58 protein-coding genes (2 of these 58 cut by a window edge) are annotated in these 55,133 nt (G+C 73.3%); 37 read left to right on the top strand and 21 right to left on the bottom strand.

All coding sequences use genetic code 11. The features are described from left to right. The 3 genes in view from IEZ31_RS17990 to IEZ31_RS17980 are tightly spaced (each overlapping or abutting the next) and all read left to right on the top strand, a layout consistent with a single transcriptional unit that may run on beyond the window. On the top strand, positions 1-921 hold the 3' portion of the coding sequence (locus IEZ31_RS17990; protein ID WP_190251020.1) for a sensor histidine kinase. The gene continues 222 nt to the left of window position 1, outside the view; only the last 921 of its 1,143 coding nucleotides appear in the window; the start codon falls outside the window, past its left edge; it ends in the stop codon at positions 919-921. Next, complete coding sequence (locus IEZ31_RS17985) at positions 918-1,565, top strand: response regulator (RefSeq protein ID WP_229835355.1); 648 nt, start codon at positions 918-920, stop codon at positions 1,563-1,565. Before IEZ31_RS17990 ends, IEZ31_RS17985 begins: the two co-directional genes overlap by 4 nt. Next, positions 1,547-2,170: a carbohydrate-binding protein gene (locus IEZ31_RS17980; protein WP_190251019.1), complete on the top strand. Its 624-nt coding sequence runs from the start codon at positions 1,547-1,549 to the stop codon at positions 2,168-2,170. The genes IEZ31_RS17985 and IEZ31_RS17980 overlap by 19 nt, the downstream gene beginning before the upstream one ends. Here IEZ31_RS17980 and IEZ31_RS17975 read toward each other — a convergent pair. Continuing rightward, entirely contained in the window at positions 2,167-2,412 is a 246-nt protein-coding gene (locus IEZ31_RS17975; protein ID WP_229835353.1) for a zinc-binding dehydrogenase, read from the bottom strand. The two genes, IEZ31_RS17980 and IEZ31_RS17975, sit on opposite strands and share 4 nt — an antisense overlap. A gap of 51 nt (positions 2,413-2,463) precedes the next feature. Next, complete coding sequence (locus IEZ31_RS17970; RefSeq protein ID WP_190251017.1) at positions 2,464-3,159, bottom strand: hypothetical protein; 696 nt, start codon at positions 3,157-3,159, stop codon at positions 2,464-2,466. A gap of 144 nt (positions 3,160-3,303) precedes the next feature. On the opposite strand from IEZ31_RS17970, the gene IEZ31_RS17965 reads away from it, so the two are divergent. Next, on the top strand, positions 3,304-4,464 hold the full coding sequence (locus tag IEZ31_RS17965) for a sensor histidine kinase (RefSeq protein ID WP_190251016.1): 1,161 nt from the start codon (positions 3,304-3,306) through the stop codon (positions 4,462-4,464). Continuing rightward, entirely contained in the window at positions 4,461-5,126 is a 666-nt protein-coding gene (locus tag IEZ31_RS17960; RefSeq protein ID WP_190251015.1) for a response regulator, read from the top strand. Before IEZ31_RS17965 ends, IEZ31_RS17960 begins: the two co-directional genes overlap by 4 nt. On the opposite strand, the gene IEZ31_RS17955 is transcribed toward IEZ31_RS17960, so the two are convergent. Together IEZ31_RS17955 and IEZ31_RS17950 are read right to left on the bottom strand one after the other, a co-directional pair. After that, positions 5,110-5,859, bottom strand: a complete 750-nt coding sequence (locus tag IEZ31_RS17955; protein ID WP_190251014.1) for a magnesium transporter MgtE N-terminal domain-containing protein — start codon at positions 5,857-5,859, stop codon at positions 5,110-5,112. The genes IEZ31_RS17960 and IEZ31_RS17955 overlap by 17 nt on opposite strands. Before the next feature lie 114 nt (positions 5,860-5,973). Further along, positions 5,974-6,744, bottom strand: a complete 771-nt coding sequence (locus tag IEZ31_RS17950; protein WP_190251013.1) for an SDR family NAD(P)-dependent oxidoreductase — start codon at positions 6,742-6,744, stop codon at positions 5,974-5,976. 43 nt (positions 6,745-6,787) lie between these two features. Between IEZ31_RS17950 and IEZ31_RS17945 the strand changes: the two genes are divergently transcribed. Beyond that, entirely contained in the window at positions 6,788-7,444 is a 657-nt protein-coding gene (locus tag IEZ31_RS17945) for a hypothetical protein (protein WP_190251012.1), read from the top strand. Positions 7,445-7,500: 56 nt separating this feature from the next. Here IEZ31_RS17945 and IEZ31_RS17940 read toward each other — a convergent pair whose 3' ends face one another. Both IEZ31_RS17940 and IEZ31_RS17935 read right to left on the bottom strand, forming a co-directional pair. Further along, a complete protein-coding gene (locus IEZ31_RS17940) occupies positions 7,501-7,887 on the bottom strand; it encodes an SCO5389 family protein (protein WP_190251011.1) in 387 nt (128 codons plus the stop codon). Between the two features lie 14 nt (positions 7,888-7,901). Beyond that, positions 7,902-8,840, bottom strand: a complete 939-nt coding sequence (locus IEZ31_RS17935) for an ATP-binding protein (protein WP_190251010.1) — start codon at positions 8,838-8,840, stop codon at positions 7,902-7,904. 134 nt (positions 8,841-8,974) lie between these two features. On the opposite strand from IEZ31_RS17935, the gene IEZ31_RS17930 reads away from it, so the two are divergent. Next, complete coding sequence (locus IEZ31_RS17930; protein WP_190251009.1) at positions 8,975-9,856, top strand: hypothetical protein; 882 nt, start codon at positions 8,975-8,977, stop codon at positions 9,854-9,856. Next, entirely contained in the window at positions 9,853-10,356 is a 504-nt protein-coding gene (locus IEZ31_RS17925; protein WP_190251008.1) for a SigE family RNA polymerase sigma factor, read from the top strand. The genes IEZ31_RS17930 and IEZ31_RS17925 overlap by 4 nt, the downstream gene beginning before the upstream one ends. A 45-nt stretch (positions 10,357-10,401) precedes the next feature. Here IEZ31_RS17925 and IEZ31_RS17920 read toward each other — a convergent pair whose 3' ends face one another. Together IEZ31_RS17920 and IEZ31_RS17915 are read right to left on the bottom strand one after the other, a co-directional pair. Beyond that, a complete protein-coding gene (locus IEZ31_RS17920; protein WP_190251007.1) occupies positions 10,402-10,668 on the bottom strand; it encodes an acylphosphatase in 267 nt (88 codons plus the stop codon). Positions 10,669-10,796: 128 nt separating this feature from the next. Then, positions 10,797-11,225: a hypothetical protein gene (locus IEZ31_RS17915; RefSeq protein WP_190251006.1), complete on the bottom strand. Its 429-nt coding sequence runs from the start codon at positions 11,223-11,225 to the stop codon at positions 10,797-10,799. Between the two features lie 114 nt (positions 11,226-11,339). Between IEZ31_RS17915 and IEZ31_RS17910 the strand changes: the two genes are divergently transcribed. The 4 genes from IEZ31_RS17910 (at position 11,340) to IEZ31_RS17895 (ending at position 16,684) form a co-directional block, all read left to right on the top strand. Further along, positions 11,340-12,668 (top strand): calcium:cation antiporter family protein, encoded by a 1,329-nt coding sequence (locus IEZ31_RS17910; RefSeq protein WP_190251005.1) that lies wholly within the window; start codon positions 11,340-11,342, stop codon positions 12,666-12,668. Between the two features lie 46 nt (positions 12,669-12,714). Further along, a complete protein-coding gene (locus IEZ31_RS17905) occupies positions 12,715-14,274 on the top strand; it encodes an alkaline phosphatase D family protein (protein WP_190251004.1) in 1,560 nt (519 codons plus the stop codon). A 14-nt stretch (positions 14,275-14,288) separates the two neighbouring features. Continuing rightward, on the top strand, positions 14,289-15,761 hold the full coding sequence (locus tag IEZ31_RS17900) for a sensor histidine kinase (RefSeq protein ID WP_229835351.1): 1,473 nt from the start codon (positions 14,289-14,291) through the stop codon (positions 15,759-15,761). A gap of 110 nt (positions 15,762-15,871) precedes the next feature. Further along, entirely contained in the window at positions 15,872-16,684 is an 813-nt protein-coding gene (locus tag IEZ31_RS17895; protein WP_190251003.1) for a phosphotransferase family protein, read from the top strand. Between the two features lie 15 nt (positions 16,685-16,699). Here the strand turns inward: IEZ31_RS17895 and IEZ31_RS17890 are convergent, their stop codons facing one another. After that, on the bottom strand, positions 16,700-18,328 hold the full coding sequence (locus IEZ31_RS17890; protein WP_190251002.1) for an FAD-binding dehydrogenase: 1,629 nt from the start codon (positions 18,326-18,328) through the stop codon (positions 16,700-16,702). A gap of 99 nt (positions 18,329-18,427) precedes the next feature. On the opposite strand from IEZ31_RS17890, the gene IEZ31_RS17885 reads away from it, so the two are divergent. The 6 genes from IEZ31_RS17885 to IEZ31_RS17860 all read left to right on the top strand — a co-directional run bounded on the left by IEZ31_RS17885 (position 18,428) and on the right by IEZ31_RS17860 (position 28,319). Then, positions 18,428-19,531 carry a PucR family transcriptional regulator gene (locus tag IEZ31_RS17885; RefSeq protein WP_190251001.1) on the top strand — a complete coding sequence of 368 codons (1,104 nt, stop codon included), beginning with the start codon at positions 18,428-18,430 and terminating at the stop codon, positions 19,529-19,531. A gap of 252 nt (positions 19,532-19,783) precedes the next feature. Next, positions 19,784-21,091 (top strand): ABC transporter substrate-binding protein, encoded by a 1,308-nt coding sequence (locus tag IEZ31_RS17880; RefSeq protein ID WP_229835349.1) that lies wholly within the window; start codon positions 19,784-19,786, stop codon positions 21,089-21,091. Then, complete coding sequence (locus tag IEZ31_RS17875) at positions 21,088-21,969, top strand: carbohydrate ABC transporter permease (RefSeq protein ID WP_190251000.1); 882 nt, start codon at positions 21,088-21,090, stop codon at positions 21,967-21,969. The genes IEZ31_RS17880 and IEZ31_RS17875 overlap by 4 nt, the downstream gene beginning before the upstream one ends. Before the next feature lie 137 nt (positions 21,970-22,106). Further along, positions 22,107-22,925, top strand: a complete 819-nt coding sequence (locus tag IEZ31_RS17870; RefSeq protein ID WP_229835342.1) for a carbohydrate ABC transporter permease — start codon at positions 22,107-22,109, stop codon at positions 22,923-22,925. 23 nt (positions 22,926-22,948) lie between these two features. Further along, positions 22,949-25,360, top strand: a complete 2,412-nt coding sequence (yicI, locus tag IEZ31_RS17865; protein WP_190250998.1) for an alpha-xylosidase — start codon at positions 22,949-22,951, stop codon at positions 25,358-25,360. A gap of 19 nt (positions 25,361-25,379) precedes the next feature. Beyond that, entirely contained in the window at positions 25,380-28,319 is a 2,940-nt protein-coding gene (locus IEZ31_RS17860; RefSeq protein ID WP_190250997.1) for a glycoside hydrolase family 3 protein, read from the top strand. A 79-nt stretch (positions 28,320-28,398) separates the two neighbouring features. Here IEZ31_RS17860 and IEZ31_RS17855 read toward each other — a convergent pair whose 3' ends face one another. Further along, positions 28,399-29,442, bottom strand: a complete 1,044-nt coding sequence (locus IEZ31_RS17855; RefSeq protein WP_190250996.1) for a LacI family DNA-binding transcriptional regulator — start codon at positions 29,440-29,442, stop codon at positions 28,399-28,401. 23 nt (positions 29,443-29,465) lie between these two features. Here IEZ31_RS17855 and IEZ31_RS17850 point away from each other — a divergent pair, with 23 nt between their 5' ends. Beyond that, positions 29,466-30,239, top strand: a complete 774-nt coding sequence (locus IEZ31_RS17850; protein ID WP_190250995.1) for a thioesterase family protein — start codon at positions 29,466-29,468, stop codon at positions 30,237-30,239. A gap of 10 nt (positions 30,240-30,249) precedes the next feature. Then, a complete protein-coding gene (gene ligA / locus IEZ31_RS17845) occupies positions 30,250-32,280 on the top strand; it encodes an NAD-dependent DNA ligase LigA (RefSeq protein ID WP_190250994.1) in 2,031 nt (676 codons plus the stop codon). Positions 32,281-32,898: 618 nt separating this feature from the next. Here ligA and IEZ31_RS17840 read toward each other — a convergent pair. Next, on the bottom strand, positions 32,899-33,375 hold the full coding sequence (locus IEZ31_RS17840) for a universal stress protein (RefSeq protein WP_190250993.1): 477 nt from the start codon (positions 33,373-33,375) through the stop codon (positions 32,899-32,901). A 229-nt stretch (positions 33,376-33,604) separates the two neighbouring features. Here IEZ31_RS17840 and IEZ31_RS17835 point away from each other — a divergent pair, with 229 nt between their 5' ends. From IEZ31_RS17835 to IEZ31_RS17800, 9 genes are all read left to right on the top strand, one after another. Then, entirely contained in the window at positions 33,605-33,898 is a 294-nt protein-coding gene (locus tag IEZ31_RS17835) for a hypothetical protein (RefSeq protein ID WP_229835340.1), read from the top strand. Further along, on the top strand, positions 33,892-34,173 hold the full coding sequence (locus IEZ31_RS59380; RefSeq protein ID WP_373294622.1) for an ARPP-2 domain-containing protein: 282 nt from the start codon (positions 33,892-33,894) through the stop codon (positions 34,171-34,173). Before IEZ31_RS17835 ends, IEZ31_RS59380 begins: the two co-directional genes overlap by 7 nt. Positions 34,174-34,182: 9 nt before the next feature. Continuing rightward, positions 34,183-35,619, top strand: coding sequence for a non-homologous end-joining DNA ligase LigD (locus IEZ31_RS17830; protein ID WP_190250992.1), 1,437 nt, complete (start codon positions 34,183-34,185; stop codon positions 35,617-35,619). Positions 35,620-35,756: 137 nt separating this feature from the next. After that, a complete protein-coding gene (locus IEZ31_RS17825) occupies positions 35,757-36,848 on the top strand; it encodes a lytic polysaccharide monooxygenase auxiliary activity family 9 protein (RefSeq protein ID WP_190250991.1) in 1,092 nt (363 codons plus the stop codon). A gap of 172 nt (positions 36,849-37,020) precedes the next feature. Further along, positions 37,021-37,353: a hypothetical protein gene (locus IEZ31_RS17820; RefSeq protein ID WP_229835334.1), complete on the top strand. Its 333-nt coding sequence runs from the start codon at positions 37,021-37,023 to the stop codon at positions 37,351-37,353. 13 nt (positions 37,354-37,366) lie between these two features. Continuing rightward, positions 37,367-38,095, top strand: coding sequence for a hypothetical protein (locus tag IEZ31_RS17815; protein WP_190250989.1), 729 nt, complete (start codon positions 37,367-37,369; stop codon positions 38,093-38,095). An 82-nt stretch (positions 38,096-38,177) separates the two neighbouring features. Continuing rightward, complete coding sequence (locus IEZ31_RS17810) at positions 38,178-38,588, top strand: YbaB/EbfC family nucleoid-associated protein (RefSeq protein ID WP_190250988.1); 411 nt, start codon at positions 38,178-38,180, stop codon at positions 38,586-38,588. After that, complete coding sequence (locus IEZ31_RS17805) at positions 38,588-38,965, top strand: YbaB/EbfC family nucleoid-associated protein (protein WP_190250987.1); 378 nt, start codon at positions 38,588-38,590, stop codon at positions 38,963-38,965. Before IEZ31_RS17810 ends, IEZ31_RS17805 begins: the two co-directional genes overlap by 1 nt. A gap of 14 nt (positions 38,966-38,979) precedes the next feature. Next, positions 38,980-39,165 carry a hypothetical protein gene (locus IEZ31_RS17800; protein WP_190250986.1) on the top strand — a complete coding sequence of 62 codons (186 nt, stop codon included), beginning with the start codon at positions 38,980-38,982 and terminating at the stop codon, positions 39,163-39,165. On the opposite strand, the gene IEZ31_RS17795 is transcribed toward IEZ31_RS17800, so the two are convergent. Next, a complete protein-coding gene (locus IEZ31_RS17795; RefSeq protein WP_190250985.1) occupies positions 39,140-39,382 on the bottom strand; it encodes an SCO4848 family membrane protein in 243 nt (80 codons plus the stop codon). The genes IEZ31_RS17800 and IEZ31_RS17795 overlap by 26 nt on opposite strands. Before the next feature lie 254 nt (positions 39,383-39,636). Between IEZ31_RS17795 and IEZ31_RS17790 the strand changes: the two genes are divergently transcribed. Beyond that, a complete protein-coding gene (locus IEZ31_RS17790) occupies positions 39,637-40,101 on the top strand; it encodes an Hsp20/alpha crystallin family protein (protein WP_190250984.1) in 465 nt (154 codons plus the stop codon). Here IEZ31_RS17790 and IEZ31_RS17785 read toward each other — a convergent pair. Beyond that, complete coding sequence (locus IEZ31_RS17785; RefSeq protein WP_190250983.1) at positions 40,098-40,508, bottom strand: ATP-binding protein; 411 nt, start codon at positions 40,506-40,508, stop codon at positions 40,098-40,100. The genes IEZ31_RS17790 and IEZ31_RS17785 overlap by 4 nt on opposite strands. Before the next feature lie 92 nt (positions 40,509-40,600). On the opposite strand from IEZ31_RS17785, the gene IEZ31_RS17780 reads away from it, so the two are divergent. Together IEZ31_RS17780 and IEZ31_RS17775 are read left to right on the top strand one after the other, a co-directional pair. Continuing rightward, positions 40,601-40,900: an STAS domain-containing protein gene (locus tag IEZ31_RS17780; protein ID WP_190250982.1), complete on the top strand. Its 300-nt coding sequence runs from the start codon at positions 40,601-40,603 to the stop codon at positions 40,898-40,900. Next, on the top strand, positions 40,897-42,105 hold the full coding sequence (locus tag IEZ31_RS17775) for a PP2C family protein-serine/threonine phosphatase (protein ID WP_190250981.1): 1,209 nt from the start codon (positions 40,897-40,899) through the stop codon (positions 42,103-42,105). The genes IEZ31_RS17780 and IEZ31_RS17775 overlap by 4 nt, the downstream gene beginning before the upstream one ends. A gap of 174 nt (positions 42,106-42,279) precedes the next feature. Here the strand turns inward: IEZ31_RS17775 and IEZ31_RS17770 are convergent, their stop codons facing one another. The 7 genes from IEZ31_RS17770 to IEZ31_RS17740 all read right to left on the bottom strand — a co-directional run bounded on the left by IEZ31_RS17770 (position 42,280) and on the right by IEZ31_RS17740 (position 49,522). After that, positions 42,280-43,338 carry a hypothetical protein gene (locus tag IEZ31_RS17770; RefSeq protein WP_190250980.1) on the bottom strand — a complete coding sequence of 353 codons (1,059 nt, stop codon included), beginning with the start codon at positions 43,336-43,338 and terminating at the stop codon, positions 42,280-42,282. Then, positions 43,325-43,852, bottom strand: a complete 528-nt coding sequence (locus tag IEZ31_RS17765; RefSeq protein WP_190250979.1) for a SigE family RNA polymerase sigma factor — start codon at positions 43,850-43,852, stop codon at positions 43,325-43,327. Before IEZ31_RS17765 ends, IEZ31_RS17770 begins: the two co-directional genes overlap by 14 nt. 255 nt (positions 43,853-44,107) lie before the next feature. Further along, positions 44,108-45,091: a calcium-binding protein gene (locus IEZ31_RS17760; protein ID WP_190250978.1), complete on the bottom strand. Its 984-nt coding sequence runs from the start codon at positions 45,089-45,091 to the stop codon at positions 44,108-44,110. A 112-nt stretch (positions 45,092-45,203) separates the two neighbouring features. Next, the gene (locus IEZ31_RS17755) at positions 45,204-46,223 is read right to left on the bottom strand and encodes a DUF6461 domain-containing protein (protein ID WP_190250977.1); all 1,020 of its coding nucleotides are present in this window, start codon (positions 46,221-46,223) and stop codon (positions 45,204-45,206) included. A 61-nt stretch (positions 46,224-46,284) separates the two neighbouring features. Then, complete coding sequence (locus IEZ31_RS17750) at positions 46,285-47,115, bottom strand: hypothetical protein (RefSeq protein ID WP_190250976.1); 831 nt, start codon at positions 47,113-47,115, stop codon at positions 46,285-46,287. Then, a complete protein-coding gene (locus IEZ31_RS17745) occupies positions 47,112-48,596 on the bottom strand; it encodes an ABC transporter permease subunit (protein ID WP_229835332.1) in 1,485 nt (494 codons plus the stop codon). The genes IEZ31_RS17750 and IEZ31_RS17745 overlap by 4 nt, the downstream gene beginning before the upstream one ends. Next, a complete protein-coding gene (locus tag IEZ31_RS17740) occupies positions 48,587-49,522 on the bottom strand; it encodes an ABC transporter ATP-binding protein (RefSeq protein ID WP_190250975.1) in 936 nt (311 codons plus the stop codon). The genes IEZ31_RS17745 and IEZ31_RS17740 overlap by 10 nt, the downstream gene beginning before the upstream one ends. Positions 49,523-49,667: 145 nt before the next feature. Here IEZ31_RS17740 and IEZ31_RS17735 point away from each other — a divergent pair, with 145 nt between their 5' ends. Together IEZ31_RS17735 and IEZ31_RS17730 are read left to right on the top strand one after the other, a co-directional pair. Beyond that, complete coding sequence (locus IEZ31_RS17735; protein WP_229835330.1) at positions 49,668-50,807, top strand: sensor histidine kinase; 1,140 nt, start codon at positions 49,668-49,670, stop codon at positions 50,805-50,807. 31 nt (positions 50,808-50,838) lie between these two features. Then, on the top strand, positions 50,839-51,510 hold the full coding sequence (locus IEZ31_RS17730) for a response regulator (protein ID WP_229835328.1): 672 nt from the start codon (positions 50,839-50,841) through the stop codon (positions 51,508-51,510). A 13-nt stretch (positions 51,511-51,523) separates the two neighbouring features. On the opposite strand, the gene IEZ31_RS17725 is transcribed toward IEZ31_RS17730, so the two are convergent. Continuing rightward, the gene (locus tag IEZ31_RS17725; RefSeq protein ID WP_190250973.1) at positions 51,524-52,426 is read right to left on the bottom strand and encodes a TetR/AcrR family transcriptional regulator C-terminal domain-containing protein; all 903 of its coding nucleotides are present in this window, start codon (positions 52,424-52,426) and stop codon (positions 51,524-51,526) included. A 94-nt stretch (positions 52,427-52,520) separates the two neighbouring features. On the opposite strand from IEZ31_RS17725, the gene IEZ31_RS17720 reads away from it, so the two are divergent. The 3 genes from IEZ31_RS17720 to IEZ31_RS17710 form a co-directional block, all read left to right on the top strand. After that, positions 52,521-53,711 (top strand): FAD-dependent monooxygenase, encoded by a 1,191-nt coding sequence (locus IEZ31_RS17720; RefSeq protein WP_190250972.1) that lies wholly within the window; start codon positions 52,521-52,523, stop codon positions 53,709-53,711. A gap of 14 nt (positions 53,712-53,725) precedes the next feature. Further along, positions 53,726-54,634, top strand: a complete 909-nt coding sequence (locus IEZ31_RS17715) for an RNA ligase family protein (protein ID WP_190250971.1) — start codon at positions 53,726-53,728, stop codon at positions 54,632-54,634. Between the two features lie 110 nt (positions 54,635-54,744). Then, positions 54,745-55,133: the 5' portion of a hypothetical protein gene (locus tag IEZ31_RS17710; protein WP_190250970.1), read on the top strand. 13 nt of this gene lie beyond the right edge of the window; only the first 389 of its 402 coding nucleotides appear in the window; the start codon lies at positions 54,745-54,747; its stop codon lies beyond the right edge, outside the window.

The following is a 55,133-nucleotide window of genomic DNA, read 5'->3' as shown; positions in this document are numbered from 1 at the left end:
TCCCTCGTCGTCGTGGCGGTGCTCGCACTGAGCCACGGAAGCGTGGCGTACTTCTGCGCCGCCGCCGGCGCCTCCGCCCTCGCCGGCGTCCTGCTCGGCCTGCGCGCCCTCCCCGTGGCCGCCGTCCACGCCGCCGCCGGGTACGTCGTGGCCGGGTCCGTTCTGGCCACGACGGATCCCACCCTGGCCGGCTTCGTGCTGACCTTCCCGATCGCGTGCCCGCTCGCCGCGGCCGGCGCCGCCGCCGGGACCGCCGCGCTGACCCGCTCGGTCGCCCTGTCGGTCGAGGTCGTCGCCGCCGCCCAGCGCACCGCCGCGGCCGACGAGCGGGCGCGGCTGGCCCGCGAGCTGCACGACTCGGTCGCCAAGACGCTGCGCGGGGTGTCGTTCGCGGCCCTCGCGCTGCCGCAGTCGCTGCGCCGCCACCCCGACCTGGCCGAGCGGCTGGCCGCGACCGTCTCCGACGGCGCCGCCGCGGCCGCCCGCGAGGCGCGCGACCTGGTCGACGGGCTGCGCCTGGACCGGCCCGACGAGGACTTCGCGTCGGCGGTGTCCGGCATCTGTTCGCGGTGGTCGAGCCGCACCGGCGTTCCCGTCGACGTCGTGGTCGCCGACGTCGACCCGCCGGTCGCGGTGCGGTACGAGATCTGCCGCATCCTGCAGGAGTCGCTGCACAACGCGGCCCGCCACGCCGGCGCCGGGCGGATCGTCGTCCGGCTGTCCGGCGGCCCGCGCGGGCTGCGGCTGCTGGTCCGCGACGACGGGCGCGGCTTCGCCGTGCCGGCCGACCTGCTGGAGCTGCGCGCCTCCGACCGGTACGGGATCGTGGGCATGGCCGAGCGGGCCCGCGCGGTGTCCGGCTCGCTGCGGGTCGTCTCCGCGCCCGGCGCCGGGACGAGCGTCGAGGTGCTGGTGCCGTGACGAGCGTGATGATCGTCGATGACAACCCGATCGTGCGGCGGGCGTTGCGGGAGTACCTCGAGTGCGCCGACGAGCTGACCGTGGTCGCCGAGGCCGCCGACGGCCGGCAGGCGGTGGCCGGCGCCCGCTCCGCCCGCCCGGCGGTGACGCTGCTCGACCATCGGATGCCGGTGGCCGACGGGCTCTCGGTGCTGGCCGAGCTCAGCCGGCACACGAGCGTGCTGGTGCTGACCAGCGACGGCTCCCCGCGGCTCATCGCCGACATGCTCCGCGGCGGCGCCCGGGGCTACCTGGTCCACGGGGAGTTCGACCCGGCCGACCTGCGCCGCGCGGTGCTCGCCGTCGCCGCCGGGCAGGGCTGGCTCTCCCCGGCGGCCGCGGCGGTGGCGACGGCGTCGGTGCGGGAGCAGGTGACCCGGGAGCGGGAGGTGGAGCGGCACCGGCTGGTCCAGACGCGGTACGGCCTGACGACCCGCGAACGCGACGTGCTCGACCTGCTGGCCGAGGGCCTGTCGAACGCGGCGATCGCCCACCGCCTGCTCCTGACGGAGAAGACGGTGAAGAACCACCTGCACCGCATCTTCGCGAAGCTGCGGGTCGGCTCGCGCACGGAGGCGGTCCTGCGGTGGACCGGCCACCGGTGACGGCGGGGGACCGCCCCGCCGGCTCGCGGCCGATCGCGGGGCGGCGCCTGGGCTGGGCGGCGCTGTTCGCGGCACTCGCCGCGACGGCGGCGTTCGTTCCTCCGCTGGTGATGCCGTCGCCCGAGCCGCCGACCGTGGCCGCTGCGTCGCCCCCTGCTGCCGCCGCCCCGTCCCCGTCCGCGCCGTCCCCGGCGGCATCGTTGTCCGCTGTCGTCTCGCCGCGGGGCTTCGTCCCGATCACCCGGCATGCGGCCGACCCGGCGAACCTGCGCAACGGCGCGCGGATCATCGAGTGCCCGTCGTGCGAGGGCGGGAGCCGGGTCGGCTACATCGGCGGCCCGAACACCCTCGCCATCCGCGTCCCGGACGTGCCGGCGGCGGGCACCCGGACCCTGACGGTGACCTACGAGACCGCGGAGCCCCGCACCCTCATGGTCACCGTCAACGACGGGCCGGTACACACCCTGAACCTCACCGGCGCCCGGGACTGGCTGATCCCGGCCCGCGTCGACCTGCGCGTCCACGTCCCGGCCGGCACGTCCTGGATCCGCTTCTTCAACGACGCGGGCTCGGCCCCCGACATCAACGCCATCCGCGTCGGTTAGGGCAGCAGCATCAGCTTGCCGCGGAAGCCCCCGGCCTCGGCCCGGGCGTGCGCCTCGCTCGCGCCGGCCAGCGGCAGCCGGTCGGCGATCCGGGTGCGCAACGCGCCGGACGCGAGCCGCGCCAGCAGGTCGGCCAGGACGGCGGAGTCGACCGGGTTCACGGCGGTGGCGGTGACCCGCACCCGGACCCGCTCGCCGTCCGCCTCCGGCTCGTCCCGCTCGACGTGAAAGCCTTGATGCATCACGCGCGATGCATCAAGGCTGATCGTCATGCGTCAGACTGCCGCAGCGGGCTACGCGATCGCTACCGCCGGCCGCAGCCGGGCCCGGCTGATCGTGCGGAGGCCCGCGATGACCAGCACCGCGAGCATCGGGATGGTGCCGACGGCCGGCAGGATGGGCGTGTCGTAGGGCATGAACAGCAGGCCGGCGTACCCGGCCACGATCGCCGGGACCGTCCACCAGCCCAGCACCCCCGCCCGGGCCAGGCCCACGAACGTCAGCAGCAGGGCGAGCGACACCAGCGGGCCGGGGCTGAACGCCAGCTGCTGGGCCGGGTGGGCGAGCACCTTGTCGGACAGGGCGACCGCCTGGTCCGCCGGCAGGTTGCGGCCGATCTCCATGTGGAACCAGTCGGACAGCAGCGCGCCGGACATCTCCAGCAGCGTCAGGGCGCCCAGCAGCGCGCCGACCGCGGTGAGGGCGAAGCCCTTGCGGCCGCGGACCAGGAACGGCAGGGCGAGCAGGCCGGCGCCCATGAGCAGGTTGCCGTAGTGCAGGAAGAGCGCCGACAGCTGGGTCTGGAACGGGTCGGCGGCCAGGGACTGCAGGTATGCGGCCTTGTCCTCGGCGGCCTGCGGCGGGGACGTCGCCAGGCCGGCGAAGAAGCACCCGGCCCCGACGATGAGCGCGAGGCCGGCGGCGTACGGAAGCACCCGCGAAGCGGGGGAGGAGACCCGCGAGGCGGGGGAGATCTCGGTAACGGTCATGCCAGGAACGCTATGGAAACGGGCACCCCCGGCGCTGCCTGCGCGCGTCTCGAAGCGCGTCCGCCCCACGGCGGACGTGGCGCGGTCACGCTGTCCGTCGTACGGCCGACCCGCCGGTCACCCCGGGCCGCCTACAGTCCAACCATGTCCCGCATGATCGTTCCCTGGGCGACGGCGGTGGTGCTGGCCGTCATCGGGGTCGTCGAGATCGTCCTCGACAGCGGGTTCAGCGCCGCGCCCGCCGCGCCCGCGTCCGCGCTGGCCGCGGTCGTCGTCGGCGCCGTGCTCGCGGCCTGGTTCCCCGTCGCGGGCAGCGCCGTGGTCGCGCTCGCGTTCCCGATCGCGGTCGCCGGCGGGCTCAACGGCCCGACCGGCGCCGCCGTGTTCGGCTTCTTCCTGGCGCCGGGCTGGGCCGGGTACCGCCGAGCCGCACCGTCCTGGCCCGCGCCCCTCGCCGCGCAGCTCATGGCCAGCCTCGGCACCTGGATCGCCGGCCGCGCCGCCGGCTCGACGGTCGCCGGCCTGGGCGCGATGGCCTGGGAGAACCTGTTCTTCGGGGTACTGTGCTGGGGCGCCTGGGGCGTCGGCCTGCTCGCCCGCCGGCTGCGCGACCGGGCCGAGCTCATGGCCCGGCTGGCCCAGGCCGTCGAGGCCGAGCGCGAGGCCCGCGAGGCGGCCGTCGTCGCCGAGGAGCGGCAGCGGATCGCGCGCGACATGCACGACGCGGTGGCACACTCGATCAGCGTGATGGTCCTGCAGCTCGGCGCGGTGCGGGCGACGCTGCCGGCCGGCACCCCGCAGGCCGACATGCTGCTGGGCGTCGAGCGCCTGGGCCGCGAGTCGGTCCAGGAGCTCCGGGCCCTCGTCGGCGTCCTGCGGGAGCCCGTGTCGGCGCCCCAGCCGTCCCTGGCGAGAACCCAGGATCTCGTGGACGACGTCCGCTCGGCCGGGCTCCCGGTGGACCTCACCGTCGACGGCGACCTCACGGCCGTCCCGAGGGCGGTCGACATCAACGCGTACCGGGTGCTGCAGGAGGCCCTGACCAACGTGCTGAAGCACGCCGGCCCGGTCCCGACCACGGTCAAGGTCGGCGTGTCAGCGACCGGGACGACGATCACGGTCGAGAACGAGCCGGGGGGAGCCGCCGCGGAGCCGAGCGGAGAGCGGGGCGCGGTCGCGGGGCACGGGCTGGCCGGGATGCGGGAGCGGGTTGCCGTCTTCGGCGGCACGGTCGCCGCGAACCCGACCGGCGACGGCGGCTTCGCGGTCCACGCCGTGTTCCCGGCCAGGGGAGGTCAGCGGTGATCCGGGTCGTCATCGCCGACGACGAGGCGATGATCCGGGCCGGGCTGCGCATGCTGCTCGACCACCAGCCCGACATCGAGGTCGTCGGCGAGGCGGCCGACGGCGTCCAGGCCCGCGACGAGGTCCGCCGGACCGAGCCCGACGTCGTCCTCATGGACGTGCGGATGCCGCGCGCCGACGGGATCACCGCGGCCCGGCAGATCCTCGCCGAGTCGGCCGCCAAGGTCGTCATCCTGACCACGTTCGACGAGGATGCCGCGGTACAGCAGGCGCTCCGGGCCGGCGTCAGCGGTTTCCTGTTGAAGGTCGCCCCGCCCGAGCAGCTGGTGCACGCCGTGCGGACCGTCGCCGCCGGGCAGGCGCTGCTCGACCCCGCCGTCACGCTGCGGGTCATCGAGTCGTTCGCGGCCGCGCCCGGGGCCGACCCGCGGGCCGCCCAGCGGCTCACGGACCTCACCGAGCGCGAGGTCGACGTGCTGCGGCTGGTCGCGCGGGGACTGTCCAACGCCGAGATCGCCGCCGAGCTGTACCTGGGCGAGGCCACGGTGAAGACGTACGTGTCCCGGATGCTCACCAAGCTCGACCTGCGCGACCGGGTGCAGGCGGTCGCCTTCGCCTACGAGAGCGGCCTGATCAGGCCCGGGACTACTGGAACAGGCTGACGACGGCCCGGATCAGCTGACCGTCGTGCCGCTCGTCGACCCAGGTGACCGTCGACAGCGGCCGGCCGGCGTCGCGGGCCTCCCGGCAGTACCGCAGCACGTCGTCCGCCGCCGGCACGTCGGTGATCGCGAGCGCCCCGGTCGCCCGGCACCGGTAGGCGGTGTCCTCGGCGTCGCGCACCGCGACTCGCCCGTCGTCGTCGTGCCGGGCGGCGACCGCGACCCGCCAGCGGCCCTTGGTGACGAGCAGCGTGTCCCGCTCCTCGGCCACCTCCAGGTTGCCGCGGAGCAGGGCGCGGGCCACCGCGTCGCCGTAGGCCAGGCCCAGGACGCGGTGCTCGCGGCGCGGGTCGGCGACCGCCTCGACCCGCTGCCGCTCCGGCGGCGGCAGGCTGCCGAGCAGCGCCGCCAGCGCGCCGTCGGACAGGCCGGCCACGACCGGGGCGAGGCGCTCGGCCGGCACGAGTTGGAGCAGGTCGGTGGCCTGCTCCAGGGGTACCGTGCGAATGACCTCGAACAGGTGATCGGGTGCCAGCGCATGGACGAGCTGGCGCCGCGCCTCCGGGCGCAGCGCCGGGACCAGCCGGGCCACGTCGGCGGGGCGCATCGCCGCGGTCACCACCGGCAGCCGCTCGGCGGGCATGGCCATCAGCAGCCCCGCCGCCGACTTGGGCGGTGAGCTGCGGATCATCGCGACGAGCTGGGTGACGGGCATCATGCCACCGGGCAGCATCCGCCGTTCATAGCACCGCCGGGGCGCCGCGCACATGGCCCGCGGGGCCGGACCGTGTCGGGCGATCAGCCAGGTCTGCGGCAAACCCCTCGCCCGGAGCGGCGGCGGGCTGGTTCAGCGTGCCGTCCAGCCGCCGTCGACGAGCATCACCTCGCCGGTGACGAGCGACGCGGCCGGCGAGACCAGGAACAGCACCGCGCCGGCCACCTCCATCGGCTCGCCGATGCGGTGCAGGGCGGCGATGCGCTCGACGACGTCGGCCCGGTGGGCGGGGTCGGCGAGGTACTCCTCCGTGCCCGGCGTGTGCACGAACGTCGGCGCCACCGCGTTGACGGTGACGCCGTGCGGCCCCCACTCGACGGCCAGGCACCTCGTGAGGTGCGCGATCGCCGCCTTGGTCATGCAGTAGACCGCCTCGCCGGGCAACGCGACGGCGCCGGCCTGCGAGCCGACGTTCACGATCCGCCCGTACCGCTGCCGGATCATCACCCGTCCGGCCGCCTGGCTGGCGAAGAACGTGCCCTTGAGGTTGATCGCCAGGGTCCGGTCGAAGTCGTCCTCGACGACGTCCTCGGCCGGGTTGCCCGGCGCGATGCCGGCGTTGTTGACCAGGATGTCGAGCCGTCCGAACGCTGCGGTCGTCGCTTCGATCCCGGCGCGGATCTCGTCGACCCGCGTCATGTCCATCTGCAGCGGCAGCACCCGCCGGCCCAGCGCCTCGATCTCGTCGGCCAGCCCCGCGTCGGCGGCCCGGTCCCGCAGGCCGATCGCCACGTCGGCGCCGGCCTCGGCGAGGGTGAGCGCGATCGCCCGGCCGAGCCCGCGGGCGGCCCCGGTGACCAGCGCGACCTGCCCGGGGACGGTGAAGCGGGGGAAGTCCGTCATCGGGGCAGCGTATCGTTCGCAGGACACCCGGCGAGGAGGCAGGATGATCATCGGTGCGCGCTTCAACGGCCCGCCCGGCTCCGGCAACGGCGGCTACTCGGCCGGCCTGCTCGCCGCCGAGCTCGGTCCCCGCGCGGCCGAGGTCACGCTGCGCAAGCCCCCGCCGCTCGGCGTCGAGCTCCGGCTCAGCCACGACGGCCCGGTCCTGCGCGCGCTCGACGGCGAGACGGTGATCGCGGAGGCCCGCCCGCTCGACGAGCCGGCTCCCGCCGCGGTGCCGCCGGTGCCCCCGGACGAGGCCGCGGCGGCGGCGAAGGCGTATCCGGGCCTCACCGACCACCCGTTCCCGACCTGCTACGTGTGCGGCCACGCCCGCGACGACGGCATGGGCATCTTCCCCGGCCCGCTCGGCGACGGCCGGGTCGCGGCTCCCTGGACCGCCGGCGACGAGGTCGACCGGGTCACCCTGTGGGCGGCGCTCGACTGCCCCGGCGGCTGGTCGGTGATCAGCGAGGGCCGCCCGTATGTGCTGGGCCGCCTGGCCGTCTGGGTCGACGCCCTGCCGTCGCCCGGCGACGCCTGCGTGGTGCTCGGCCGGCACGTCGGCGGCGAGGGCCGCAAGGCCGACGTGCTGTCCACTGTGTACGGTCCGGGCGGCGACCGGCTGGCCACCGCCCGGGCCACCTGGATCGCGATTTAGGGCCGGTTTCACAGCTGGGCCCGCCGCAGCCCGGCGGCCTCAGCTGTGAACAGGCCCTAACAGTCGCGCAGCTCGGGGGACTGGTTCAGGAGCTGGCCGCGCACGGAGGTGAAGGCGCGGTACCGCTCGGTCGTGGTCTGCTCCGGGGCGAAGGCCGCGACCCGGTGGCAGTTCTGGAACGCGAGGACGACCCCGAAGTGCCGTTCGAGCGAACTCCTGATCGCGTCGCTGGCCAGCGCGCGCAGCAGCTGCCCGCGCTCGGCCTCGCCCGGCGGCGGCACCGCGTGCTCGGCGTAACCGGCCTCGCCGGTGGTCGACGCCACCTCGCTGATGACGCTCCAGGCGTACGGGAGCGAGTCCCGGACGCAGGCGACGAACTCGGCGTCGTCGACCGGCCCGGCCTCGGCGCGCTCCAGCAGGGCGGTGGGGACGTTGAGGGACATGCGGTGCTCCTTCTTCAGTGGGTCAGGGTGTACTGCGGGTCGATCTGGCCGGTCAGGTCCGCCCCGGCGCGGTCGTTGCCCCAGGCCAGGGCGTTGCGGACGTGGAAGTCGGCGGCCTGCGCCGCGTAGCGGGCCCAGTCCTTGGGCCGAGCGTCGAGCGCCGCCTGCATGCGGGTCAGCGCCGCCGCGTTGTCCGGCTCCAGCTCGTCGATCGGCCGGAACCGGCCGCGCTCGGCGGCCTTCACGAAGGCGGACCGGCCGACCCAGCAGAGCAGGTCGTCGCCGACCTCGGCGCGCAGGAACGCCACGTCGTCGGCGTCCTCGACCTTGTTGCCGACGACGGCGACGGCCACGCCGTGGTCGCGGGCGTGGCCGACGTACTGCCGGTAGACCCCGACGCTGCGCACGGTCGGCTCGCACACCAGGAACGTCAGGTCGAACCGGGTGAACAGGCCCGACGCGAACGAGTCGGCGCCGGCGGTCATGTCGACCACGACGTACTCGCCGGCGCCGTCGACGAGGTGGTTGAGCAGCAGCTCGACCGCGCCGACCTTGGAGTGGTAGCAGGCGACGCCGAGGTCCTCGGCCGAGAACGGGCCGGTGACCGCGAGCCGCACGCCGTCGACGTCGGTGACGAGCCGGTCGTAGATCGGGTTGTCCTCGACGACCTTGAGCAGGCGCGAGCCGGGCCCCGGCGGCGTGGTCTTCAGCATGGCCGCGGCGGAGGCGATCAGCGGGTTGCCGCCGCGGAGGTAGTCCTTGATCTCGTCCAGGTGCGCGCCGAGGGCCGGCAGCCCGGCCGCGGCCGCCGGATCGGCCCCGAGCGCGGCGGCGAGGTGCTGGTTGATGTCGGCGTCGACGGCCAGGAGCGGCCGGCTTCGAAGGTGGCGGGCGAAGAGCGCGGCGAGCGTGGTCTTCCCGCTGCCGCCCTTGCCCACGAAGGCAGTTTTCACCCCCTTTTGGTATCGGTTTTCATTTTCGACAGCAACCAGAACACGCGGATGTGACCCGGGTCACAGCGACTCCGGTGGTGGCCCGGCCCGTGCTTCCAGGTGACGGGACCATGTGCACGAGGGAGGCAGTTGACGTGGACCAGGAGTTCCGGTCGCGGTTGGTGCAGGAGCTGGAGGCTGAGCCGGAGCCGCCCATCGGCGATCTCGTCGGGGCGTCGGTGCGGCAGGGCCGCCGGCTGCGGACCTTTCGCCGCGTCCAGACCGGCGGGGTGGCCGTGGCCGTGCTCGCGGTCGTCGCCGTGGCCGCGGTAGTGGCGAGCGGCGCCACCGGCGGCGCGCCCGGCGTGCAGGCCGGCGGGCCGGGGATCGGATCGACCGAGCGGACGGTGCCGCCGCGGGCGTACCCGTCCTTCGACCCGTCGCAGAAGCTCGTGCCCTGGCAGCCGCCGGCCGGCGCGCCGGCCACCGGCCCGCAGGTCGCCGCGACCCCCGCGGGGGTGCTGGAGCTGCTGCTGTCACTGCTGCCGGAGGGCCCGACCGGCGCCTACGCCGGCAACGACGACCTGCTCGTGCAGACGTACCTCGACCCCGGCGACGGGCAGGGCATGCTGCGCGTGAACGTCTCCAAGGTGGTCGGTTCCGGCGATACCGTGCCTCCGGGCGAGGCCGAGGCCCGCTGCCGGACGATGGGGCTCGACGCCTGCCCGTCCCCCGACGAGGGCGTGTCCTACCGGGCGCCGCTCGACAACGGCGGCGAGATCGTGGTGCGGCAGTTCACCGGCAACTGCATCCAGCACGCCGTCGTCGAGGTCACCCGGGCCGACGGCATCCGGGTCCAGGTCAACATCGCGAGCTGCCTCGCGTGGGACGGCACGCGCAACCCGCCGGCGCCGCCGGCCCTCACCATCCAGCAGGCCGCCGGCATCGCCCTCGACCCGCGCTGGAACGTGACGCTCGCGAGGTCCATCGTGGACGCCGGCGCGGCGCGGTTCCCGAACCTGCCGGAGCTCGCATGAGCCCGGACGAAGGGTTCGTCGACTACGCCCGCACCGCGGCGCCCCGGCTGCGCCGCACCGCGTACCTGCTGTGCCACGACTGGCACCTCGCGCAGGACCTGACCCAGACGGCCCTCGCGAAGCTGTTCGTCCACTGGGGACGGATCCACCGCCGGGACTCCCCGGACGCCTACGCGCGCAAGGTCCTGCTCCGCGTGTTCCTCGACCATCAGCGCCGCAGCAGCAGCCACGAGGTGGTCGTGGACCGGGTCGCCGACGCGCCGGCCCCGGACGGTCAGGCCGAGCTGCGCCTCACCCTGATCGAGGCGCTGAGCCGGATCCCGGCCCGGGACCGGGCGATCCTGGTGCTGCGGTACTGGGAGGACCAGAGCATCGACACGGTCGCCGACCTGCTGGGCGTGTCGGTCCCGACGGTGAAGACCCAGAGCGCCCGCGGCCTGTCCCGCCTGCGGTCCCTGCTGGGCGCCGACGACGCGGAGCTGCTCGCGCTGCGCGACTAGGTTCTCGGGGGCGGTCCGGCTCACCGCCGGACCGCCCACCGGCGGTCAGCGGATCGTGAACACGGTCAGGCCCTCGGGGGGCTCCTCGTGCACGGCGACGGCCGTGACGACGGCCGAGTCCGGGCCGTGACCGACCCAGTCCACCATCCTGTCCACGCCGGCGCCCGGGCCCTCGAACACCGCCTCCACGCGGCCGTCGGCCAGGTTGCGCACCCACCCGCCGACGCCGGCGACGACCGCGGCGCGGCGGCACGTGTCCCTGAAGTACACCCCCTGCACCCGTCCCGAGACGAGCACCCTTCTGCGGACCATGCCCCGACGCTACCGCGTCACCGCAGGAAGGCCGCCACGGTCCGGGTGAACCACGCGGGGCTCGGGCCGCCCGGCACGCACCCGAGCGCGCTGTCTGCGTCACGATGCGGCGCCGGAACCTGCCGGTCCTAGGAGCGCGCCTGCAGGACGACGAACCCCGGCGGGCGCAGGTGGAGCCGCACGGCGTCGGGATCGGCGGCCAGGACGGTCGCCGCGATCCGTGCGCCCTCGGCAACGAGGTGGACGTCCGCATTGCGCACGTAGGTCTCGTACCGCCGGCTGCCGGCACCCTCGACCCGCCCGTCGACACTCAGGCGGGTGTGTCCGTCGTCGCTGAACTCGGCGACGACCCGCTCGACGACGAACTCGGCGCTGACCCCGTGCCGCTCCCACTGCCCTTGGATGCCCCGCCCGTTGAAATAGGCGAGGGCGAGCCCGGCCCCGAGGATGACGACCGCCGCGAGGGCGGCCAGGGTGGACCACGGCCGGCCGACGACGGCCGACAGCACACACATGACGACGGCGGCTCCGGCGAGCGCCCAGGCGACCCGATGCACGCCGCCGACCATACCGCTCGGGCCGGCGCGGTCACAGATCGATGGTCGCCATGACGTCCCAAACCCTTCATCGATCCCGACGACGCCGGCCGGGCGGCGGTAGAGTCCGCTCCCATGCGTAGACCACCGCTGTCCGGCCTCCTGGCGATCCTCGCCACCGTGCCGGGAGTCGCCACCGCGCTCGCCGGGTGGCAGCCCGCGGCGCCCGTCGCCGCGGTGGTGTTCGGGGTGGCGATCGTCGGGGCGGCCTTCCTGCTCGCCTGGGCGGCGGAGGCGGCGCAGGTCGACGTGTCCGCCGGGCTCGCCGTGGCCGTGCTCGCGTTCATCGCGGTGCTGCCGGAGTACGCGGTCGACTTCGTGTTCACCTCGCGGGGCGGGGCGGCCGTGGCCGAGCACGGGGCGGCCTGCAAGGCGGCCGACGAGGCCACCTCCGCCTGCTCGCTCGCGCTCGCGAACATGACCGGGGCCAACCGGATCCTCGTCGGGGTCGGGTGGGCGCTCGTGGTGCTCATCGCCTGGCGTCGGAGCGGGCGCGGAGGCATCCGGCTGCAGCGGGCCGACGCGGTGCCGCTCGCCTTCCTCGCCGTCGCGTCGCTGTACTGCCTGATCCTGCCCTTCAAGCGGACCCTCACCCTGCTCGACACCGCCGTCCTGCTCGCGGTGTTCGTGGCGTACAGCTGGCGGGTCAGCCGGGCGCCTGCCGGCGACCCCGACCTCATCGGGCCGTCGGCGTGGATCGGCGGGCTCGCCAAGCGGGCGCGCCGGGGGACCGTCATCGGGCTGTTCGTCGTCGCGGCCGGGGTGATCCTGCTCAGCGCGGAGCGGTTCGCCGAGTCGCTCGTCGAGACCGGGGCCGAGCTCGGGGTGAGCGAGTTCCTGCTCGTGCAGTGGATCGCGCCGCTCGCCTCCGAGGCGCCCGAGCTGCTGGTCGCCGGGCTGTACGCCTGGCGGCTGCACACCACCGAGGCGCTCGGCGCGCTCGTGTCCTCGAAGGTCAACCAGTGGACGCTCCTGGTCGGGACCCTGCCGATCGTGTTCGCGGTCTCCAGCGGGGGTACCTCGGGCCTGCCCATCGAGCCGGCCCAGCGGGAGGAGCTGCTGCTCACCGCCGCCCAGTCGCTGCTGGCGATCAGCCTGCTCGCCGGGCTGACCCTCAGCCTGCGCGCCGCGGCGACGCTGCTGGTGCTGTTCGGCGCGCAGTTCGTGCTGGCCGCTGTGGTACCGCCGGATCTGCACGGAAAAGAGCGCCTCGGACTGTCGATCCTGTATCTCGCGCTGGCCGTGGTCGTGATCGTCCGCAAGCGACGGTCGGTGCTGCCGCTGCTGCGCGACGGGCTCGTCACGCCGTATGCGCAGCTCGGCGACGCGCTGTGCTGCACGACGACGGCCGGTCGGCTGCGGGTCCGCGACCGGCTGCGGGAGAAGATCCACGTGCGTAGCTAAGCGAACGTTCGCGCAACGTTCGACTACGAGCGGCAGGGTGAGCCCCATGCTGACTCGACGGCACGTCCTCACGGGTGCGGCGGTCGCCACCGGCGCCGCGCTGCTGCCCGCCTCCATCGCCGACGCCCACGGCACGTCGCCGTTCGGGCTCGGCGTCGCCAGCGGCGACCCGCTGCCCGACAGCGTCATCCTGTGGACCCGGCTGATCACCGACAGCCGCCGGCCCGTGGAGGTCGACTGGCAGGTCGCCCTCGACGAGCGGTTCCGCAAGGTCGTCCGCAGCGGCGAGACGACCGCCCGGCCGGAGCTCGCCCACTCCGTGCACGTCGACGCCCGCGGCCTGCTGCCGGGCCGTGAGTACTTCTACCGCTTCCGGGCCAAGGGCGCGCTCAGCCCGGCCGGCCGCACGAAGACCGCGCCGGCGCCGTGGGCCGACGGCGGCGCGCTGCGCTTCGGGATCGTCAACTGCCAGGACTTCCAGAACGGCTACTGGCCGGCCTACCGCGGCCTGGCCGGCGAGGACCTCGACGTCGTGCTGCACCTCGGCGACTACATCTACGAGTACGACCCGCACAGCCGCTTCGCCGACCGCAACCACACCGGCCCGGCGACGCCCGGCCTGGACCAGCTGGTGACGCTCGACGACTACCGCAACCGGCACGCGCAGTACAAGAGCGACCCGGCGCTGCAGGCCGCGCACGCCGCCTTCCCGTGGGTCGTGACCTGGGACGACCACGAGACCGAGAACAACTACGCCGCGCTGACGGACGAGATCGACGACACGGGCGCGCAGCGCCAGACGCCGGCCCAGTTCGCCCGCCAGCGCGCCGCGGCCTACCAGGCGTACTACGAGCACATGCCGATCCGCGCGAACCTCAAGCCGGGCAGCGCCGACCTGCGCATATTCCGCCGGTTCGACTTCGGCCGGCTGGCGCGGATCAACGTGCTCGAGACCCGGCAGTACCGCACCGACCAGCCGGGCGGCTTCCCCGGCGACTTCGGCCTGCCGCAGGCCGGCCTGGCCAACACCACCGGCACGCTGACCGGCGAGGACCAGGAGCGCTGGCTGCTCGGCGGCCTGGACCGCTCGCCGGCCCGCTGGAACGTGATCGCCCAGCAGGTCATGATGAGCCGCATCCAGCTGCCGAACCCGACCGGCGGCCTGCCGGCGATCCTGGCCAACCTCGACCAGTGGGACGGGTACGCCCCGCAGCGGGCCCGGCTGCTCCAGCACCTCGTCGCCGCCGAGGTCCGCAACCCGGTCGTGCTGGCCGGCGACATCCACTCGACGTGGATGAGCGAGCTGCGGGTCGACCCGGACCGCCCGGAGCAGGCGCCGGTGGCCGTCGAGTTCACCGCGACCTCGATCTCGTCCGACTTCCCGATCGCGTTCGACGCGCCGCTCAAGGCGCTCAACCCGACGCTGAACCCGCACGTGCGGTACTTCGACGGATCCCGCCGCGGCTACCTGCGCTGCACGGTCGACCGGCACGCGTGGCGCACCGACGCCCGCACGGTCGACTCCATCGAGGTCCGTGACGCTCCCGTGAGCACGACCGCCTCCTACACCGTCGAATCCGGAACCGCGCGCCTGCACACCTCCTGAGCTACTGTGCTCGCGTGGCGGGTAGGTGGAGGCTCACGAGCCAGCGGTTGTTCGCGCTGACCCTGGGCGCGATGGTGGTGCTCATCGCGATCGGCTCGGTCGCCGGAGCCGTGATCCTCGACCGCACCGCCGACGTCTCGAACCGGCTGCAGGACCGCGTCTCCCCGGCGGGGACCGCGGTCGTGCAGCTGGGCGCGGCGCTCGTCGACCAGGAGACGGGCGTGCGCGGGTTCCTGCTCAGCGGCGACCGCCAGTTCCTCACGCCCTACACGGCGGGCATCGCGGCCGAGCGGGAGCTGGTCGGCCGGCTGCGCGGGCTGCTGGCCGACGAGCCGGTCGCCCTCGCCGACGTCGAGCTGGTCGCCCGGGGCGCCGAGCGCTGGCGCACCGGCTTCGCGGAGCCGCTCATCGCCGCCGGCGACCCGGCCTCGCCGCTGGTCGAGTCGGGGCGGTCCTCCTTCGACGCGCTGCGCGGCCGGGTCGAGGTGCTGCGCAGCCACGTGGAGGACGCCCGGGTCGCCGGCCGGGCCGCGCTCACCGACGCCCGCGAGCGGCGGGACACGATCTTCGTCGTCATCATCGCCGCCCTGCTGGCCGGCCTGGCGGCCATCGCCGTGCTGCTCCAGTCGGCCGTGCTGCGACCGCTGCAGTCGCTGCAGGCGTCGGTCCGGCGGGTCGCCGACGGCGACTTCGAGCACCACGTCCCGGCCCAGGGGCCGCCCGACCTGGCCGAGCTGGCCGCCGACGTGGAGGCGATGCGGGGCCGGGTGGTGAGCGCCCTCGCCGAGAGCCGCGCGACCGAGCAGCAGCTGCGCCGCTCGAACGCGGATCTCGAACAGTTCGCCTACGTCGCCTCCCACGACCTGCAGGAGCCGCTGCGCAAGATCGCGTCGTTCTGCCAGATGCTGCAGCGGCGGTACAGCGAGCAGCTCGACGAGCGGGCCCAGCAGTACATCGCCTTCGCGGTCGACGGCGCGACCCGCATGCAGGCCCTCATCAACGACCTGCTGGCGTTCTCGCGCGTCGGCCGGGTCTACGACAACGTCGCGGACGTCGACCTGGCCCGGACCCTCACCCGCGTCCGCGCCGACCTGACCGACGCCGACGTCTCCGTCGCGGAGCTGCCGGTGGTGCAGGGCGACCCGACCCTGCTGTCGATGCTGTGGCAGAACCTGCTGTCCAACGCGGTGAAGTTCCGCCGCCCGGACGTCCCGCCCCGCATCGAGGTGACGGCGGTCCGCGACGGGTCGGAATGGGTCTTCGCGGTGGCGGACAACGGCATCGGCATCGAGCCCCAGTTCGCCGACAAGATCTTCGTCATCTTCCAGCGCCTGCACCCGCGCGACGTGTACCCGGGCACGGGCATCGGCCTGGCCATCTGCAAGCGCATCGTGGAGCACCACGGCGGCCGCATCTGGCTCGACGCGGCCCACACCGAGGGCGCCCGCCTCTGCTTCACCCTCCCGGCGACCGTGACCGCCGCTTGACAGCCGGCCCCACCTGGATCAGAGTCGTCCAGTGCGGGAAAGGTAGACAGCGCGTTCCTGGCCCGGCCGCGTCGCTGCTCGCCTGGCTGGCGGCACAGCTGGGCACCCGGATGACGGTCGGTGCGGTCCGTTCCCTGCACGGCGGGGAAAGCCCGTGGTGGATCGACGTCACGGCCCCCGGCGGGTCGGCGTTCTCGGTGGTCCTCCGGTCCCCGAGCAGCCGTATCGGCCCCGATCTGATCGCGACGAACGCGGCGGCCCTCGCTGTCGCCGAGCGGCACGGCCTGCCGGCTCCCCGCCTGCTCGCGGCCGATCTCGACGGTCGTGCGGCAGGGACGCCGGCGAGCCTGGAGACCGTCCTGCCCGGGACGAGCACCTGGCCCACCGCGCCGTCCGCCGCACTGCTCCGGTCGTCCGGCGCCGCGATCGCCCGGGTCCACACTGTCGCACTCGACCCGCTGCCGCGGCTTCCGTTCCGGCCCCGCCCCATCGCGGTCGACGACTTCGCTCAGGACCGCCGGGCCGGCCGGATGCCGACCACCGCGCTGCTCCAGCGGGCCGACGAGCGGGTCCGGGCGATCGAGGCTCCGAGCGCGCCGGCCGTCTTCGTCCACGGCGACGTGTGGCCCGGCAACACGCTGCTCGCCGGCGGCGGCGTGCACGCCTTGATCGACTGGAAGACCGCCGGCGTCGGCCACCCCGGGGTGGACCTCGGCGAGCTGCGCAAGCAGGTGGCGATGCTGTACGACGACGCCGCCCCCGGACGCGTGCTGGAGGGCTGGGAACGGGCGAGCGGCGCGCGGGCCGGCGACATCCCGTACTGGGACGCCGTGGCCGCCCTGAACACGTCGACCGAGTCGTACAGCGCCGACGCGGCACGTCGGCGCGACGATTTCCTCCGCGCCGCGATCGCACAGCTGTGACGACGGTGCGGGCGGCTATGCGACGTCGGCTGCGGCGGCGCGGCCGGCCACGCGGCCCGAGAACAGGCAGCCGCCCAGGAACGTGCCCTCCAGCGAGTTGTAGCCGTGCATCCCGCCGCCGCCGAAGCCCGCCACCTCGCCCGCCGCGTACACGCCCGGCAGCGGCTCGCCCGACGGTTGCAGGACCCGACCCGACAGGTCCGTGTGCAGACCGCCCAGGGTCTTGCGGGTCAGGATGTTCAATCGAACAGCGATCAGCGGGCCCGCCTTCGGGTCCAGCAGGCGGTGCGGGGTGGCGACGCGGATCAGCTTGTCGCCGCGGTACGCCCGCGCGCCCCGGATCGCCGTGATCTGGGCGTCCTTGGCGAACGGGTTGGTCAGCTCGCGGTCGCGGGCCTCGATCACCGAGGTCACCGCCTCCGCGTCGAGCAGCGTCGAGCCGGCCAGCTTGTTCATGCCGTCCACCAGCTCGGCGACGGTCCGCGCCACCACGAAGTCGGCGCCGTTGCGCTTGAACGCCTCGACCGGGGCCGGGGCGCCGGGGCGGACGCGCTGGAGGACCTGGCGGACGCTGCGGTTGGTGAGGTCCGGGTTCTGCTCGGAGCCGGAGAGGGCGAACTCCTTCTCGATGATCTTCTGGGTGAGGACGAACCAGCTGTAGTCGTACCCCGTCGCCATGAGGTGGCGGAGCGTGCCCAGCGTGTCGAAGCCGGGGAACAGGGGAGCGGGCAGCCGGCGGCCCGCCGCGTCCAGCCACAGCGACGACGGGCCGGGCAGGATGCGGATGCCGTGGTTCGGCCAGATCGGGTCCCAGTTCTGCAGGCCCTCGGTGTAGTGCCACATGCGGTCGGGGTTGATGATCTGGCCGCCCGCGCGCTCGGTGATGGCGAGCATGCGGCCGTCGACGTGGGCCGGCACGCCGGCGACCATGCGGGCCGGCGGGGCGCCCAGCCGGGCCGGCCAGGCCTTGCGGACCAGGTCGTGGTCGCCGCCGATGCCGCCCGAGGTGACGATGACGGCGGGCGCGGACAGCGCGAACTCGCCGACGACGGTCCGGGAGCTGGACTGTCCACGCAGGACGGTGCTCGGCTCCAGCACCGAGCCGCGCACGACGCCGCCGGGCTCCAGGGCGTCGACGCGGTGCCGGAAGCGCAGCTGCACGCGGTCGCTGGCGAGCACCCGGCGGGCGAACGGCTCGACGACGCCCGGGCCGGTGCCCCACGTGATGTGGAAGCGGGGGACCGAGTTGCCGTGGCCGTCGGCCGGGCCGCCGCCGCGCTCGGCCCACCCGACGACCGGGAAGACCCGGTGGCCCATCGCGCGCAGCCACGCGCGCTTCTCGCCGGCGGCGAAGTTGACGTACGCCTCGGCCCAGCGGCGCGGCCACTCGTCCTCGGGCCGGTCGAACTGGGCGCTGCCGAGCCAGTCCTGCCAGGCCAGCTCGACGGAGTCGCGGATGCCCATGCGGCGCTGCTCCGGCGAGTCGACGAAGAACAGCCCGCCGAACGACCAGAACGCCTGGCCACCGAGGCTCTGCTCGGGCTCCTGGTCGAGCACGATCACCCGCCGGCCGGCGTCCGCCGCCTCGGCCGCCGCCACGAGGCCCGCGAGCCCCGCCCCGACCACGATCACATCCGCATCCATGGCCCTCAGGCTAGGCGCACCGGCGTGCCAAAATCGTGGAGCCGGGCGCAGAGTTCCGGCCGGGTTTTGTCATCGTGGTGATAAAGAAGGTGTCGTACCGTGTTGTCACGCCGCTCCGCCGACCAACTGGGCGCTCTGCAACCGGGGTTGCAGGAACAGGTGCTGGCGGTCGTCCGCGAGGCGATGCGCGGGCAGGGCCGCTCGCTCACCGGCGGGCAGGGCCACGGCCTCGCACTCGGGGTGGAGACCGCGGTCGCGGCGCTCGTCGCCGGGGCGGGCGAGGCCGAGCTCGCGGCGACGCGGGAGGTCTTCGCCGGCCTCGGGCGCACGGAGCACCGCGAGGGTCACCGCGTCGACGCCCTGCGCTCGATCCTGACCGTCGGCACCCAGGCCATCTGGGCGCTGCTCGTCGAGCGGCCGGGCCCGCTGACCCCGGACGAGCTCTACGGGACGGCGGCCGCGCTGTTCGGCTACGTGGACGCCCTCGCCGGCGCCGCCGCCGAGGGGTACCTCGACGAGCAGCGCGACGCCGCCCACGACTGGGCCACCGTCCGCCGCCGGCTCATCACGCTGCTCGTGCAGCCCGACCCGCCGGCCGACGCGGCCCTGCACGCGGCCGCCGAGGCGGCCCGCTGGCCGCTGCCGCCGGCGGTTGCCGTGATCAGCGCCGAGGGGACCGACGCCGACCACCTGGCCAGCGCGGTCGGCGGCGGCGCCATCGCCACGGTGATCGACGGAGCGACCCGGATCGTGACGCCCGCGCCCCACGGCCGCGGGCTCACCGGGCGGCGGGCCGCGGTCGGGCCGGTCCTTCCCCTGCGGCAGGCGCGCACGTCGTACCGGGTCTCGCGGCGCGCCCTCGACCTGCAGCAGGCCGGCCGCCTCCCCGATGGCGTGCTCGCCTGCGACGACCACCTCGTCGCGCTGCTGCTCGCCTGGGAGCCCGGCCTCGCCGACCGCCTCGCCGACCGCGTCCTCGCCCCGCTCGAAGCGCTGCCGCCCGGCACCCGCCGTCCGCTCGCGGCCACCCTCCTCGCCTGGCTCAGGGCCCAGGGCCAGGTCATCCCGACCGCGGAGGCGTTGCACACCCATCCGCAGACGGTGCGGTACCGGATGCGCAAACTCCGCGACCTCTTCGGCGAGCGGCTCGACGACCCCGACGAGCGCCTCGCCCTCCAGTTGGCCCTCACCGCCGCCGGGTAAGTTTCACGCTCCGCCGTCGCCTGAGCAGCGGATCGTGTCGAAGCGCTTGAATTGGCCATCATCGACGTCCAAGGTTGTCTTTGGACGGCTGTTGACATGCGGCGGCGTGGTTTCGTAGCTTCCTTGTCGAAGCGCTTCGACAGCGTTCCGAACAAACCGGCGCCACCCCCGCCGGCGATCCCGCCTGCCGGCGGGCCCTGACCGGCGTCTCCCCACACCCGCGTACACCCCAGCGAACAACCTGGAGCAGACGTGTTCAGCAGACTGCGCAGATCCGCCGCCGCCGCGGCGGCCGTCGTAGCCCTCGTGAGCCCCGCGCTCGCCGCGTGCGGCGGCGGCGACGAGGCCGGCGGGGACGGCAAGACCCTCAAGCTGTGGCACTACGAGGGCGCGAACAGCGCCATGGGCGTCGCCTGGGCCAAGGCGATCGAGCAGTTCAAGGCCTCCCACCCCGGCGTCGAGGTCGTGTTCGAGGAGAAGGGCTTCGAGCAGATCCGGCAGAGCGCCAACATGATCCTCAACTCCAACGACGCGCCCGACGTCATGGAGTACAACAAGGGCAACGCCAGCGCCGGCCTGCTGTCCAAGCAGGGCCTGCTCACCGACATCAGCGCCGAGGCGGAGTCGCGCGGCTGGGCCAAGGCGCTCAGCCCGAGCCTGGCCACCACGGCCCGCTACGACGAGCGCGGCATCATGGGCGGCGGCAAGTGGTACGGCGTGCCCAACTACGGCGAGTTCGTCATGGCGTACTACAACAAGGACCTCTTCGCGAAGTACAACGTGCAGGTCCCGAAGACGTTCGCCGAGCTCGAGACCGCGATGGCGACGTTCAAGCAGAACGGGGTCGCGCCGCTGTCCGTGGGCGGCGCGGAGTACCCGGCCCAGCAGATCTTCTACCTGCTCGCCCTGTCGAAGGCCGACCGCAAGTGGGTCGAGGACTTCCAGCTGTACAAGAACAAGGTCGACTTCAAGGGACCGGAGTTCACCTACGCCGCGAACACGTTCGCCGACTGGGTGAGCAAGGGCTACATCGACAAGAACTCGGCCGGCGTCAAGGCCGAGGACATGGGCCAGGCGTTCCTGTCCGGCAAGTTCCCGATCATGATCTCCGGCTCGTGGTGGTACGGCCGGGTGGTGAAGGAGGCCACCTCCTTCCAGTGGGGCAGCTTCCTGTTCCCGGGCAACAAGCTGCACCCGGGCTCCAGCGGCAACCTGTGGGTCGTCCCGGCCAAGGCGAAGAACAAGCAGCTCGCCTACGACTTCATCGACATCACGATGAAGCCCGAGATCCAGAACCTGCTCGGCAACTCCGGCGGCATCCCGGTCGCGGCCGACTCCGCGGCGATCACCGACGCCAAGAGCAAGGAGCTGATCCAGAACTTCGACCAGGTGGTCAAGGACGACGGCATCGCGTTCTACCCCGACTGGCCGGCGCCCGGGTACTACGACGTGCTCGTGGCGGGCGTCCAGAAGCTCATCAACGGCTCGGCCAAGCCCGACCAGGTGCTCGACGAGATCGCCAAGCCGTACAACGACAACCGGGCGAACGTGGGCGGATGACACGCAAGGGGTACTGGCCGTTCCTGACTCCCGGTCTGCTGCTGTGCACGCTCGTCATCGCCGTCCCCGTGCTCGTCACGGCCGGCACGAGCTTCACGAAGTGGACCGGGGTCGGGGACCCCCGGTGGGCCGGACTGGCCAACTACGACCGGTTGCTGCACGACGAGAACTTCTGGGCGTCCTTCCGCAACATCGCGTTCCTCATCGTCGCCATGGCGGTGGTCCCGACCCTGCTCGGGCTGTTCCTGGCCGCGCTGCTGTTCGACTACGTCGCGCCGCGGCTCGGCCCGCGCATCGCCCGGGCGCTGCGCTCCGGCCTGTACCTGCCGCAGGTGCTGCCGCTCGCGGTGACCGGCATCGTGTGGGGCTGGATCCTGCACCCCGGCTACGGCGCGCTGAACTCGATCCTCGACACGGTCGGGCTCGGCTCGCTCAGCCGCAACTGGCTCGGCGACGACCGGTACGCCCTCTACACCGTCATGGCCGTGATGGTCTGGGTGCAGCTCGGCTACCCGGTCGTCATGTTCATGTCCGGCCTGCAGCGGGTCGACCCGGAGCTCTACGAGGCGGCCGACCTCGACGGCGCCGGCTGGTGGCAGCGGTTCACCCGGATCGCGGTCCACCAGATCCGGCCGGAGATCTACGTCGTGCTCATCACCACGACGATCGCCGCGCTGAAGATCTTCGGGCAGATCTTCGTGCTGACCCGCGGCGGCCCCGGCAACGCGACCCTCGTCCCGTCGTACTTCGCCTACCAGAACTACTTCGAGCGGGCCGACGTCGGCTACGGCTCGGCGATCTCGACCGTGCTCACGATCGTCATCGTGGCGCTGACGTTCGTCTTCCTGCGCGTGCAGCGGCGGGGTGACAACGCATGACCGGTCCGGAGCGAAGCGGAGGGGCCGGTCATCACGGGCTCAGTCTTCAAGGCACGCGGCCGGAGCGAAGCGGAGGCCGCATGACCGCCGTTTCGGTGCGCGCTGTCGAGCGAAACGCGCACAAAGCGACACGACCGATGCGGCCCGGGCGCTGGATCGTGCTCGGCGTGCTCGTCGTGGTCGTGCTGCTCGTCCTCGCGCCGTTCGTGCTGGTCGTGCTCAACGCGGTCAAGTCGCCGGCCGAGTACAGCACCAACGGCCCGCTGGCGCTGCCGGACGGCCTGCACCTCAGCGGCGTCGCCGACTTCTGGCAGCGCGTCGACTTCAGCCGCAAGCTGCTCAACAGCGCGGTCATCAGCGGCACGGTCGCGGTGCTGGCCGTGGTCTTCTCGATGCTGAACGCCTACGCGCTCGGCATCGGCCGGGTCCGCGGGCGCAACTTCTTCCTGGCGGCGTTCCTGGTCGCCAACCTGGTGCCGCAGGAGAGCCTGGTCTACCCGCTGTACTACCTGGCGAAGCTCGTCGACCTCTACGACACCGAGGTCGCGGTCATCGTCATCTTCACCGCGATCCAGAGCGCGTTCGGCACCTTCCTGCTGTCCTCGGTGCTGGCGTCGTTCCCGACCGAGCTGCTCGACGCCGCCGCGATGGACGGCGCCGGGCGGCTGCGCACGCTGTGGAAGGTCGTCGTGCCGGTCAGCCGGCCCACGCTCGGCGTCCTGTTCACGTTCTTCTTCGTCTGGACCTGGAACGAGCTGTTCATCCCGCTCATCTTCCTGATCTCCAACGAGCACCAGACCGTGCCGGTCGCCCTGGGCGTGCTGCAGGGCGAACGCATGATGGACGCGACCACGACCAGTGCCTCGGCGCTGCTCGGCATCGCGCCCGCGGTCCTCTTCTTCCTCGTCTTCCAGCGGACCCTCACCCGCGGAGTCATGGCGGGGGCGGTCAAGTAAATGCGCAACCCGATGGAGCGTGCATGAAGTTCACCGACGGGTACTGGCAGCTGCGGCCCGGCGTCGAGGCGCTGTACCCAGTTCACGTCCGCGACGTCGCCGTCGGCGCCGACCGGCTGTCGGTCTACGCGCCGACGAAGCGGATCAGCGACCGCGGCGACACCCTGAACACGCCGCTGTTCACCGTCGACTGCACCGCACCGGCGCCCGACGTCGTGGCGGTCCGGATCAGCCGGCACACCGGCGGCCGGTCCCGCGGTCCGCGGTTCCGCATCGACGCCGACCCGGCGGCCGACCCGAAGGTGACCCGCGACGAGGAGTCGGTGACGTTCACCTCCGGCGCCCTCGGCGCGCGGTTCTCGCTCGGCGACCGCTTCCGGCTGGAGTTCGTCGCCGCGGGCAAGGTGCTCACCGCGAGCGTGCCGAAGGCCGCCGCGGCGCTGCACACCGCCGACGGGGAGTTCCTGCGGGAGCAGCTCAGCCTGGGCGTCGGCGAGACGATCTACGGTCTCGGCGAGCGGTTCGGCCCGTTCGTCAAGAACGGCCAGACGGTCGACGTGTGGAACGCCGACGGCGGCACCAGCAGCGAGCAGGCCTACAAGAACGTGCCGTTCTACGTCTCCAGCGCGGGCTACGGCGTCTTCGTCGCCGACCCCGGACCGGTGTCGTTCGAGGTCGGCTCCGAGGCTGTGTCGCGGGTGCAGTTCTCGGTGCCGGGGCAGGTCCTGGAGTACCTCGTGATCTACGGCCCGACCCCGCGGGACGTGCTGCGCAAGTACACCGCGCTGACCGGCCGCCCGGCGCTGCCCCCGGCCTGGTCGTTCGGCCTGTGGCTGTCGACGTCGTTCACCACGCCCTACGACGAGGGCACGGTGACGTCGATGCTCGACGGCATGGCCGAGCGGAACCTGCCCGTGTCGGTGTTCCACTTCGACACGTTCTGGATGCGCGAGTTCCACTGGTGCGACTTCGAGTGGGACCCGGTGACGTTCCCCGACCCGGCCGGCATGCTGGCCCGGCTCAAGGCCCGCGGGCTGCGGATCTGCCTGTGGATCAACCCGTACATCGCGCAGCGCTCGGCCATGTTCGCCGAGGGCGCCGCGAAGGGCTACCTGGTCCGCACCCCCGCCGGCGACGTCTGGCAGTGGGACCGCTGGCAGGCCGGGATGGGCCTGGTCGACTTCACCAACCCGGACGCGAAGCGCTGGTACCAGGACCGGCTGCGGGCGCTGCTCGACACCGGCGTCGACTGCTTCAAGTCCGACTTCGGCGAGCGGATCCCGGTCGAGGTCGAGTGGGCCGACGGCTCCGACCCGCTGCGGATGCACAACTACTACACCCAGCTGTACAACGAGGCCGTCTTCGAGCTGCTGCGCGAGCACCGCGGCGAGGGGGAGGCGGTCGTCTTCGCCCGCTCCGCGACCGCCGGCGGCCAGCAGTTCCCGGTGCACTGGGGCGGCGACTGCGAGTCGTCGTTCGAGTCGATGGCCGAGAGCCTGCGCGGCGGGCTGTCGCTGGCGCTGTCCGGCTTCGGGTTCTGGAGCCACGACATCGGCGGCTTCGAGGGCACCCCGGACCCGGTGGTGTTCACCCGCTGGGCCCAGTTCGGGCTGCTCTCCTCGCACAGCCGGCTGCACGGCGCCGGCTCCTACCGGGTGCCGTGGCTCTTCGGGGACGAGGCCGTCGCGACCGTCGCCGAGTACACCCGGCTCAAGGCGCGGCTCATGCCGTACCTCTACGGCGCCGCCGTCACCGCCCACCGCGACGGCCTGCCGGTGATGCGGCCGATGGCGCTGGAGTTCCCCGACGACCCCGCCTGCGGGCACCTCGACCGCCAGTACATGCTCGGCGAGTCGATCCTCGTCGCGCCGGTCTTCACCGCCGACGGCGACCACGCGTTCTACCTGCCCGAGGGGCGCTGGACCGACCTGCGCTCCGGCGAGGTGCTGACCGGTCCGGGCTGGGTCCGCCGCCGGTACGCGCTCGGCGACCTGCCGGTGCTCGCCCGGCCCGGCGCGGTCGTACCCTTCGGCGCGGTCGGCGACCGCCCCGACTACCCATACGCCGACGGCGTGACCCTGCGCGTGTTCGAGCTGGCCGACGGCGCCCGCTGCACCGTCGACATCCCGACCGCCCAGGGCCGGCCCGATGCCACCTTCACGGTGCAGCGGACCGGCACGACCGTCGAGGTGCGCCGTCACGCTGTGAGTGGCTCGGAGCGGAGCGCAGAGGCCGCTCACCGGGAAACTCAGCGTTTCCTCCCGCCGCCGGAGCGGAGCGGAGGCGGCGGGAGCGTGACGGCGGCCTGGCGGGTGCAGCTGGCCGGCGTCGACGCGGTGGCGGCTGTCGACGCCGGCCGGCTCACTCCGGACCCCGCCGGGGTCCTCATCGACGCGGATCCCGGCGCCGAGCAAGTCACCGTGCACCTCCACTGAACCCCGCAGGGAGGCAAGGATGGCTCCACCCGCGCTCGTCGCGGCGATCGTTACCGCCGTCGTCGCAGTGCTCGCCCCGCCGGCGGTGGCCGCACCGCCGCCGGCGTACGAGTACCCGTTCCAGAACCCGAGGCTGCCCTTCCAGGTCCGCGTCGACGACCTCGCCGGCCGGCTGACGCTCGACGAGAAGATCTCGTTGCTGCACCAGTACCAGCCGGCCATCCCCCGGCTGGGCATCAGGCTCTACAAGTCCGGCACCGAGGCCCTGCACGGCCTCGCCTGGTCCAACGACTACCACGACAACGGCAACGTCGTCACCGCCACCGCCACGCAGTTCCCGCAGGCGGTCGGGCTGGCCAGCAGCTGGGACCCGGGGCTCGTGCGCCGGGTCGGCTCGGCCGTCGGGGACGAGGCCCGCCAGTACCACCGGCAGGATCCCGACGTCTGGGGACTCAACCTCTGGGCGCCGGTCGTGAACCTGCTCCGGGACCCGCGCTGGGGACGCAACGAGGAGGGCTACAGCGAGGACCCGCTGCTGACCGGCAGGCTCGCCGTCGCCTACGGCACCGGGTTGCAGGGCGACGACCCGAGGTACCTCAAGACCGCCCCCACGCTCAAGCACTACCTCGCGTACAACAACGAGGTCCGCCGCGACACGACGTCGGCGTTCGTGCCGCCGCGGGTCCTGCACGAGTACGACGAGGTGCCGTTCCGCATCCCGTTGCAGGCCAACGCCGCCACCGGCGTGATGCCGGGGTACAACCTCGTCAACGGCCGGCCGAGCACGGTCTCGCCCGACCTCGACAGCATCCGGCAGTGGACGGACCGGCCCATGTTCAACCCCAGCGACGCCTTCGCACCCGGCAACCTCACCGCCTCGCAGCGCTACTACGCCACCCAGGCCGAGGCGAACGCCGCCGCCATCAAGGCCGGCATCAACAGCTTCACGCAGGACGGCACCGACCCGACCGCCACCGTCAATGCCATCCATGCCGCGCTCGACCAGGGGCTGCTGACCGTCGCCGACATCGACGACGCGGTGCGGCAGAGCCTGTCGCTGCGCTTCCGGCTGGGCGAGTTCGACCCCGACGGCGGACCCTACGCGTCCGTGACCGCCGACGCGGCGGCCAACGCCCGCCTGGCTCGCGAGGCGGCGGCGGAGTCGATGGTACTGCTGAAGAACACCGGGGTCCTGCCGTTGCGCGCGCCGAAGACGGTCGCCGTCGTCGGGCCGCTGGGCGACACGCTCTACAGCGACTGGTACGGCGGGAACATGCCGTACAAGATCACTCCACGGCAGGGCATCGCCGAGCGGCTCGGCGCCTCGGGGACGGTGCGCTCCAGCGAGGGCGTCGACCGGATCGCGCTGCGCGAGACGTCCACCGGCCGCTACGTGACCGGTGGCAGCGGTGCCGCCGGTGGCATGCTGGCCGCCAACGCTACCGCGGCCGACGCCACCGCCCAGTTCGACGTCTTCGACTGGGGCGCCGGCGTGGTGACGCTGCGCAGCGTGGCCAACGGCAAGACGGTCGGCTACAACTGGTCCGGCTTCGCCAACGACCAGGCGCAGCCGAACGGCTGGTTCGTGCAGCAGCAGTTCAAGCTGGAGACCCGCGCCGACGGCGCGACGGTGCTGCGCTATGTTGGCTACGAGTCGGCCTTCGACTGGGCTCCCTCGTATCACAACCCCTACGTCGTGGTGCAGGCCGACGGCACGCTGAACCTCGGCGCTTCCTCGGCTTCGGAGGCCACCGCGTTCACGCGCTCGACGCTGCGCAGCGGTGCCGCCGACGCGGTCGCCGCGGCCACCGGCGCCGACGCGGCGGTCGTCGTCGTGGGCAGCATGCCGTTCATCAACGGCCGCGAGGACCACGACCGGACCGACCTGTCGCTCGCCGAGGGTCAGGAGGCGCTCATCCGCGCGGTCCGCCAGGCGAACCCGAACACGATCGTGGTTGTCGAGAACAGCTATCCGACGGCGCTGAACTGGGAGCAGGCCAACGTGCCGGCGATGCTGTGGACCAGCCACGCCGGGCAGGAGACCGGGCACGCGCTGGCGGACGTGCTGTTCGGCGACGTCAACCCGTCCGGGCGGTTGACGCAGACGTGGTACAGGTCCGCCGCGGACCTGCCGTCGATCACGGACTACGACATCATCGGGTCGGATCGGACGTACCAGTACTTCACCGGGCAGCCGCTGTACCCGCTCGGCCACGGGCTGTCGTACACCACGTTCCACTATGGACGGTTGGCGGTCGACCGGTCCACCGTCTCCGTGGACGTCACGAACACCGGTCCGCGGGCCGGCGACGAGGTGGTGCAGTTCTACACGCACCAGCGCGCCTCGCGCGTGGAACAGCCGCTGAAGCAGCTACGGGGGTTCCAGAAGGTACACCTGGCACCCGGGCAGACGAAGCGGGTCACCTTCTCGGTGGACCCCTCCGACTTCCGGTTCTGGGACGTGACGCGGGACCGCTGGGTGGTCGAGGACGCGACGCACGACGTGCTGGTCGGCACCTCGTCGTCCGACATCCGGGCCACCGGGACGCTGCGCGTGCGGGGCGAGACGATCCCGCCACGCGACCTGCGTTCGGTGACCCAGGCCCAGAACTTCGACTCGTACAGCGGGATCACGCTCGTCGACTTCGCGAAGGCCTCGGGCACGTCGGTCGGGGCCTCGGCCGGCGGGCAGTGGGTCCGCTACGCCGACGCCGACCTGCGCGGCGGTCCTGCGTCGTTCTCGGGCCGCTTCGCCAACCCCGGCGCGGCGACGACGGTACAGGTCCGGCTGGACAACCCTGCCGCCGGACCGGTGCTGGCCACCCTGACGGTGCCCTCGACCGGCGACCCGTACGCGTACACGACCGTCACCGGCGCGCTGACCCGCGCCACCGGGCGGCACGACGTGTACCTCGTGTTCGGCGGGCCCGTGCGGCTGGCCACCTTCGCGTTGCGCTAGGGGTGTGTGGCGGGGCGGGCGTTCGGCGCGCCCGTCCCGCCCGGGGCTCGTCCCGCCGGCTCGACCGGCAGGACAGGGCCTAACGGTGCCGCCGGGGTCCGGTTGTGGGACGGGCCCCGGCGGTGCCTGCGGCGCTGTCGCGTGCGGTCAGCGTCGGGGCCAGCAGCGTCGCCTCCGGGACCGCGGTGCCGTCGAGCTTGGCGACCACCAGCTCGACCGCGCGGCGGCCCAGCTCCTCGGCCGGGATGCTCACCGAGGTCACCCGCGGCTTGACCCGCTCGGCCACGTCGTCGGGGCAGATCGCCAGCATCGACACGTCGTCGGGCACCCGCTTGCCCACCGCCGCGAAGGCCTCCAGCAGCGGGGCGACCGTCTCCTCGTTGTGCACCACCACGCCGGTCAGCTCGGGGTGCCGTTGCAGCAGGTTCCGGACGGTCTCCAGGGCCGCGGCCGGGGTCGGCTCGCAGGGCACCGTCGCGCCCCGCAGGCCGCGCCGCAGCAGGGCTTCGGTGAACCCGGCGGCGGTCCGGCTGGCGAAACCCAGCTCCCGCTCGTAGACCTCGGGCGGCGAGCCCACCAGGGCCACGCAGTCGTGGCCGAGGTCCGCGAGGTGGTCGACGCACGCCGCGCCGGCCGCCGCGAAGTCGAGGTCGATGCACGTCAGCCCGGACGCGTCGGCCGGGAACCCGATGAGCACCGACGGGCGGCCCAGCGTGCGCAGCCGGGGCAGGCGCCGGTCGTGCAGCTCGACGTCCATGACGATGAGCGCGTCGGCGAGGGAGCTCGCCGCGACCCGCTCCAGGCCCTTCTCGCCCTCGTCCTGGGTCAGCAGCAGCACGTCGTGGTCGAACCGGCGGGCGGCCGTCACGACGGAGATCACGAACTGCATGAGGACCGGGACGTAGAGGCCCGTGTACAGCGGCATGATGAGCGCGATGACGTTGGAGCGGTTGCTCGCCAGCGCCCGCGCGCCGGCGTGCGGGTGGTAGCCGAGGACCTCGATGGCGGCGAGCACCCGCTGCCGGGTCTCCTCGGAGATGGTCCGCTTGCCGCTCAGGACATACGACACGGTGCTCGGGGAAACTCCCGCCTGTCGTGCCACATCACCGATCGTCGTCGCCATGCCCGCCACTCTAGAATCCGGCCGTGGCTTTCTATGAGCAGGTCGCCGCGGACCGGTTCGAGTCTACCGAGTACACCCGCGGCCCGTGGGACGCCGCGTCCCAGCATGCGGGCCCACCGGCGGCGCTGCTCGGGCGGGCCGTCGAGGCGGCGGCGCCGCCTGGCCTGCGGGTCGTCCGGATGACGTACGAGATCGCGCGGCCGGTGCCGGTCGCGCCGCTGACCGTGACGACGTCCGTCGTGCGGTCGGGGCGCAGCGTGACCGTCCTTTCGGCGGCTGTGGAACCTTTCATGCGGTGCACGGCGCTGCTGATGCGGACGTCGCCCGACGTCGCGCCCGCGGTCGGGGTGCCAGGGCCGTCGCTCGACGGGGCGGCCGCACAGCCCTTCTTCGACGTGCCGTATGACATCGGCTATCACCGGGCGATGGAGGTCCGGTTCTCGGCCGGGTCGTTCGTCGATCGCGGGCCGGCGACGGCCTGGTTCCGGATGCGGGTGCCGCTGGTCGCGGGGGAGGAGCCGTCTGCTCTGGCCCGTGTCCTTGTGGCGGCGGACTCCGGCAACGGGATCTCCCACGTGGTCGACTTCGCACGCTATCTCTTCGTGAACGCCGATCTGACCGTGCATCTGCTACGGCATCCGATCGGCGAGTGGGTGTGCCTGCAGTCGGTCTCCTCAATCGATCCTTCCGGCATCGGGCTTGCCGATACCGCGCTGTTCGACCCTTCCGGGCAAATTGGGCGTTCGGCGCAAAGCCTCTTCGTGGCGCCGCGGAAAAGTGTCGTACCTGGTGGCTAGGCTGCGGGGCATGTTCGATTCTGTCGAGGAGTATCGGGCCGCCGTCGAGGAGATCCGGGCCGCCGCAGCGCTGTATTACGGCGGGTCCTCCCTTGCCATGGACGACGCGGCCTACGACGGGCTCATGGCGCGGGTTGCGGCCACCGAGGCTTCTCGCCCGGAGTGGAAGGTCGACGAGTCCCCGACCGAGGTCGTCGCGGCCGGCGGCGGGGTCGTCGGCGACGTCGTCCACAGCACGCCGATGCTCAGCCTCGACAACGTCTTCGACGAGGAGACCCTGAGCCGCTGGGCGGCCCGGCTCGACCGGCTGCTCGGCCGCCCCACCGCCGGCTACACGGTGGAGCCGAAGATCGACGGCCTGGCCATCGCGGCCCGCTACGTCGACGGCCGGCTCGTCCAGGTCGCGACCCGCGGCGACGGCCGCGCCGGCGAGGACGTCACCGCCCAGGCCCGCCGCGCCGTCGGCCTGCCCGAGCAGCTGGCCGAGCCGGTGACGCTGGAGGTCCGCGGCGAGGTCTTCATGACCGACGCCGACTTCGAGGTCGCCAACGGCATGCGCATGGCGGCCGGTGAGCCCGCGTTCGCCCACCCGCGCAGCGCCGCCGCCGGCACGCTGCGCGCGCAGGACCGCACCTATGACGCGCCGCTGTCCTTCCTGGCCTACGCCGTCCACGGCCGCGGCGAGGATGCCCACTCGGCCGAGATGGCCGAGATCGCCCGCCTCGGCGTCGCCACCACCGCCGGCTCGCCGACCGGCATGCCGCTGTGCGCCACCGTCGACGAGGTCCTCGCCGCCGTCCAGGCCCTCAACGCGGCCCGCGGCACCCTCGGCTTCGGCATCGACGGCGCCGTCATCAAGGCCGACCAGCCCGCCGACCGCGCGGCCGCCGGCTTCTCCAGCCGGGCACCCCGCTGGGGCATCGCGTACAAGTTCCCGGCCGACACCCGCACCACCAAGCTGCTGCGCATCGAGGTCCAGATCGGCCGCACGGGCGTCATCACCCCGGTCGCGGTCCTGGAGCCGGTGCAGATCAGCGGCGTCATCGTCACCTCGGCGACCCTGCACAACTTCGACGACCTGGTCCGCCGCAACGTCCGCCCGGGCGACACGGTCTTCGTCCGCCGAGCCGGCGACGTCATCCCGGAGGTGACGGGCGCCAAGCTCGACGAGCGCCCGGCCGACGCGCTCCCGTTCGAGCCCCCGGCGGTGTGCCCCCGCTGCGCCGGCGAGATCGACCGCACCCAGAAGCGCTGGCGCTGCACCCGCGGCCGTGCCTGCGGCGCCCACGAGAGCCTGGCCTACTACGCCGCCCGCCACTCCATGGACATCGAGGGCCTGGGCGGCAAGGTGCTCGACCTGCTGGTCGCCGCCGGCCACGTGACCGACCCCGCCGACCTCTACGACCTGGACGTCCCGACGGTCGCCGCGCTGGAGCGCATGGGCGAGCTCTCCGCCACCAAGCTGGTCGCCGCCATCCAGTCCTCCAAGCAGCAGCCGCTGTCCCGGGTCCTGACGGGCCTGGGCGTCCGCATGACGGGCCGCTCGATGTCCCGCCGCCTGGCCCGCCACTTCGGCACCATGGACGCCCTGCTGGCCGCCACGGTCGACGACCTGCAGCACGTCGAGGGCGTCGGCCCCGAGCGCGCGGTGATGATCGCCGCCGAGCTGGTCGAGATCACGCCGCTGATCGCCCGCCTGGCCGCCCGCGGCGTCAACCTGACCGAGCCCACCGACCCCGCCGCCGCCTCCGCTGCCTCTTCCGCTTCCCCGGACGGCGCCGCCCGCCTGCCGCTCCAGAAGGAGGACGGCACCCCGATGACGGTGGTGGTGACGGGCGCGGTCCCCGGCCTGACCCGCGACGAGGGCAACGAGGCGGTGGAACGCCTGGGCGGCCGCTCGGCCAGCTCCGTCTCGAAGCGCACGGACCTGGTGGTGGTGGGCGAGGGCGCCGGTTCCAAGGCCCAGAAGGCCGAACAGCTGGGCATCCAGATCATGCCGGCGGCCGACTTCGCCGCCCTACTGACCCCAACCCCGGCCTGACCCACCCGGCCTTCCCCGCCACGCGCCGCCACCCCCGTCGCGCGGCCCACGCCCGCGTTGCGCGCCCCTGCGCCCGCGTCGGGCGCTCTGCGGGTCAGGTTGCGTCGCGTGCCCGAGCCACGGCCCGCACCGTGTCCACGCGTCTGCCGAGGGCGCAGCGTCGTGACCGTCGCACGCGCCGCGCGGCCTGCGCGCACCCCGTCCACGGGGTCCGCGTGGACGTTGCGCCGGGGGCGCTTGTCCTGCGCCACTCCTGTGCAGTCCCGGTGCGCCACGCGAGTTGCCGTGCCGGGTTGCCGGGTGGGGGACCGTTCATGATCGCGGACGTTTCTGTGTCGAAAACAGCCTACAAACGTCCGTGATCATGGGCGTGGTCCGGCCGGAGCGTGCCGCGCCCAGTCCACGTGTGTCCGCGGGTCGACCGTGGACGTGGCCCGGCCGGCACGTGCTGTGTCCGGTCCAGGTGCGTCCGGCGGGTCGATCGTGGACGTGGGTTGGCCAGGTCGCGGGTCGGCCAGGTCGCGGCTCGGCCACTGGCTCGGGGTCTCCGCCGGCTCGTGGCTCGGGGTCTGTGCCCGCGTCCGGAGCCCGCAACTCGCGCCGCGGTGCGTAGCCGGGTCAGTCGGGGGCTGGGCAGACGACGACCGGGCGGGTGGATTTGTGGACCAGCCTGGTCGACGTGCTGCCGAGCAGGGCCTCGGTCAAGCGGCGGTGGCCGTGGCGGCCCACCACCAAGCCTGGGGCATTGTGCTCCTCCGCTACCCGCAACAGCGTGTCCGCCACCGACAGGTCGTCGGCCACCGCCAGGCCCTGCGCCGATGTATAGCCGGACTCCCTTGCCAGCTGGGCGCCTCGCTGGGCAGTCTGTTGCATGGCCTCCCGCAGGCGGTGCTCCGCCTCCGTGGCCGCGCGGAAGTCCACTGCCACTGGGGCTATGTCGAAGCCCATGATGGGGAGGGTTGCCGCCTCGAACGCCCGGCCCGGCTCCCATACCGTGACCACCAGCGCCGGATGCGAGCCCAGCAATCCGGCCGACTCGCGGATCGCGCGCTCGGCCGCCTCGGAGCCGTCGTAGCCGATGATGACGGGCGCCACCACCACAGCCTAACCACGCCGGCGTCGCGGCAGGAGCAGCGGCAGGGGTATCCGAGGGTGGAGAACCGCGTCGCCCGGATGACATTGGCGGTCTACGCCGGCGGCGCCGGCCACGGGACTTCTGTGCGGCTTCCGGACCCGCCTCTGAAGCGATGCTTCGCAGTTCGTGCGGCACATTCCCCGGCCGGCCCCAGACCGCGACAGGGGAAGACACGGAAGGCGGGCGAGCGTGGAGGCGGCGGAGCGGGTCGCTTGTGAGAACCTCGCCGCCGAGGTGCTGCGCGTCTGGCGGGAGCGGCTCGACCCGGCCGGGAGCACGGAGGTGGTGCACCTGAACCCGGTGTACGACAGCGGCACCTTCGACGTGCGGCGCCTCGCGCCCGAGGTTCCCACCGTCGGGGTGCGGGACGCGGAGGACGCCGCGGCGCTCGTCGAGCTGGCCCGGTTCGGCGCCGGTACCGCCACGCTGGCCGAGCTGCGGGCGCACCTCGCCGCGCGCGTGGAACGGTTCCTGGCATGCTGACCGGGCTCACGCCGGCGCAGACGTGGGGCGCGGTCCGGCTGGTGCCGTTGCTGCGCGAGCGGCCGATGCCCGGGCTGCGGCTGCACCGGGAACTGTCCCAAGTGGACTGCGACTACGAGTACGTGCCAGGCCCGCCGCGGCCACCTCCTGTCGACGCTGGCCGCCCACGAGTGGAACCTGGACGAGACGGCTACCGCCCTCGGCACCGACCGGGCCGGGGTGGCCCAGCGGCTGGAGCGCGCCGGCTTCGCCCATTTGCTGCGGCCGGGGGCTAACCTGCAGAGATGCGGTTCGTCGTGCAGAGGCATCGGGCGCGGCGGCTCCACTACGACTTCCGGCTCGAGGTCGGCGGGGTGCTCGCCAGCTGGGCCGTGCCCAAGGGCCCATCCCTCGACCCGGCCGTGCGCAGGGCCGCGTTCCACGTCGAGGACCACCCGATGGAGTACGTCGACTTCGAAGGGGTGATCCCGGCCGGGACCTACGGCGGCGGGGACGTCATCGTCTGGGACGCGGGGGAGTGGGTGCCCTACAAGGACCCCGACCCGGCCGCGGCCATCGCCGGGGGTGAGCTGCACATCGAGCTGCACGGCCAGAAGCTGCGCGGCAAGTTCGTCATCGTGCGCACGCGCGACGACGAATGGCTGCTCATGCACAAGCGCGACGAGCACGCGGTCACCGGCTGGGACCCCGAGGACCATCCGCGCTCGGTCCTCAGCGGCCGCACGAGCGACGAGGTCGCGGCCGATCCCGACCGCGAGTGGCACTCCGGCCGGCCGGCCGACCGCGCCGCCGTCGCGCTCAAGGCGAGCCGGCAGGAGCTCGACGCCCTCGACCGGCTCGGGGCCGGCGGCACGTGGGAGGTCCTCGGGCGGCGGCTGAGGGTCACCAACCTCGACAAGCCGCTGTTCCCGGGCGATCCGCCGGTGACCAAGCGCGAGCTGCTGCGGTACACGGCGAGCGTGGCCCCGACGCTGCATCCGTATCTGCGGAACCGGGCGCTGAACCTGCACCGGTACCCCAACGGCGCGGAGACGACGGGATTCTGGCAGAAGGACCTGCCGTCCCACGCGCCGGCGTGGCTGCCGCGGTGGGAGCACGACGGGACCACGTACCTCGTCGGCGACGAACCGGCCGCGCTGGTGTGGGCGGCGAACTTCGGCGGCCTGGAGTGGCACCCGTGGACGTCCACGGTGGACGAGCCGCAGCGCCCCACGTACGCGCTGATCGACCTCGACCCCGGCGAGCGGACCCCGTGGGAAGACGTGCTGGTCCTGGCGCGGCTGCACCGCACCGCGTTCGAGCACCTGGGCGTCGCCGCGTATCCGAAGGTGACCGGCCGGCGCGGCATCCAGATCTGGGTGCCGATCGCCCGCGGCCCGGACTTCGACGCCACCCGCGCGTGGGTGGCCGAGCTGTCGAAGATGGTGGGTGCGGTGGTACCGGAGCTGGTCAGCTGGAAGTGGGAGCGCGCCGACCGGGACGGGCGGGCGCGGCTGGACTACACGCAGAACGCGATCAACAAGACGCTCGTCGCGCCGTACAGCCCGCGGCCGGCCGCCGGTGCGCCCGTCTCGGCGCCGATCGCGTGGGACGAGCTCGACGACCCGGCGCTGCGCCCCGACGGCTTCACCATCCGCACGCTTCCGGAGCGGCTGGCCGAGCGCGGGGACCTCTTCGCCGGCGTCCTCGACCACTCGCAGCGGCTGCCGCGGCTGCAGTAGCCATCGAAGCGGTACGATGCATTCGGGAGCCGCACCACCGCGCGGAACCAGCCATGAGCTGGACCGCGTGACCGGCGTGTGCGCTCCGATCGACCGGGGTGCCGCGCCGTCCATGCACCCCGATCAGTGGAGCATCCATGTATCTTTCATCCGCCCGTGCCGTGCGGTCCGGGCTCGCGGCGATCGGTGTCCTCGTCGTCGCCCTCGCCCTCGTGGTCGTCAGCCGGCCCGACTCGGCGTCCGCGCACGGCTCCGTCACCGACCCGGCCTCGCGCAACTGGGGCTGCTGGAGCCGCTGGGGCAGCGACTTCCAGAACCCGAACATGGCCAATGTCGACCCGATGTGCTGGCAGGCGTGGCAGGCCAACCCCAACACCATGTGGAACTGGAACGGCCTGTACCGCGAGGGCGTGGCCGGCAACCACCAGGCCGCCATCCCCGACGGCCAGCTGTGCAGCGGCGGCCGGACGCAGAACGGCTTCTACGCGTCGCTCGACACGGTCGGCACCTGGACGGCCTCGACCAAGCCGAACCAGTTCACGCTCACCCTCACCGACCAGGCCCAGCACGGCGCCGACTACCTGCTGATCTACATCACCAAGCAGGGCTTCGACTCCACCACGCAGCCGCTGACGTGGAACAGCCTGGAGCTGGTCAACCGCACCGGGCGCTATGCGCCGGCCCCGCAGTACCAGGCGCAGGTGAACGCCGGCAACCGCACCGGCCGGCACGTCGTGTACACGATCTGGCAGGCGAGCCACCTCGACCAGTCGTACTACATCTGCAGCGACGTCATCTTCACCGGCGGCACGGGCCCGTCGCCGTCGGCCTCGGCCTCTGCTTCGGCCTCGGCCAGCCCGTCTCCCTCGAGGAGCGCGAGCGCGTCGCCGTCGCCGTCGCGCAGCGCCAGCAGCAGCCCGCCGCCGGCCGGCGGCTGCTCGGCGTCGTACGCCAAGACGTCCGAGTGGGCGGGCGGCTTCGGCGCCAATGTGACCGTGACCGCCGGAGCCTCCGGCACGAACGGCTGGACGGTCCGGTTGACGTGGCCCAACGGGCAGACCATCACGTCGTACTGGAACGCGACCATCACGAGCAGCGGCGGTGTCTCCACCGCCACCAACGTGAGCTACAACGGCAAACTGTCGGCCGGCCAGTCCACGAGCTTCGGCTTCAACGGCGCCTGGACCGGCAGCAACAACGCTCCGACCGTCAGCTGCACCGCCACCTGACGACGGGCTGGAGGGGCGCGGGGGAGGATCCCCCGCGCCCCGGTCGCACCCGCGCGAAGTCGCGCCCGGTCGGGTCGACGGCGATCATCCGCGGCGGGTGCGTACCGGTGCGCTGCCGACGACGCGGACTGCCCCCTGAGCATCGTGCGGTAAGCTCCGGCGATCAACGACCGTGCGCGCGGGGGAGGCGGTGGCGATGAGCGGCTACTCGATGAACGTCGAGAAGCTCCAGCAGATGGTGGCCAAGATGAACGAGACGGCGACCACCTACGACAACAAGCTCAAGGCCGAGATCGCCCGGCTGCACATGCCCGGCGGCGCCTTCCCGGTGCTCGACGGCGGGGCCGCGGGCGCGTACGAAACCATGCAGACGGCCGCGGCCGACGCGAGCCTCGCCCTCACCGACGCGATCCGCGACGCGGCCTCCGCCGTGCAGAAGGTCATCGACCACTACAAGCGGATGGAAGCCGCGCACGGCCGGGCGTTCGACACCGCGCTGAACTGAGGGGGAGGACGAGATGGGGGACGGTGGCGTCTACTCCACCGGCGACGGGATCGCCACGGGCGTTCTCGACGCGATCATCATCGCGGCGGGCGGCTGGCTCGCGATCACCGCGGAGCCGTCCGGGGCCGGCGCGCTGGCGATGGCCTACGTGACGCCGGTGGCGATCATGAACATCCGCGCCTGGGCACCGTTCCAGGAGGCGGACAACGCGTGGACCTCGTTGTCGGGCTCGTTCGCGGAGATGGCGCGGGAGATCGACGTCCTCAACGGTGAGTTGGACCCGTTCTGGAAGGGCGCCGGCTCCGAGGCCTTCAAGAGCTTCATCAACACCAAGGTGATCACGCCGCTGGGCAGCCTGCAGGAGCTGTGCGAGCGGGCGTCCGACGGCTGCAACGGCGTCGCGGACTCGCTGGAGACCGTCTTCTACACCTGGCTGGGCACCACGGTCGCCGCGGCCCTGGCCTGCCTGGCCGCCGACCTCACCGGCCCGGTCTCCCCGGCCGCCAAGTGGGCGATCATCGGCGCCTGGATCACGTTCGTCACCGGCTGCCTGGTGGCCATCATCATGCTCATGCAGGGCATGCGGGCCGCGTCGAGCGCCATGGGCACCGCCATGGAGGAGCTCAAGCGCGGCTTCAAGATCGAGGGCGACAAGGTGTCCAAGGAGAGCTCGCGGATCGGTGACGACCAGCGCGACCTGATCCTCAACCCGGAGAACTGGAACAAGGAAGTTCAGGCATGACCGGTTCCGGAGCGCAGCGGAGGAGGCCGGTCATCGTGGGCTCAGTTAAGAGGTCGTGCGGCCGGAGCGGAGCGGAGGCAGCATGACCAATCCCTACCAGGCTGTTATCGCGGGTGCTAAGGGGTCGACCGGGCCCGGCGAGGAGATGGAGCTGCGCCGCGCGGCGGCGGCGATGGAGGACATCCTGTCCCGGATCACCGCGCTGCGCGACGGCGAGCACGAGGGCTGGGACTCGACCGGCACGATCCGGGCCCTGGTCCAGGGCACCGGCAAGCTGCTCAAGGTGGACATCGGGGCGCGGGCGGTCCGCGACATCCCGAGCCACGAGCTGGGCCGACACTGCATCGAGGCGATCAACGCGGCCCGCGTGCGCATCGGCGAGGCGATGCGCGAGACGCTCAGCGACCTCTCCGGCGGCGCGGTCGAGCTCGACCAGATCCCGCGCGTCGACCCGCTGACGTACTGGCGCGACAAGATGAGGGAGCTGCGCTGATGGCGATCGACTTCGACGAGCTGCTCGGCCGCTTCAACCGCATGGTCGAGGACACGGTCGAGGGCGTCCGCCGGCTGGCGGCGGAGGAGTTCGTCGGCAGCGCCGCCGAGGGCCGGGTCCGCGCGGTGGTCACCGGCGGCCGCAACCTCGTGTCGATCGACTTCGCGCCCCGGTCGACCCGCGAGATCGACAACTACACCCTCGGCGAGGCCGTGGTCGAGGCGGTCAACGCCGCCGAGGAGCAGGCCGACGAGCGCCGCCGGGAGCTGCTGCGCGAGCACCAGCCGGCCGGCTTCGACATGGACAAGTTCCTGCGCGACCCGGCCTCGTTCGTGCCGAACATCCCCACCGCCTTCGGCTCGGGGGGCCAGCGGTGAGGAGGGACAAGGCGATGGCCTCGCTCGTGTTCCTCATCCCGCTGTGGGTGCTCGGCGCCGTCATGCTCGGGTTCGGGATCGCGGGCGCGCAGGACAACTCCGACCTCTGGAGCAGCATCGTCGCGGGGACGGCGCTGTGGGTCGTGGTGACCGCCGCGCTGGTGTGGTGCGTCGTCACGATCCGCCGGGGCCGCTCCTGACCCGGCGCCACGCCTTGACGCCCAGGACGGCGACGGCGGTGCCCAGGGTGAGGGACACGACGATCAGCAGGGCGTGCACCCAGAAGAACGCGGTCGGGCGGTCGCCGGACCAGGCCCGGTCGTCGTTCCAGATGGCCAGGGCGAAGCGCGGCCAGATCAGCCAGCTCCACACGCCGACACCGACCAGGAACGCCGCCCACCGTCGCGAGATCACCACACCGCGAAGTGTGCCGCGCCTCCGGGTGCGGCGCCACCGGACCAGCCTGCCTATGGGGTTGGATTGGCGCACATTCTGTGCTCCCGGCAGGATCTCATGTGCTGCGCGATCGCCCAATTATCGGACATTTGGGAGTATTCGTCGCCCGCGCTCCGGTTGCGACGGTTCCGGGGCGAGTCTTATCATCGGGTCAGAGCTGGCACTCGCACAGCGAGAGTGCTAACGGACACCGATGTTTCGGGGGTGTTGTCACGATGCCTGTGATGCGTTGGGACCCGTTCACGGCGCTGGCCCGTCTTGACCAGGAGTTCGACTCCGTCGTCCGGCACGCGTTCGGCGCGGCTGCCCACGGGTTCGTGCCGCCGGTCGAGATGGCCACCGACGGCGCTGACGTGCTCATCACGCTGGAGATTCCCGGCGTCGACACGGCCGACGTGGACATCGAGGTCGCCGATCGGTTGCTCACGGTGAGCGGCGAGCGCAAGGACCGCTGGGCAGACCGCCGGAGCGACCTGCTGGTGCGCGAGGTGCGCTACGGGGCGTTCCGCCGGACGTTCCAGCTCCCCGAGGGCGTCACGGCCGACCAGGTCGAGGCCGAGGCCGACAACGGCATGCTCCGCCTGCGCCTCAGAGACGTCACCAGGCCGCTGCCGGCGCCGAGGAAGATCGCGATCCGGGCCGGCCGGTCACCGAGGACGATCGAAGGGACCGCGGACTAGGCCACGGTGGTCAGCCGGATGACGGTGCCGCCGGTGTGATCGCGGGGCTCGATCGTGAGCTCGTCGCACAGCCGGCTGGCCAGCCAGAGGCCGCGGCCACCCGGCTGGTCGACCGGTGGCGCCTCGCCCGGCACCACCAGCCGCGCCTCGGCGGTGCCGTGGTCGCCCACCTCGACCGTCAGCCGGGGCCCGGCGATGATGATCGTCACGTCGGCTGTGCCGCCGCCGTGCTCGATCGCGTTGATCACGATCTCGTTGACCGCGACCGTGAACAGGTCGGCCCGCTCGGGCGGCAGCCCGGCCCGGTCTGCGGCGTCGCCGACCGACCGGCGCACACCGGCGACTCCGTCCACCGTCACCGGCGGCATCGTGAGCACGTGCGACTCGTCGGCCAAGGTCTCATCCACCACATGAAATCCGGGTGCGGGCATCCCCCACGCCCGCCCAACACTATAGATTCGGCACGCCATCGGCCGATGGCGCAACTTGGGAGGCGAAGATGACCTTCTCCGTCTCGACTCGCCGCGACGGTGACACGCTCATCGTGCGGGTCGCGGGGGACCTCGACCTGGCGACCGAGGGCGAGCTCGCCGGGGCCGTCGCGGCGGCCGGCGAGGGCTACGAGGAGATCGTCGTGGACCTGGCCGAGACCCGCTTCATCGACTCGGCCGGCATCAACGCCCTGCTCAGGGGGCGTCGACAGCACGAGCGCCTCCGTGTGGTCAACGCGACCGGCATCGTGCTCGACGTCCTCAAGCTCGGTGGCGTGTGGGAGCACCTCTCGGAGCCACCGCGATGACGGCTGACGCGCCGGTCGACGGCAGCGCCGAGAAGCTGCGCCGCCTGCAGACCGTCACCGACGCCGCGCTGTCCCGGCTCGGCCTCGAGGACCTGCTCGCCGAGCTGCTCCTGCGGACCCGCGAGCTGCTCGGCGCCGACAGCGCGGCGGTCATGCTGCTCGACCCGAGCGGCAGCGAGCTCATCGCGACCGCGGCGAGCGGCCTGGAGCGCGAGGTCCACCAGGGCGTGCGGGTGCCCGTCGGGCGCGGCTTCTCCGGCACCGTCGCCGCGCGCGGCGAGCCGATGGCGATCGAGCACGTCGACCACACCAACGTCTTGAGCCCGGTCCTGCTCGCCGAGCACATCGAGTCGGTCCTCGGCGTGCCGATGGTCGTCGGCGGCCGGGTGATCGGCGTGCTGTACGTCGGCACGCACACCCACCGCCGCTTCACCACCGACGACGTCGAGCTGCTCCAGCTGGTCGCCGACCGGGTCAGCCTGGCCACCCAGGCCCGCATGTCCCGGCTCGACCGGGCGGCCGCGCTCGCGCTGCAGCGCAGCCTGCTGCCGGCCCGGCCGCCGGCGGTGCCCGGGCTGGACGTCGCCGTGCGGTACGTGCCGGGCGCCGAGGTCGGCGTCGGCGGCGACTGGTATGACGTGTTCGACCTCCCGTCGGGGCACGTCGGCATCGTCATCGGTGACGTCGCCGGCAGCGGCCTGCGTGCGGCGGTCGTGATGGGTCGCATCCGCAGCGCCCTGCGCGCGTATGCGATGGAGACCGCCGACCCGGCCGACGTCCTTACCCGGCTCGACCGCAAGGTCCAGCGGTTCGAGCCCGACGCGATGGCGACGGTCGTCTACGCCGTCGTGGACCCGGACCTGTCGGGCGTCACGCTGTCGAGCGCCGGGCACCTGCCGCCGGTGGTCGCCGCCGGGTCGGCGCCGGCCCTCGCCGAGGTGACCCCCGACCTGCCGCTCGGCGCCTACCCCGAGGCGTCGCGGCACAACACCCGGCTGCCGCTGGAGCCGGGCACGGCCCTGTTCCTCTACACCGACGGCCTGATCGAGCGGCGCGACCGGGCGCTGAGTGACGGGCTCAAGCAGCTGGTGGGCTCGGTCCGGGCGGCGCCCGCCGACACGATCTGCGCCGAGGCGATGGCGGCGCTGCTGTACGACCGGGCGCCGACCGACGACGTGGCCGTGCTCGCGGTGCGGCGCGCCTGACGGTCGCTGTGGTTGCACGGCTGGGAATGCCGCGGGGCCGAGGGCGGGCGATGCTGTGATCGCCTGCCTTCGACCCCGCCCCCCACGGTCCCGCCTCGCGCACCCCCCAGCGCACTACGGCGAGGCCGGTCAGGTATCCCCGATCATGAGGGATCAAACGCTTCGTGACCTACATCACTGGGTGAGCACCGACGAGGTGAGGGTCAGCCCGTTCAGGACCTTGATCAGCTCGGCGTCCGGGAGCTTGCCGTCGCCGACGATCTCGATCTGCAGCGAGCCGTCCGCGTTCCAGGCGTGGCAGATCGCCTCGCTCGGGCAGCGCGGGGCGTTGGGCTCGCCCGGCTTGAGCGGGTAGTTCGACTGCGAGTTCGGGATCAGGCTGATCGTGAAGCCGCCCACCGGGCCGATGCCGAAGTTCCACGGCGCCGTCAGGCCGGCCGGCTGCGGCAGCGGGCTCATGAACAGCGCGCCGCCCCTGGCCATGGCCGCCGGGTCCGGGCCGAGCAGCGTGCCCGGGTAGGCGCCGGAGCTGGCCTCGACGGCGCGGTAGCCGGCCGGGACGTACGACAGCGTGAACGGGACCCGCGCCGGGGTGGGCCCGCCGGACCGGAGACCGGCGGCGATGTCCTGCAGATCCGCGATGCTGATGCCGGACCGGTTCTGCCCGCCCCCGCCGATCAGCGTCGCCCAGGCGCCGGCGGTGTACTCCCAGGCGAGCCCCAGCCCGTGCTCGTTCGTGAACCGCAGCGCGTCGCGCCCGGCGACGGTGGCCGGCGCCGTGCCGGTCAGGGCGTCGGCGGCGAAGGCGCCCGGGCGGTACACCACGAGCTCGGCGACCGACATCGGCACCGTGGTGTCGTCGACCCGCGACGTCACGCCGTCGGCGTAGACCGGGGCCCGCTGGTAGGCGGCGCTCGCCCCGGCCGGCGCGCCGACCTTGAAGCGGCCCACCTGGTAGCCGGCGATGGTGAACTCGAACGGGCCGCTGGGCTGCGGGAAGTCCGGCAGCGGGCCGGCGGCCGGGGTCAGCGGCTCGGGCTCGCGGGCCGTGCCCAGCCGGGCGACGGCGGCCAGGCCGACCACGGCGAGGACGGCGGCCGCCGCCGAGGTGACGGCGAGCCCGGCCCGGCGGCGCCGGCGGGCCTGCTCGCCCCGCTCGACGATCTCGTCGACCGTTCGGCGCAGCGGCGGCGCATCGGACGTCGCCAGCTCCACCACCTTATACACACGCATCGGCGTGCTCCTCCACGTCTGCTGTTTCGCTGAGTTCGGTGAGTCGTTCGCGGAGCCGAGCCAGGCCGCGCGTGCCCTGGCTCTTGACGGTGCCGGGCTGGCAGCCCAGCACCTGGGCCGTTTCCTCGATGCTGAGCCCCTGGTAGTAGCGCAGATAGAGCACCGCTCGCTGGCCCGGCGGCACGGCCATCAGCGCCTGGCGGACCCGGATCCGCTCGTCGGTGGCCCCGGACGGGTCGGCCGACTCCACGTCGGGCATGGCGTCGCCGGCCGGCCGCTCCCGCCGCCACCACGCCCGGCGGGTCTCGTCGACGGCGGCACGGTACACCATCGTCTGCGCGTAGAGATCCGGCCGGTCGACCCGCCGCCACCGCGCGTACAACTTGATCAACGCGTTGGCGACGGCGTCCTCGGCGGCGTGCCAGTCGCCGCAGGTCACATAGGCCAGCGAGCGCAGCGACGCCATCCGCGCGCTGACGAACTCGCGAAACGCCCGCTGGTCGTCCAGGTCCACGGGGATAGGACGGCTGCCGGGCCGTGGAGTGTTGCACGGCCGGAGCAGGTTTCTCTAGGCTGGTCGTGGCGCCGCCGTGCGCCGTACCCCCTGACCGGTGGCCCACGCCCACCGGCGGCGCGGTGGAGAAGGTGGCCACCATGCCGTCGCGGCGTGCTTGTCTGTCGGGTCCGTCCGCATTCGTAGGCGGCGACGAGGCCCGGGAGACGGAGGAGGCAGCGGTACGGCTGCTGGCTCCGCCTCCCGGATCGTGACCTACGCGAGCGTGCAGTTCAGTGACAGGGCGCCGTCGGCGCCGGGGTAGCAGACGTTGGTGCCGGTGCCACCGAACAGGTAGTCGTACCCGGCGTCGCCGTACATGACGTCGTTGCCGGGCCCGCCGAGCAGGGAGTCCGCTCCCTGCCGGCCGCGCAGCGTGTCGTTGCCCCCGGCGCCGTCGATCGTGTCGTCGCCGGAGTACGTCGTGCACGGCGGCGGCGCGAGCACGGCGTTGGTGGACAGCAGCGGCCCGGGGGTCAGGGGGCAGGGCGTGGTGTAGTACCCGCCGTCGAGGACGTTGTTCGACCCGTTGCCGGTCAGCGTGTCGCCGGCCCCGCCGCCGGTGAGGTTCTCGATGGTGCCGCCGAGGTAGACGTCCTCCTCGTCGGTCGCCGGGTCCCCGCCACCGCCGGCGGTCAGGGACGCGGTGACGGCCGCGGTCCGCCCCACGTACGAGACGGTGTCGTTGCCGCTGCCCCCGGAGATCCAGTCGTCGCCGGGCCCGGAGTAGATGAGATCGTCGCCGGCCTCACCCGCCGCGTCCCCGGCCGCCGCCGCGGTGACGTGACCCCCGAGCCGGATGGTGTCGTTCCCGTCCCCACCGAACGCGTGCATGTTCGAGGTCGTGCGATTGTCGATGGTGTCGTTCAGGTCGTACGTCTTGACGTCGAGGAACGACGCCGAGTGCTCACAGTGGACGATCGTCTGCGACGGCGGGTACGGATACCAGCAGGTGCTCCCGTCGGGCGTGCTGAACGTGATGGGATAGTTGTCCATGAACTGGTACACGCCGGGCGCCGCGATGGTGATGCGGACGTTGTTGGCCTGGTTGAGCGCGGCCTCGTAGTGCATCTCACCGCTCATGGTGAGCGTGGCCACCGGTGGTGCGGCATGCGCGGGCGTCGCCGTCACGGCAAAGAAGCCGGCGGAGACCATGACCGCAAGCCCGAGTCGAGCTGCGGATCGCAGGACGTGACTCATCGCGCCACAGTCGCAGCGCCCCGCCGCACACGCCTGCAACTGTCAACTTCCGAACACGTGCCACGTCCTGGCCCGCCGCACGGGTCGTTCCGCGCGCCCGGCTTCACCGGCTTCAGCGGCGAAGGCGGGCGAGGGCAGCGCCGCGGGCAACCGGGTCCTTCAGCGCGACCGGCCCGTTGACCAGCGGAATCAGGGCGGCGTGCGCCGCGGCGAGCGGATCGGGCTCCAGCGCGCCGCGCAGCGCCGCGGTGAACCAGCCGAACAGGTACCCACGCTGCCGCTCGCCCTCGCTCATCCGGTGCCGATCGAGGTTCAGCGACCAGGACGCCCGTGAGGCCTCTCGCAGCCACCCGCGCACGGCCACGCCGAGCGCCGAGTCCACCGGCACCCCGGGGAACCGCTCCCCGGCCGCCGCCCGCAGCACCTCCTCCAGCCCCGCCGTACCCGCGACGCCCAGCAGCCCGGCGATGCGCCGCACCTCGGCGACCGCTACCGCCCGCAGGTCGGCCGCCCCGGCCCCCTCGACCGCCGCGTGCAGCTCCGAGTCGTCCCCGCGCAGCCGCTGGGTCGGCCGCGCGGGCGTGAACCAGGGGTCGAACTCCGCCGACAGCCACGGCTCCCGCACCGAATCCAACGAGGGCAACCAACCGGCGATCCCGGCCGCGAGCGGGAGCGCCCAGGCGGCGTCCCGCTCGTCGTCCTCCTCGGCGAACACCCCGTGGCGATCCGGCTCGGTGCCCCAGCGCCGATGCGGCCAGTCGGGGTCGAACCCGGTCACCAGCACACCGTCGACCGCATGACCGAAGCGAGCCGCCGCGTAGTCGTGCCGCAGGACGGACACCGCCTCCGTCCCCGCCGACACCGCTTCGAGCAACGTGTGCGCCGCCTCGAACCCTTCCGGCTCGAGGACAACCGCCCACCCGCCCACGTCGGTGACCGCCGCGACGGCCGGATACCCGGCGTCGAACGAGAGCCTCAGCTCCCCGATGTCACCGAGCGTCCGAGGAACAATGGTGTCCGGATACGCACCGAACCGCCGCAGCGCCTCCCGAGCGTCCACCCCGCGCACGAACGTGAGGCACCAGATCTCCCCGAGCTCCTCGTACAGCTCGCCCGCAAGCTCCCCGTCCACGCGCGCCACGATACTGCCGCACCCGGTTGGCAGTGGGCCCGTTCGGCAGTCGGCCCGTTCGTCAGGCGTCGCGGACGGCGACCAGGGCGGCGCCGAGCAACAGGAACGACGCTGCGTACACCCCCAGCACCGCCAGGCCGGCCCACGGCGACAGCGGCGCGGTGCCGGTGCCCGCCACGGTGGTCTGCACGGCCAGCCCGGCGCTCATCGGCATGACACTCTGGACCCGGTGCAGCGCCGTGGCGGACATGGGCACCAGCAGCGTCACCACATACGGCCCGTACAGCAGCGTCAACGTCGCCCCGATCGCCGCACCAGCGTGCCGGAGCACGGCGCCGATCCCCAGGGCCAGCAGCGCGATCAGCGTGACGTACAGCGCCGTGCCCACCGCCGCCCGCCGCAGGTCCGCCGAGCCCAGGTCCGGGGGCGGGTACCCGACGCCCGGCGTCAGCCCGTGCGCCTCCAGCAGCGGCCGCCCGGCCAGCAGCGCCAGGCCGACGCCCACCGCCGCGGCGGTCAGCACGGCCGCGCCGACGACGATCGCCTTGGCCGTGAACACGGTCGGCCGCCGCGGGTGCATCGCCAGGGTGGTGCGCAGCAGCCTCGGCTGGTACTCGCCGCAGCTGAGCGCCACCCCGGCGGCCACCGCCGCGATCTGGGCCAGGTGAACGCCCGACAGCAGCAGGGCGGCGGTGTCGCTGAGCGCGCGGGCCGAGGCGGCCGTTGCGCCCCGGCCGCAGCCGGGCGGACCGGTCGCGCACCCGGGCACGTCCGTGATCAGGATGACGGCCGCCCCGCCGCCGACCATCAGCGCGGCCACCGCGACCAGCGACCAGACGCCGGACGGCAGCGACCGCAGCTTGGTCCACTCGGAGCACACCGCGCGGATCACGGGTCCCGCCTCCGCAGCAGCCAGAACGCGGCGCCCAGCACCGCCGCGGTGTACCCGCACAGCACCGCGAACCCCGTCCACGGCCCCGTCACCGTCTCGTTCGATCCCGGCGGGAACTGCGTCGTCTGCAGGATCGACGTGCCGGCCACCGGCGTGAAGCGACGCAGCCAGCCGTCTCCGGCGTCGGACGTGCCCGCCACGACGACCGGGATCACCACCAGCAGCGTGAGCAGGGCGATGACGGCACCGGCGGTACGGCGGACGATCGTGCCCACCGCCAGGCTGAACACGGCGATCAACGCCAGGTACGCCGCGGCGCCGCCGATCGCGCGCAGCACCACCGGGTCGGTCAGGCTGTGCGACGGGTAGACGGGCGGCCCGAATCCGCCGGTCTCCTGCAGCGGCTGCGTGACCAGGAAGCTCACCACCCCGGTCGCCAGCCCGGCGGCGAGGACGACCAGCGCCAGCACGACCGACTTCGCGGCCAGGACGAGCGAACGCCTCGGCTGCATCGCGAACGTCGTGTCGAGCGTCCGGCTGCGGTGCTCCGACGTCATCGCGAGCGCCCCCAGCGCGATGGCCCCGATGATGCCGAGCTGCACGCCGAAGAGGCTGGCCTTCACGCGGTCCAGGTCGGCGATGTCGATGCCGCCGAGGCCGACCCGGCCGATGTCGCCACTGCCCCGGACGGTGACCGAGCCGTCGTCGTGCCATGCGCTGGCACCCGGCAGGATCGGCAGGTTCGGCAGGCCGCCGTCGAGGGGCGGCGGCGGATCCCGCGGATCGGCCGGCGTGACGTCGGTGTCCTGCCAGGCAGCGGCCGGCCCGCTCGGGCTCACCGCGACGTGGTCGAAGCTCGCCGCACCGATCGTCGGGTCGTACCTCCGGTACTCCCCGGGGAACTGGACGAAGTGGACGTACGGCGGGGAACCGACGAACACGCCCGCCCGCGCCTCGGCCGGCAGCCCGGGAACGGTGACGGTGCCGACGTCGCGCCAGGCCACCCCGTCGGCCGACTCGGCGCCGGTGACCGACTGGCCGGCCCGCGTCAGCCGGAGCCAGCGGGGCGCGCCGCCGCTCCCGCCGCGCAGCTCGGTCCGCGCGTCGGCCTGCAGCAGGACCCCGTGGTCCGGCGTGACCATCAGCGCCACATACGCCGCTCCGCTCGTGTCGCTCGCCTTGAGCATCAGGCCGGCCTTCGCCCACGCGCCGGAGTCGGTCTGGGCCGTGACCCGTGCCGTGACGCTGCCGTCGCCGACGAGCGGGCGATGCACGAAGTGGAACTGGTCGACGGTCAGCACCCCGCGGTTCACGTCGCTGCGGCTCAGCGTCGCCGACAGCAGCCCCAGGAACAGCGTCAGCCCGGCCATCGCGGCCAGCGCCAGCCAGGTGCCGCGAACCGACCGGAGCTTCGTCCACTCGGCCCGCAACGCCCGGCCGGCCATCGCGCCCGCCCGCGGCCGCCGCTCGGTCACGTCCACGTGCCGTCCCCGTCCGTCGTGGCGAACGTGGTGTGCTCGCGGGTCAGCGCCATGTAGGCGTCCTCCAGGGCGGCGCGATGCTCGGCGATCCCGGTGAACGGCACGCCCGCGCCGGTCAGGGCGGCGATGACGCGCTCGGGGTCGAGACCGGTGACGGTCAGGGTGTCCGGTCCGGTGACGGCCACGGTGGCGCCGGCATTCGCCAGGGCGTCGACCGCCGCCAGCCGCGCCGGCGTGCGGACCTCGGTGCGGCCGCCCGACACTTGCTCGAGCAACTGCGCGACGCCGGTGTCGGCGAGCAGCCTGCCCCGCCCGATCACGACGAGGTGGTCGGCCGTGTCCTGCAGCTCGCCCATGAGATGGCTGGACACCAGCACCGTGCGACCCTCCGCCGCCAGCGAGCGGAGGAATCCGCGGATCCACTGGATGCCCTCCGGATCCAGACCGTTGACCGGCTCGTCGAGGATCAGCACCGGCGGGTCGCCGAGGAGGGCGCCGGCGATGCCGAGCCGCTGCCGCATGCCCAGCGAGAAGCCACCGACCCGCTTCCGGGCGACGGCGGCGAGACCGACCTGCTCGAGGACGGCGGTGACCCGGGAGCGGGGAATTCCGTTGTACCGCGCCATCCACAGCAGATGGTCGACCGCGCGACGGCCGGGATGCACCGCCTCCGCGTCGAGCAGCGCGCCGACGGTGCGGGCCGGCTCGTGGAAGGTGCGATAGTGCCGGCCGCCGATGCGCGCATCGCCGGCGTCGGGCCGGTCGAGCCCCAGCATCATCCGCAGCGTGGTCGACTTGCCCGCCCCGTTGGGACCGACGAAGCCGGTGACCTTCCCGGCCTGCACCGAGAAGCTCAGACCGTCGACCGCGGTCAGCGCACCGTAGCGCTTGGTCAGGTCGCGAACCTCGATGGCGAAGCCGGGCATGGCACGAACCGTAGGGCACCGGCCGGGCCGGCCGCGTCACGGACGAGAGCTATCTTGCGCGCCGCGCCGTCCCCCACGCGAGGGACCCCGAAGGTGGCTCCGCAGCGGGACGCGGGCCCGCCGGCCCGCCACCATAATGGGCGGCGTGGGTCTGCCGGGCTTTGTGCGCACGCCGTCGGCGGCCGCCGTCGAGCTCGGCACGGCCGCCGCCGCGGAAGCCGTGCTGCACGGCGCCCGGACCGTCGGCGACCTCATGGCGGCGCTGGCGCTCGCGCTGTGCGCCACGCTCCCGATCGCGTTCGTGCGCACGCGCCCCGTGCCGGCCGCGGTCGCCGCCACCGGCGCCACGCTCGTGGCGCTCGCGCTGGGCGAGCGGCCGACGGTGGCCGCCGTCGTCGCGCAGGCAGGAGTGCTGTACGTCGTGGGCGCCCGCACGTCCGGCCGGGTCGCGCAGCTGTTCGCCCTGCCCTATGTGGCGTATGCGATCGCACGGCCCGGCGTCGTCGGCGTCGGCCTGCTGGTCGTCTCGGCGGGCGCGCTCGCGCTGGGCACGGCCCGGCGGGACGGCGCCGAGTCCGCCGACCGGCGGGAGGTCGCCACCCGGTTCGACGGGCTCACGCGGGCCTACGCGGTCCACGAGGAGCGGGCCCGCATCGCGCGCGAGCTGCACGACGTGGTCGCGCACCACATCTCGATGCTGTCCGTCCAGGCCGACACCGCCCGCCTGGCAACGCCCGGGCTGCCCGAGCTCGCCGCCACCCGCCTGCAGGCCATCGGCGAGACCGCCCGGATGGCGATGGCCGAGCTGCGGCGCGTGCTCGGGGTGCTGCGGGAGGACTCGACGGCGCCCGGGGCGTCGCCGCAGCCGGGCCTCGCCGAGCTGCTGGCGCTGACCGACGAGGCGCGCGAGGTCGACGGCTCGCGGGTGCACCTGATCGTGCGCGGCCGTTGTCGGCCGCTGGATCCGGGGCTGGAGCTGACGGCCTACCGCATCGTGCAGGAAGCCCTGACCAACACCCGCCGGCACGCGCCGGGCGCCGCCGTGGACGTCGAGGTCACGTACGGCGACGAGACGCTGGGGCTCGCCGTCTGGAACACCGGCGGGCGTTCGGCGGCGGCCGCGCGGCCCGCGCCGGCTGCGCCGTCGGGGGAGCGGCGGGCCGGGTACGGGCTCGTGGGCATGCGGGAGCGGGTCGCCGTGGCGGGTGGCACGCTGCAGACGACCGAGGGGCCGTCCGGGGGGTTCGCGGTGCGAGCGGTGCTACCGGTGCCGGCGGGTCGATGATGACCGCGCCGGCGGATGAGGGGACGCTGCGGTGACCGGGCGGGGGGTGGCGGTGCGGATCGTTGTGGCGGACGACCAGGCGGCGGTGCGGGACGGGTTTGCCACGCTGCTCGACACGCAGCCCGACTTCGTCGTTGCCGGGACGGCGGCGGACGGGGCCGGCGCCGTGCGGCTGTGCCGGGAGCTGCGGCCCGACGTGGTGCTCATGGACGTGCGGATGCCGGTGATGGGCGGGATTCAGGCCACCCGGGAGATCCTTGCCGGGGCCGGGCCGGCGCCGCGGGTGGTCATGCTGACCACGTTTGACCTTGACGAGTACGTCTACGACGCGCTCGGGGCGGGGGCCAGCGGGTTCCTGCTGAAGGACATGGCGGCGGAGCGGTTGTTCGAGGCGGTGCGGGTCGTGGCGGCCGGGGAGGCGTTGCTGGCGCCCACCGTGACGCGGCGGCTCATCGGGGAGGTGAACCGGCTACGGACCGCGACGCCGGCCGGGCAGCTGCCGGCGCTGTCGCCGCGGGAGACCGAGATCCTGCGCCTGATCGCCGAGGGGCTCTCCAACGCCGAGATCGCCGAGCGGCTCGTCGTGGGGACCGAGACCATCAAGACGCACGTGAGCCGGTTGTTGGGCAAGCTCGGGGTGCGGGATCGGGTGCAGGCCGTGATCGCTGCGTACGAGCACGGGATCGTCGTGCCGCGGCGCTGACGGAGTCACGCAGTCAGGGGCGGGAGCGGGATACGAAGACGGCGAGGCCGTCCAGCAGGCGGGAGAGGCCGAAGTCGAACAAGCGGTCCACGTCCAGTTCGAAGTCTTCCATGGCCACCAGCCGCTCGAAGATCGGGACGTCGGGTGGGAGCCGGGCGTCGCCGAAGCCGGAGTCCATCCACTCGTTGCCGGTCATGCCGGTTTCGCGTTCCGCCTGTGCCTCCGGCTCCAGGGCCGTGGCCAGGCCTCGGATGTAGCCGAAGAGCATCAGGTGGACGTACATCCGGTCGTGCAGCGACAGGCCCGTGCCGTCCAGCGCCGTCAGGACCCACTCCAGGTACTTGGCGCCGTGGGCTGACGGTTGGGGGCGGGTCAGCGACAGGGCCGGGGCCAGCCAGGGGTGGCGGCGGAACAGGGTCCAGAGTCTGCGGCCTGCCAGCTCCAGCCTCACGCGCCAGCCCTGGGGCGGTGGCTGAGGGAGCGGGGCTGAGGCGAAGGCGGCGTCGATCATGTGGAGGATCAGGGTGTCCTCCGACTCGATGTGGCGGCGTACCGTCGCCGTTGCCAGGCCCAGTTCGGTTGCGACGCGGCGGAGCGAGACCGCCTGGAAGCCCTCCCTGTCGGCCAGGGCCGTCGCCACCGTGACGATCTCCGCGCGGGACAGGGCCGGCGTCGTGGGGCGGGCGGTGGGGGCGCCGGCGACGACGGTGCCGACCCCGGCGACGACCGTGGTCAGGCCCGCCTGGCGCAGCGCTGCCAGTGCCTTTGTCGCCGTGGCTACCGCCACGCTCCAGTCGCGCGTGATCTGGCGGGCCGACGGGACCCGGTCGCCCGGGCGGAGGTCGCCGGTGGCGATGCGGCGGCGGATCTCGGCGGCGATCCGGCGATAGGGAGGCTCAGGGTCGGGCGCGGTCACCGTACTAGTACACCAGGGAACGCCGCGCGGTCAGGGGGCTCGGGTGTACTAGTCGTCGCGCCCGGCCGGGCCGCGGGCGCCTAGCTTCTTGCGCATGCGAGTGCTCATCTCCGGAGCCGGGATCGCCGGCCCTGCCCTGGCCCACTGGCTGCACCGGGGCGGCATCGAGGTCACCCTGGTCGAGCGGGCCGGCGCGCCGCGGGTCGGCGGGCAGGCGGTCGACGTCCGCGGGGCCGCCAGGAGCGTCGTCGAGCGGATGGGGCTCATGTCCGAGGTCATGGCGCTGCGGCTCGACGAGCGTGGGGTGGCCACCGTCGACGATCGGGGGCGGCGGACGTCTGAGATGCCTGCCGACGCGTTCGGCGGCGAAGGGTTCGTGGCCGAGATCGAGATCATGCGGGGGGATCTCGCGCGGGTGCTGTACGAGGCGACGCGCGACCACGTGGACTACCGGTTCGGGGATCGGATCGTCGCCATCGAGCAGGCGAGGGACGGCGCCCTGGTTCGCTTCGCGGACGGGGGCGAGGAGCGGTTCGACGTCGTGGTCGGGGCGGACGGGGTGCACTCCGGCGTGCGGGCGCTCGCCTTCGGGGCGGAGGCCGAGTACGTGCGGCCGCTCGGGGCGTACATGGCCTGGTTCAGTGTGCCCGATCCGGGCGACCTGGATCACTGGATGTACATGTATAACGCGCCCGGCGGGCTCGTGGCCGCGGTGCGGCCGGAGCGGGACGGGATCGCCAAGGCGTACCTCAGCTTCACCTCGGACGAACCGGGGCTGGAGCGGGCCACCGTGCACGAGCAGCAGCGGCGGCTCGCCGAGCGGTTCGCCGGCGCCCGGTGGCGGGTGCCGGAGCTGCTCGCCGCGCTGCCGCAGGCGCCCGACTTCGTGCTCGACTCGATCAGCCGGGTGCGGGTGGAGAACTGGTCGCGGGGGTCGGTGGTGCTGCTCGGGGACGCCGGGTACTGCGGGTCGCCGCTCGCCGGGCTCGGGACCAGCCTGGCGCTCGTCGGGGCGTACGTGCTCGCGGGCGAGTTGCTGGCCGCGCGCGGGGTCGCGGCGTTCGGTGCCTACCAGGAGAAGTTGCGGGACTACGTGGCCGCCGCGACCGAGCTGCCGCCCGGCGGGATCGGGGCCTTCGCGCCGCGGGGGCGGGCGATGATCCGGATGCGGGCGATGTCGATGCGGATGATGCTGCGCTGGCCGATGCGGCAGATCCTGGCCGGGCAGTTCGCCAAGGCGGGCGCGTTCGACCTGCCCGAGTACGAGGCCGCGACCGCTCAGTAGGGCAGACTGCGGCGGTGGAGCACCTGGCGTACCCGAAGATTCTCAGTGGACAAGCCGTCGGCATCGGCGGGCCGTGGATCGCGACCGAGAAGATCCACGGCGCCAACGTCGTCGTCGCCGGCGGGCGGGGCGCACCGACCAGGGTCGGCAAGCGTAAGGACTGGCTGCGGGCCGACGAGGCCTTCTTCGGGTGGCAGCTGCTCCGGCCGGCGTTCGATCGGGCCGTCGCCGTCGCGCTCCGGCACACGTCGGCGGCCACCGTGCGGCTCTACGGGGAGCTGTACGGCGGTCACTATCCGCACCCCGACGTGCCCGCGGTGCCCGGCGTGAGCCCGGTGCAGACCGGCGTCTGGTACGCGCCGGACATCCGGTTCGCGCTGTTCGACGTGCTCGCCGACGACGCGTTCCGCCGGTATGACGACGTCGCCGCGATCGCGGCGGAGAGCGGGCTCGACGTCGTGCCGCTGCTCGCCCGCGGTACACGATCCACTGTGGACACCGTCGGCGAGCGGTTCGAGAGCCGGGTGCCGGGCGCGCTCGGCCTGCCGGCCATCGACGGCAACCTCGCCGAAGGCGTCGTGTTGCGGCCCGATGCCGCCGGCCCGCCCGGCCGGCGACCCTCGCTGAAGGTCAAGGTCCTCGAGTTCGACGAGCTGCGGTACAGCGGGAGCCAACCCTGGGACCCGTATGCCTTCGTCGGGCCGGAAGAGCTGTGCCGGCTCGCGGAGGGCCTCGTCAACCGGCCGCGGCTGGCGAGCGCCCGCTCCAAGGTCGGCCCGGACGACCTCGAAGCGCTCGCGGACGAGGTCGTGCTCGACGTGCTCGTCGACCTCGCCGACGCATTCCCGGCCGCGACGGCCGCGCTGTCCGAGGCCGAGCAGCGCCGGCTGGAGGCCGCCGTGCGGGCTCGAATCACACCGTGATGCCCGTTCGGACCCCGGTCCAGGGGGCCTGTTCGGGGGATTCCGGGCGGCGGAACGCAACGTAACGTCGGTCACAGTACCCGAGCCCGCATCCGAGGGAGATCATCACCATGAGCGACTACGACCCCGGCTTCGAGTACGGTCACGCGGAGGCCGGCGCGGAGCACGCCGAGCTCGACCACCTGCAGCAGGCCGAGGGCAGCGAGGCGGACTACAACTCCCAGTTCAACGTGTACGAGCAGGACACCGAGCACGCCGAGTCGACGGACTTCCAGCAGGGCCGCTCGGTCGAGTTCGACAGCCCGGACGGCACGCACTACGAAGAGCAGGAGTTCACGAACTACAGCCACGACCAGTACGACTCGGAGCACGTCTTCGCGGCCGAGGGCTCCGAGTCCTCGCACGAGGCCCAGTTCTCCGAGCTGGACGCCCTGCGCCAGCAGCTGGACTCGTCGTTCCAGGAGGCGACCCACATCGAGGGCGGCGACGGCCACTCGAT

The organism is Dactylosporangium sucinum, assembly GCF_014647515.1.
GTDB lineage: Bacteria > Actinomycetota > Actinomycetes > Mycobacteriales > Micromonosporaceae > Dactylosporangium > Dactylosporangium sucinum.
The sequence above is the reverse complement of the archived record's forward strand: the minus strand, read 5'-3'. Positions and strand labels throughout refer to the sequence as shown.

Bases quoted from the DNA above. Each gene is read 5' to 3' on its own strand.
- IEZ31_RS17975 (WP_229835353.1), bottom strand. From the start codon at position 2,412: ATGCATCAAGGCTTTCACGTCGAGCGGGACGAGCCGGAGGCGGACGGC.
- IEZ31_RS17970 (WP_190251017.1), bottom strand. From the start codon at position 3,159: ATGACCGTTACCGAGATCTCCCCCGCCTCGCGGGTCTCCTCCCCCGCT.
- IEZ31_RS17965 (WP_190251016.1), top strand. From the start codon at position 3,304: ATGTCCCGCATGATCGTTCCCTGGGCGACGGCGGTGGTGCTGGCCGTC.
- IEZ31_RS17955 (WP_190251014.1), bottom strand. From the start codon at position 5,859: ATGCTGCCCGGTGGCATGATGCCCGTCACCCAGCTCGTCGCGATGATC.
- IEZ31_RS17950 (WP_190251013.1), bottom strand. From the start codon at position 6,744: ATGACGGACTTCCCCCGCTTCACCGTCCCCGGGCAGGTCGCGCTGGTC.
- IEZ31_RS17945 (WP_190251012.1), top strand. From the start codon at position 6,788: ATGATCATCGGTGCGCGCTTCAACGGCCCGCCCGGCTCCGGCAACGGC.
- IEZ31_RS17940 (WP_190251011.1), bottom strand. From the start codon at position 7,887: ATGTCCCTCAACGTCCCCACCGCCCTGCTGGAGCGCGCCGAGGCCGGG.
- IEZ31_RS17925 (WP_190251008.1), top strand. From the start codon at position 9,853: ATGAGCCCGGACGAAGGGTTCGTCGACTACGCCCGCACCGCGGCGCCC.
- IEZ31_RS17920 (WP_190251007.1), bottom strand. From the start codon at position 10,668: ATGGTCCGCAGAAGGGTGCTCGTCTCGGGACGGGTGCAGGGGGTGTAC.
- IEZ31_RS17910 (WP_190251005.1), top strand. From the start codon at position 11,340: ATGCGTAGACCACCGCTGTCCGGCCTCCTGGCGATCCTCGCCACCGTG.
- IEZ31_RS17905 (WP_190251004.1), top strand. From the start codon at position 12,715: ATGCTGACTCGACGGCACGTCCTCACGGGTGCGGCGGTCGCCACCGGC.
- IEZ31_RS17895 (WP_190251003.1), top strand. From the start codon at position 15,872: ATGACGGTCGGTGCGGTCCGTTCCCTGCACGGCGGGGAAAGCCCGTGG.
- IEZ31_RS17890 (WP_190251002.1), bottom strand. From the start codon at position 18,328: ATGGATGCGGATGTGATCGTGGTCGGGGCGGGGCTCGCGGGCCTCGTG.
- IEZ31_RS17875 (WP_190251000.1), top strand. From the start codon at position 21,088: ATGACACGCAAGGGGTACTGGCCGTTCCTGACTCCCGGTCTGCTGCTG.
- IEZ31_RS17870 (WP_229835342.1), top strand. From the start codon at position 22,107: ATGCGGCCCGGGCGCTGGATCGTGCTCGGCGTGCTCGTCGTGGTCGTG.
- yicI (WP_190250998.1), top strand. From the start codon at position 22,949: ATGAAGTTCACCGACGGGTACTGGCAGCTGCGGCCCGGCGTCGAGGCG.
- IEZ31_RS17860 (WP_190250997.1), top strand. From the start codon at position 25,380: ATGGCTCCACCCGCGCTCGTCGCGGCGATCGTTACCGCCGTCGTCGCA.
- IEZ31_RS17855 (WP_190250996.1), bottom strand. From the start codon at position 29,442: ATGGCGACGACGATCGGTGATGTGGCACGACAGGCGGGAGTTTCCCCG.
- ligA (WP_190250994.1), top strand. From the start codon at position 30,250: ATGTTCGATTCTGTCGAGGAGTATCGGGCCGCCGTCGAGGAGATCCGG.
- IEZ31_RS59380 (WP_373294622.1), top strand. From the start codon at position 33,892: ATGCTGACCGGGCTCACGCCGGCGCAGACGTGGGGCGCGGTCCGGCTG.
- IEZ31_RS17830 (WP_190250992.1), top strand. From the start codon at position 34,183: ATGCGGTTCGTCGTGCAGAGGCATCGGGCGCGGCGGCTCCACTACGAC.
- IEZ31_RS17825 (WP_190250991.1), top strand. From the start codon at position 35,757: ATGTATCTTTCATCCGCCCGTGCCGTGCGGTCCGGGCTCGCGGCGATC.
- IEZ31_RS17815 (WP_190250989.1), top strand. From the start codon at position 37,367: ATGGGGGACGGTGGCGTCTACTCCACCGGCGACGGGATCGCCACGGGC.
- IEZ31_RS17810 (WP_190250988.1), top strand. From the start codon at position 38,178: ATGACCAATCCCTACCAGGCTGTTATCGCGGGTGCTAAGGGGTCGACC.
- IEZ31_RS17805 (WP_190250987.1), top strand. From the start codon at position 38,588: ATGGCGATCGACTTCGACGAGCTGCTCGGCCGCTTCAACCGCATGGTC.
- IEZ31_RS17800 (WP_190250986.1), top strand. From the start codon at position 38,980: ATGGCCTCGCTCGTGTTCCTCATCCCGCTGTGGGTGCTCGGCGCCGTC.
- IEZ31_RS17790 (WP_190250984.1), top strand. From the start codon at position 39,637: ATGCCTGTGATGCGTTGGGACCCGTTCACGGCGCTGGCCCGTCTTGAC.
- IEZ31_RS17780 (WP_190250982.1), top strand. From the start codon at position 40,601: ATGACCTTCTCCGTCTCGACTCGCCGCGACGGTGACACGCTCATCGTG.
- IEZ31_RS17775 (WP_190250981.1), top strand. From the start codon at position 40,897: ATGACGGCTGACGCGCCGGTCGACGGCAGCGCCGAGAAGCTGCGCCGC.
- IEZ31_RS17770 (WP_190250980.1), bottom strand. From the start codon at position 43,338: ATGCGTGTGTATAAGGTGGTGGAGCTGGCGACGTCCGATGCGCCGCCG.
- IEZ31_RS17760 (WP_190250978.1), bottom strand. From the start codon at position 45,091: ATGAGTCACGTCCTGCGATCCGCAGCTCGACTCGGGCTTGCGGTCATG.
- IEZ31_RS17740 (WP_190250975.1), bottom strand. From the start codon at position 49,522: ATGCCCGGCTTCGCCATCGAGGTTCGCGACCTGACCAAGCGCTACGGT.
- IEZ31_RS17720 (WP_190250972.1), top strand. From the start codon at position 52,521: ATGCGAGTGCTCATCTCCGGAGCCGGGATCGCCGGCCCTGCCCTGGCC.